Below are 57,671 nucleotides of genomic sequence, written 5' to 3'. Positions count from 1 at the left end.
CGGTGCACTGGGAGCCGGCCGATAACAGGTGCTGTCGGTACCTCAGCAGGAGCCAGGCACTAGAGAGTGTTAATGTTGTCAACTTGATTAATGGCAGTAGATTGTGTTTTTGTTTTTATCAAAATGTAACGAAATAACCGTCTAAGTGGTTAAATATGCTTGATTTTATTGTCTGAGAATTGATTCGCTTCATGGCCTTATTTATACTCGGCGCCGTTCATTGGAATGGAGTCCCGGAGTATGAATTCCCCGTCATTTAATCACCTGGTTACCAACATGCTGGCCGCTCATCCAGGTGAGCGCGTCTGCCAGTTTGAGTATGAAGGCAAGAAATATTGGTTGAAGCAAACCGAACGTCTCCAGGGCGCCATGCGTTTGCTGAAGGCCGATCCGCATCAATCCTTTCTTAAAGAAGTTCAGGTGCTGCAACGCTTGGCCGAGCTACAGGCTCCGGTACCTAAGCTTATCCAGGCCGACGAGCATTATCTGGTGCTGGAGGATGTCGGTCCAACCGTCAATCAATGGCTGTCGGCTCCCGGGTTGGAACCCACTTGTCTGCAGAGCATATTGAACGATAGCGCCAAGGCGCTGGCAGGGCTGCATGGGATGGCACTGGCTCACGGCAGACCGGCATTGAGGGACATCAGCTGGCAGCAAGGGCGGGTGACTTTCATTGATTTTGAAGCTAATCAACAAGATAGTAACCTGCTGATGCAACAGATCAGGGACCTGTTGGTTTATATTCATAGCCTGTATCGTTATCTGGGACCGGCGGAGCAGATGATTGGCGAGGCCATTAAGCATTACCGCAACACGGGCGGTGAAAGGGTGTGGCGTCATACCCAAGCTTTGTTGGCCGGCTGGCAATGGCTGGGTTTCCTGCTGCGGCCCTTTCGTCATCGTGGTGGACGGGATCTGAAACCCATTTACTGGGTACTCAGGTCGTTCAGGGCTGAGCAGAGTTAGCCCATCCCTCATATCATTTTTGCTCCAGGCTTCTTGGTGTTAAATATCGTCATTTCGTCTGTTTTTGGTTTTTTATGTCGAAAAACCTCTTGTTCAGGTGTTATTCAGGTCAATGCTCTGAAGTGGGGTGAGAGGGTTTTTGCTAAAATCAGGCTTTGGGTGAATAGTGCTGCAAAAGCAGCTTTTTTTACCAATAATGCTAATTGTTAGCAAATATTACATTTTAGCAACACCTCGAAAATTAGGTGCTTACATACGCCAGGTTCCAGTGTTTTAAACTGAAAATTGACTACATTTTGGTCAATAATGTCGTTTTGTTGATTATTTACGTTGAAAATCAGACTATTATGACGGTAGTGATTGTAAGCAAATTTATTTTACCGCTTTACCTTTGATTCTGATACAAATTCAAAAAAACAACCCAAAAACGATCAAAAAATAAGCGATTGTTGGTTGTAATATCGTCAACCCCTTTGCTAGTATGCCGGCTGTTTTTACTCACAAAGCCAGTAAAACCCTGGGTTCAACCGGGTTGGAGGCCGAGTGATGTTGTTTAGCGGTTTCAAGAATAATTGACTCGGCCTTAGGGACCGGGGCGCTAGATTATTTGTATTGTTTAGGGGTAATGAATTTGAACATGAAGAATGTCTTAGTGGCATCGCGCTTTGCCGCGACTCACTTTTCCCGGTTGAGTGCCTTGACACTCCTGGCACTGGCATCGGCCACCACGGTTTCTGGGCCTGCCTTGGCCAAAACACAGAGCCATGACTCTCACGCCCAAATCCACCTACCTCAAGGTAAAGCACACAAGGCCAGGGCTGCCAAAGCCAGGGCCGACAAGCAACAAACCGAGCAACAGACGTTGGCGTTGGCCGGACTGATGGCGGAGTATCGCCATGCAGCCAAGGCCGCCGACGTCAACGGCGCCAGGGCATCACGGGATGCTGAATTAGCGCAACAACTGCTGGAGCTGACCATCGCCCGTCAGGCCGCTCAGAGTGAGTTGCTCAAGACAGATCCCGGCGCTGCGGTGCGCAGCGTGCTACCCGAATCCAAACGCGCCGGCCTGCCGGCCGAGGTCGAGGCCAGGCTGGCACATCAGGGCGAGCTGCAAGGTGAGCTTGAAGTCGTCTATGAAGATTTCGAGGATCCCAGCCTGAATCGTTTACATCATACGCTGGTGACCGACAAGGGCCGGGTGGCATTGCATCTGCCCGCCAATGCCCGGACTGCACAGTTGAAAACCGGCGACAAGGTACGGGTCAAGGGCTGGCAGTTCAATGATGGCCGGCAAGATGCGGCCAACGGTGACTTGGTCGTCGATGAGGCTCAAGACGGTTTGGTGGTATTGGCGGCGGGCGCCGACACTCTTGCCAGCACGAGTTCTGTCTCTACCATGACGCCACTGTCGGGCACCAAGGGCGAGCAGAAGCTGCTGGTGCTCATGCTCAACTTTCAGGACAATCCGAGTGTGCAACCCTGGACTGCGGCACAGGTGCAGCAGATGGTGTTTGGCACAGTCAATGATTACTACCGGGAAGCCTCCTACGGCCAGACCTGGCTCACGGGAGATGTGAAGGGCTATTACACCTTACCCATCAACACCACCTGTGATTACTTCGGCATGGACAGCTATGCGCAGCAGGTCGCCAAAGATAACGGCATAGATTTGAGCCAGTACCAACGCCTGGTGTACATGTTACCCCAGAACAGCGCCTGTGGCTGGCGTGGTCAGGGCACAGTAGGTGGTGTTCCTTCAAGAGCTTGGCTCAATGGCGAACTCAATCTGCTCACCATAGGCCATGAATTGGGCCACAACCTGGGGCTCAAGCATGCCAAAGAACTCAGCTGTGGCAGCGGCTATATCAGCGATGCCTGTATCGCTATTACCTACGGCGATGTGCTGGATATCATGGGTAAATCCGAGGGCCATTTCAACGCCTTCAATAAAGAGCGGCTGGGCTGGCTGAGCGCCGAACAGGGTGAAATAGTCACTGCAGACAAGGATGGCAGTTTCCTGCTGGAACCCTATGAGACAAGTTCGAACGGTGTGGCCAAGGGGCTCAAGGTGCGCCGCGGCGTAGACGCCACTACTGGCGAGCCGTTGTGGTACTACCTGGAATATCGTCAACCCACAGGTTTTGACGGTTTCCTTTCGGGCAAGGCGGATACGGCCGGGGTGTTGGTGCATCTCAATGACAGCGCCGAAGACATAGAAAGCAGCCAACTGCTGGACATGACTCCCAAGAGTGCGCTCAATGATCTGGACGATGCCGCCCTGTCGGTGGGTCGCAGCTATACAGATAGCGTTGCCGGTGTGACCATCACCACAGAATGGGCCGATAGCTCGGGCGTTGGTGTCAACGTCAGTTATTCAGGTGGCACGGGCACCAGCTGTGTCAGGGCCAATCCCGCTTTGGCGCTGTCACCCAATACCAGTGCCTGGGTCGCTCCCGGCACTGGCGTGAGCTATAGCGCGACCGTAACCAACCGCGACAGCCAGGACTGCGCCGCCAGCAGCTTTGCCGTCTCGGCACAGGTGCCTGCCGGCTGGAGTGCCACGAGCAATAGCCTGAATTTGGCGCCGGGTGCCAGCGGCAGCGTGACCCTGACGGTGACCTCGTCAGCCAGTGCGGCCGACGGCTTCTATGACATCAACATCAGTGCCAAGAATGGCAGCGACAGCCAATATCAGAGCAGTGGCCTGGTGAGCTATGTAGTGGAGACCCCGGTTGCGGCCTGTGTGTTGGCTAACCCTGTGTGGTCACTGACGAGCAACAGCAGCGGTGCAGTCGCACCAGGTACAGCTGTGACTTATCAGGGCATGCTCAAGAGCAATGACAGCGACAGCTGCGCCGCCTCGACTTTCGATGTGGCAGCCAACCTGCCCACCTCCTGGAGCGCCGACACTGCCAGTGTCAGCCTGGCACCGGGCGAGGCGAAGGCCGTGAGCATCACTGTGACTTCGTCTTCGACTGCTGTTGACGGCGTGTATGATTTCAGCCTGTTGGCCCGCAATCGCAACAACCTGAGCTATCAGGCGTCTGCCAGCGCCAATTATACAGTGAGTGCGCCGCTGCCGGCATGCAGCTTGGCCGCGCCGCGCATCACAGTTGCCAACCCTGTTGGTTTGGAGCTGGCCGCCGGCAGTTTACAAAGCTACAGCGTCACAGTGACCAATCAGAACAGTCAGGGATGTGATGATGCCGGCTTCAATCTGTCTGCTTCTGTGCCTGCGGGTTGGAGTGCCAACAGCGCTAACCTGACCCTGGCGAGTGGTGCCAGCAAGACGGTGAGCCTGGGCGTGACCTCGGCAGCGACGGCCATATCCGGCAGCTACAGCCTGACGTTGACGGCGCGCGACAGTGTTAACAGCGGTTACCAGACCAGCACCTCAGTCAGTTACACTGTGGCCGCCAAGGTCAACAGCGCACCTGTGGCGGTTAATGACAGTGTCGCCATGTCGAGCAAGACGTCCATCAGCATCAATGTGCTGGGCAACGACAGTGATGCCGACGGTGACAAGCTCAGCATCAGTGGCGTGACTCAGGGCGCCAAGGGCAGTGTACAAATTATGGCCGGTGGCCAGCTGGTATATACCCCGTTTAAGAGCTTCAAGAGCGGTGACAGTTTCAGCTACACAGTCACAGACGGTCAAGCCACAGCGACCGCCACTGTGGTAGTCAGCCTGACAAGCTCGGGCGGCAGTAACGGTAAGGGTAAGAGATAACCGCTGAAGTCTGCAGCCGAACAAAAAAAGGAGCCTGGGCATTGCCCAGGCTCCTCTGTCATTTCTTATCGCAGTTACAACACAGTGGGATCACACCGGTATCAAGCTTGCCGGCGCTTACTCAATTGTGTGTACCTCAATCGATACATCATTGGTTGAATCATCCCCTTCATCGTCTTCCACTCTGACAATGACATCATTGAGGAAGTTAATCGGATCTGTGTTTTCCAGTCCAGGTTTGAACTCTATGGTGAAGGCGCAGCTGTAGGTATCTGTGCCAGAACCGTTATAGCCCAGTTCCTGACCATCGACGCAGCCTGCATAGCCAACACCGTCGAAGTCACCTCCGCCGTTGATCAGCCTGAAGCCGGGAACATCGGCACCGCCAAACACACTGACACCCGCGACAGTCATCAGCGTTAGGTTGACGTTTTCTATGCCGGCGTTATGCAGCTCCAGTACCACCAGCATGCTGGCGGCAAACTTCATATCTGTGGCTGGTGAACCAGGAATGAAGGTGACAGTGGCATCGTCCATGTCTTGCACCGGTTGGCCATCTTCGTCCACACCGTCTATGGTGGCAAGGTTGACATGTACATCACCCGCATTACCTTTCAGCTGCTCAGTGATGGTACAGCTGGCGTATTCACCCGGCAGCAGCATGAAGCCATTGAGTGGGGTAGGTGCAATAGGTGCACCGTTCAACATGTCGACCATACAGTCGCCGGTGATGTCACCGAAGATAGTATCTGTCAGGCTGCTGAAGGTGACCTTGTCGACACCGGCCGCATCTACACTGAACTCGAAGGTGTAGTCGACCGCGCGGGTGACGGCAGGATCGTCACCTGTTTCCAGTACCGAGGTTGGGTTGGCAGTCTTGATGAGATCAATCATCGAAGGCACATCGTTGATCACCACGGTTTCAGAGTCTGAATTAGTGGCTTCATCGGCTTCATTATCCACCGCCTTGGCTGTGGCAATGTTGGTGTGTGAGCCGGCGCCTGAGCCGCTGATAAATTCGTCGAAACTACATTCATAGAAATCATTGTAGGCAATATAACCGCCTGTGGCACAAGTACCTTTACCGTTAAGATCACCGAACTTGTCATCCATCAGACTGGTGAGCAGCAGAGGTGAATCCCATGTATCTGAGGTGTTGTCGACCCTTACTGTGTAAGTGACTGTGTCGCCAGACTCGGGTACCTGATCAGGACTGGCAGACTTGAGTACGCTGATGGTGGGTGGCAGGTTAGTGACCTGTACCTGGATCACGTTACTGCAGTGATCGCCATCAACGCCACCCACAGCGGCGCAGGTGTTACCGTCGGTAACAGGGGAGCCATTCTTGTCTTCGAGTGATAACTTGATCAGGTCATTGTATAACTCGGGACTCTGATCGTCCGGCAGATCTGTGTCGACGATATGCACAGTGAACTGACAGCTGTAGGAGCCGCTTGGGGCGATTTCACCGCCGTTGGCAGGTTTAGTACAGTTGCTGGCAGTCAGGTAGAGACCGTCGGTTGAACCGGCTGAGCCTGTGGCGCCCCAGAGATCGAAGGTAGTTTCATAACTGCCGTCGGCGCCTGTGTCTATCACATCGCTGAGCGAGGTGAGGTACAGGGCTGTCTTAGTGTTGGGGTTGGTGAAACTCACACTGTAGGTGTATTCGCCTCCAGGTTCAGTATGAGTATTGGTGCCTATCAGGGTTTTGACCACGGTTGGTGGGTTGGGTTTGATGAATACGTCTATGTCAAAGGAGTCACAACGACACTTGGATGGAGTGCCGGGAGCGGCTGGGTCATCTTGGCTACAGTCTGCTCCTGTCTTGTTATGCCAGGCCATACAATAGTTGAATTCTGCCTTGCCGGAATTGTCATCGTCACGGCAGAACAGAGTGATCTCTTCTGCTTCATATAAGTGGGTTGGGTTAAAGCCTGCCGCCTTACTTATGTCGGCACAGGCATCCAGGCCTTCTTCCAAGTCTACCCCTGGGCCATCGGTTTGACCCAGCAGAATGGAACAAGTGTTATCCGGGTTGGAATCCTGGGCACTCCAGCTGCCTTCGGGCAGATAGACACTGTAGTCGTAACGCTCGTTGGCCGTGGTGGTGATGGTGACGTCGGCCAGGAAGGTGACTTCCGAGCCCAACACGCATTCCACGGGATCCCCTGGGTTATCAATATTCTTGATGTTATCTACCTTACTCACCCGCACGTCGTTGGCGGTACAGTTAAGGTTGAAACCTGCCTGTTCGGCCATACAGGCCTGGTCCATCTTCTGTGGGAAGAAGGAGGCGTTGGCGGGCGTGAGACTGGTAGCACCATAGAGGAAGGCGCTGCTTATCAGGGTAACGCCCAGTGCCCTGGTAAGCCGGTTACAATTGAATCGTTTCATGATATTTCCCATCCATTTCATTGTTTCAAATCAGTTATGGAAAGTCATAAGAAGCCTGTCATAAGAGGTCGGTCATAGGGGGCACAGGACTCCCAGTCATCGGATCTACTCACTACATTCTTCAGGTAACAACTTGTATAAAATGGTAAAACGAACTTTTTATGCTAACTGTGTCGATTGGTAGCCCTGCTGCCTATCCGGACCTTGATTGCGGTCCTGTGGCTCTGCTGCAGTGATGAGCCCAGGTTGTTCTATCCATGTTCTCTGTCCATGTATTGTCTCCTGTACTGCCTACATCATTTGAGACAAGGGTAGAATGCTGATCTCCGGCTACTGACGTATAGAAAGCAAACACCAGACCATGTTTTTAAGTATTTGATTTTAATTTGAAAAATGCGATTTATTCTTGGGTCTGAGCCGCTTCTGTTACACTCTGAGCAACAAATGAGTAACATGTTGGGTTGGCATGTCATTGTATCTGACTGTAAGTAAAGCTATTTCATGTGTAACGACAGACTGTTAGCCTGCTTGTACACTGCATTTGCTGTTGCACATTTGGTTCGGTTTCGGACTTCAGTTTGTCGATCCAGCCGACGTAAGAGACGCCTATAAAAAAGGAGCCGGGACAGTGCCTCGGCTCCTTGGGTGTTGGGGTCAAGCCTGCTGGCATTACTCTGCAGTCATGACTTGTATCGATACATCGTTGGTTGAATCATCTCCTTCGTTGTCTTCCACTCTGGCGACAACATCGTCGAGGAAGTTAATAGGCAAGGTGTTTTCGAGTCCAGGTTTGAACTCTATGGTGAAGGCACAGCTGTAGGTATCGGTTCCTGAGCCGTTATAGCCCAGCTGATGACCTTCATCACAAGGCAGATAACCTATGCTGTCGAAGTTACCACCACCGTTGATCAGCCTGAAGCCTGCTTCATCGGCACCGGCAAACACGTTGATGCCACCCACAGTCAGCAGTGTCAGGTTGACATTTTCTATGCCGGCGTTATGAAGTTCCAGTACCACCAGCATGCTGGCCGCGAAGGCCATGTCGGTGGCCGGTGCACCGGGTATGAAGGTGACTGTGGCATCGTCCATGGCCTCTACCGCTTGGCCATCCTCGTCCACGCCGTCGATTGTCGCCACATTCACATGCACATCACCCGCATCACCTGTCAGGTTCTGGGCAATGGTACAACTGGCGCTATGGCCGGGCATCAGCATGAAGCCATTGAGTGCTGTGGGCGCAATAGGATTACCGTCCAGCATGTCGACCATACAATCGCCTGTGATGTCACCGAAGACGGTGTCTGTCAGGCTGCTGAAGGTAACAGTATCGACCCCGGCGGCATCGACGCTGAATTCGAAGGTGTAATTGACCATACGGCTGACCGCAGGATCATCACCTGTTTCCAAAACCTCGATAGGATCGGCGGTTTTGGTCATGGTGATCATCGAAGGTATGTCGTTGATCTGTACGGTTTCAGAGTCGGAACCACTGGCCTCATCGCCCTCATTATCTTTACCTTTGGCTGTGGCCGTGTTGGTATGCGAGCCTGCGCCAGACGCACTGATAAATTCGACGAAACTACATTCATAATAGCCACCGAATGGGATGAAACCGCCTATGGCACAAGTGCCTTTACCGTCGAGGTTACCGAACTTGTCATCCATCAGGGAGGTGATCTCCAGCGGTGAATCATAGTCGGCCGACGTATTGTTCACTCTGATGGTATAAGTGACATCGGCACCCGACTCGGGGACCTGGTCGGGATCGGCTGTCTTGGTCATCGTCAGTGATGGGGGCAGGTTAGTGATGTTGACCCTGACTACATTACTGCAGTGATCGCCTATGACACTATCGACTGCGGAACAGGTGTCGCCATCGGTGACGGGATCGCCATTCTTATCTATCAACGCCAGTTTGATCAGATCGTCATACAGCTCTGGGCTCTGATCGTCGGGTAGGTTAGAGTCGACAATGTGCACCTTGAACTGACAGCTGTAGGAGCCGCTGGGGGCAATTTCACCTATACCGTTCCCCATATCTACAGGTTGAGTACAGTTGCTGGCTGTCAGATAGATACCATCAGCGGAACCTGCTGCGCCGGTGGCGCCCCAGAGGTCGAGCGAGGTTTCATAACTGCCGTCGGCACCCGAGTCTATTTCGTCGCTGAGCCCGGTGATAAAGATCGAGGTCTGGGCGTTGGTGTTGGTGAAGTTGACGTTAAAGGTGTATTCGCCTCCCGGTTCCGGATAGGTACCTGTGCCCACCAGGGTCTTGGTGATAACAGGTGGGTTGGGTTTGATGAAGACATCTATGTTGAAGGTGTCACAGTTACACTTGGATCTTGTGTTAGGTACCTGGCCGGAGAAAGGATCTTCTTCGAGGGTACAGTTGTTACGCTCTTGGTTATCCCAGGCGGCGCAATAATGGAAGTCGGCACGATTATCACCGTCTTCGTCGGCACACAACATGGTAAGGGACTCACCCTGCAAGACGTAGGAGTCGGGACCATATTTCTTGGTGATATCACCACAGACATCGCCATCGAGATCGACATCGGCTTTCATACCGCTGTCGCCGGGTTTAGAGATTAGCAAAGAACAATCGCGTTTCCCCGGGCCATGCACAACCTTGGGACTCTGGGATGTCAAGGGCAGATAGAAGGTAGTGTCATAACGCTCGTTGGCATTGACTTTCACTGTCACATCGGCATCGAAGGTGAAGACTTGTCCCGGGGTACATACGGCATTGGGATCCAGTGGGACGACCTTGGTGATCTCTACGTCATTGGCTGTACAGTTCAGGGTGCCACCCGACAAGGTATTACCGTCGAGCAGGAAGGCATCCGCCATACAGAATTTATCCGGCGGAGTTAACTCCCAGAAACTGGCATTGGCGGGCGTAATACTTGCAGCGTACAAGGCCGCGGTGCTTATCAAGGCACCGCCCAATGCCCTGATAAGCCGGTTACAGTTGAATCGTTTCATAATATTTCCCATCTATTTCAGTGTTTCCAAATCAGTCATGGAAAGTGAGTCATATGCAGCCACAAGAAGTCATAGGACATTCTGCAATCAGGACCACTCAACAGATTTCTTTCATAACCATTTGTATTAAAGGTGGAAGTTATTTTCATTAACAGTTTTGATTCATAGCCAAGCTACCTATGCAGGCGTTAACTGCGGTCCTATGTTGCAGTAGCTGTGGCAAACTCAGGTTGCACCATCCCTATCAATCAAGACTGGGGTAGGTACACGAGTTCAGGCTACAGGTATGAGTAAAGCAAGTGTTGGGCCATTATTAACTCATTGATTTAAAATATTAAAATGTTTGGCGTGACTGATGCTGAACCTAAGTTGTTACACCTCTATATGGCAAACGAATAGCCTCTAAGGCGGTTATTTCACTGTATCCAATTGTAAAGTAATAAATTTATTTACAGCCCCATGCAATCAGCTTGCTTGGCACAGTTTGTGTGCGTTGTTACACCTTTCCTGTTTTCGTTCTTTGGGGCTAGCTGTGTCGGCTTGAGGTGGGATGCACTCATGGCGATGGTACCGAGTCACAACGCATGTGATATGGGGGATCATTCAATTTTCCGGTGAAAATCAGGCTTTCAGTGGGGAAAGCATCGATAGGTGTTATTTTCAGCAGCAATGCAATTTGTTAGCAAATGTAACATCTTGCTAACACTCATAAAATGAAAGATTTACCAATCAAATTATCCAGCGTTTTGTTCTGTAAAATGATTACATTTCAGTCAAATGTTCTGTTGTGTTGCAATTTATTTAATATAATTAAAAGCTTGCTGAATAGCTGTTCGGGGGCTTTCTCATTTTATGGCTTTATCCTTGATTCTGATACAAATTCAAAAAAACAACCCAAAAACGATCGAAAAATGATCAATTACTGGTTGTTATATCGCCAATCCTTTTGCTAGTATGCCGGCTGTTTTTACTCGCAAAGCCAGTAAACGCCTGGGTTAGAACGAGTGAAGTTGTTAAGCGGGTTTAAGAATAATTGACTCGGCCTTCGGGACCGAGATGCAAGATTATTTACATAGTTTAGGGGTAACGAATTTGAACATGATGAATGTTGTTGCGGCATCAGGTTTTTCCGCAGTAAAGGTATTAAGACCTTTAGCCATGTCACTGTTGGCATTTTCTGCATTCGGCTTTGCGGTGTCTTCTGCTGAGGCTGCGGTTACAGGGGAACAGAAAACCTTGGTGTTCCTGGTTAACTTTCAAGAAAACCCGAATGAAGCGCCGCTGAGCAGCGCAGAGGCGAATTCGTTGGTCTTCGGTACTGTCAATGATTTCTATCGCGCCAACTCCTATGGCCAGCTGTGGTTATCGGGAAAGGTTGCCGGTCTCTTCACCGTTCCCTTGTCCAATACTGTGTGTAATGATGCGGCTGTGGCAGAGGCGGTTAACACTCTGGCGGTGGATGCAGGTGTGCCAATCGCAAACTATGATCGTTATATTTACCTGACCACCAGCACAGCCTGTTCCTCCGAGGGTTCAGGCACTTCCTCCGGACTGCCTTCGCGCGCGTCTATCAATGGTAAGTTTGCTCCCAGAGTCGTGGCCCATGAACTGGGGCATAACTTAGGCTTGTCTCATTCCAGTGCACTCGATTGTGGTGATGTCATCCTCGGCGATCAATGTCGGGTGCTGGAGTATGGTGACAGCTATGACACCATGGGTAACCATGATATGGGCTACTTCAATACCTTCCAGAAGGAGCGTCTGGGCTGGATGTCTTCCTCTGCGGCGCCCAAGGTGACTTTGGTGCAGCAAGACGGTCTGTTCACCATCGGGGCTTACGAGCAAAATAATGGCTTGCCTGTCGCATTGAAAATTCCCCGTGGTGCGGACCCTGTTACCGGCAAGATGCGTTGGTTCTATATCGAATATCGTCAGGCCCTGAGTCATGATAGCTTCCTGGCGGATCGCTCTTACCAAGCCTATCGTGGCGATGTGACCGAAGGTGTGGTGGTGCGTCTGGCAACCGAAGGTGAGCCGAAGAGCAGCCGTTTACTGCACCTGAAGCCAAACTCCACATTCAAGCAACTTTTTGGTTTCAGTGACTGGGAAGATCCGGCGATGGCGATAGGTGACACTTTCACCGACCCTGAGTCAGGAGTGACTTTCAGCCTGCAGTCTGCCAATGGCAGTACCGCCGACATCAGCGTTCAGATGGGCTCAGGCTCAAGCCAGTGTGTGATTGCGACTCCCGTGGTCTCTTCGGTGGTGGGCTCCGGCTCGGCAATGGCGGGTGATACCCTGCAATACAGTGTTAAAATAGAAAATCGTGACTCAGCTGAGTGCGCCGCCAGTGACTTCTCGGTCAAGGCTAGTGTATTGAGTGGTTGGTTGGCCAACACTGTGACAGTGAATTTGGCCCCGGGACAAACTCAGCAAGTCAACCTGTCGGTGACTTCCGCAAGCACAAGCTCTGCTGGAAGCTACAGCATTCCCGTTACTGCCGCCTCCCTTGTTAATGCCAATGTTAAAGGGAGTGTCAACCTGACTTACCAAGTGGCATCACCCTCGACCGGTGGCTCTTCATGCTTGGCTGCGAATGATGATTTGGTGACGATTTCGAGCAAGCAGGCCGTTACCATAGCAGTACTGGGTAACGATACAGTCCCTGCTGGTACTCAGGTGACAGTGCAAGCGTCTGGCGCAGCCAAGGGTAGTGTTGAAATCCTGAGTGATGGCAGTGTACGTTACACGCCGGCCAAGAGCTTCAAGACCAGTGACAGCTTCAGTTATACCCTGTCTGATGGGATCAGCAGTGCCAGCGCGACCGTGCAGATAAGCCTGGTTTCATCCGGCGGTGGCGGTAAGGGTAAGCGCCGCTAAGGGTATTTATCCAAAAGAAAGGCCTGGCGTTAGCGCCAGGCCTTTTTGTTTTTCACCGTTAGTGCTGAAAGGTATCTCCTATTGCAGGCGATCAGTTACCGCTCGGACAGATAGGGCAATCTGCAGAAGCTGTGTTACTGGTCGATGAACCGTCAAGTTTAAGCTGACCACTGGCCAAAACTGTATCGCGGAAGTTTTGGTTGATAGGGTTAGCGAAATCTTTGGGTATGTAGCTGCCGCTGTAATTCATACAGGCGTCAGGACCTAGGGTGATGCCGGATAATACCGCGACATCGTCTCCAGGATCGCCAGGGGTGCCCGAATCGTCGACGACACTGACATTGATCAGAGTCAATCCAGGGGTGGTTGTGTTACATACCTGGCCGCTGAAGCTGACCTCGGCTATGATGCCGTTTTCTGTGGGTACGAAGCTGCTGCTGCACTCCTTATCGACATAGATCATGGGCGACAGGCTGAGAGGCTCACACTCATCTCCGGCTGTGTCTGTGATGGTGGAGGCACCCGTTGGGCTGCCTGAGGCAGTCACAGTGACACTGTTCGAGAGTCCATTGCTGCTACTTTCGAAGCTGCCGCTGTAGGGGGCTTCATCGCCTGACAATATGGTGCCGAGCGCATGCATGTTGCCGGCCTCACTATCTGTGACCACAACATTATACAGGGTACCACTGCCGTCATTGATGACCTTGCCTTCGTACTGATAGACATAACCCGTTTCGGTTGCATTGACCTGGGCTTGGCCGCAGACCTTGGTGATATCGACGCTGCAGAGATCGAAGTCATGCAGGACAAAGTCTTTGAGGGTGGCGGTGAACTCGCTCGATGAGCGTGTCTCTGCCATGAAGCTGCTGAAGCAGTTATCCCCACCGACGAGTTGGGTCAGGTTGATACCCCCTTCGAATATGGATTCATAGGGGAATTGATTGGCCGTATTGTCATTTTTTGACTGATAGGGCCAAGGTGAAGGCGTTGGATCATAGGGACCATCTTCATCATTGGTGATGGCGCAGACCAGATCGCCGGCCGCAGAACCGCAGATGGCGGCACTCTTATGTAACAATCTTATGTTGGCGGCGTCGCATTCCCCGACACCTGGGTTGTTGCTGGCTGCCTTACTGCAAGAGTCATCCCATATGTCGACGCGGATCTCGGGACTGGCACCGGAAGCTTGGGGGAAGTTGGTCAGCACCAGCACATCGCCGTTGGTGTGTTCACCTTCAAAACTGCCGTCGCCCTTGGCTTCGACGTGTTGTTTAAAGAACCAGAAGCCCATGAAGGCATCACCCTTATTGGAAATCCGGTCGGCGCCGAAATAAATGAGCAAATCGCCGGCAGCATTGTTGTATGCCGCGGCATAGGCATTGGTGATCTCATCCTTATCGGGCGAGCTACCAGCCTTGTGTGCCCACTGGGCTATGGGTTGGATGTCTTTGCGTCCCCCGGTGAAGATACTGGTATCTATGCCTTGGGCATTGGGTTCATCGTTGACTATGCCAGTAAATGCCGTGGTATTACCGCCGTTATTGAGTCCTCCGTTGTAGAGTGTTTCCCAGTCATAGGGCGGAGCGACACTGTCTTGAATCGCGTTGCCCTCGAGTTCGAAAATACCTTCATCATGAACGGCGAGCGCGGTCGGGGCGAATAGCCCTATGGCCAGGCCCAGAATGAACGCCGGACTTTTTGTCAGTAGTGAGTTTTTACCAGTTAGTTTCATAGCCTTCTCCATTGTAAATAATTGCTATTGCAATGAGAGGCGGTTATTGCGCCAGTGAGAAATGCAATAGCTGGGTGGAAATGACGATAACTGATAAGCAAGAGTCGGGCCTGAAGTATAATTATTTGATAAACTTACACTTTGGTGTTTTTTTGCGGTGTTTTTTGATTTAAAGGATAGGAAGTTGTATCGAAAGTGAAACAGGTGTTGCCCAGGGCAAGCTGCCTCTAACGCCTGCCATGCGGGACTCATCCGCATGGGCGCGAGTGGGGGCGGCATAGCCTGAACCCCACTCGGGCAGGCGTCCAGGTCACTATTGTGCGGCTTTCGTCTCCATTAAACTATCAAGTAAGGTGGCGAAGGTTTCATAGCTTTGCGCCCCGACCACAAGCTTGGGCTCCAACAGCCGATTGTCCTCGACTCTGCCTATGATAAAGCTTGGCGTGCCGCGGATGCCTATGCTGGAGCCGTAGGCCATGTCCATGGCAATCTTATCGGCAATCTGCTCATCCTTGAGACAGGCATTGAAACGTGTCATGTCCAGCGTCAGTTTGGTCGCAGTTTGCTGGTAGAGGGCATCATCCAACTTGGAGATGTTGGCGAATAGTGTCTCCCGCATGGGCCAGTAGGCTTGCTGTTGTTGGGCACAGCTGGCTGCCACTGCCGCCCCCTGGGCCTTGGGATGGAAGCTCAGCGGAAAGTTTCTGGCCAGGTATCTGACTTTACCCGTGTCTATGTATTGGGTCTTTATTTTGGAGAATGCCTTATCTATGTAGCGCTTACAGTAAGGGCATTGAAAATCTGAAAACTCCAGAATGGCTATCTTAGCCTCGGCTTTTCCGAGGAAAGGCAACTGGCCATCGTTATCCAGATTGGGCTGGGTGGGCAGGCTACGGAATTGCGGTTGTTGCGAGGCGGTCGCTATAGTGTGTATGTCCTTCACTTGTGCGCCTATGCTGGCCACTTCCTGCCTTAGCTGGGCTATGTCTTGTTTGAGGTCCTGCTTGAGAGACGCCAGCTCTTTTTGTGTCTCTTCCTGATGGCGGGCGCTGTCCTGGGGTTGGCAACTTATGACGCTCGTCATGACAGCCGCGAATAAGACAGGCTTCAGGTGATCGATTGACATGATGACACTCCTTGGCGTCGGCACCTGTCAGAGTGCCGTGACGCGGCTAAAGGTGGTATGCAAACTTTTCAGCTCCTTGGCGGCGGCCGGGATCTTGTCTGAAAGGCGCGCTAATGCTCTGAACAAGATTAGAAGTTGATATGACATTTTTACAGGTCGATATGGCATTTTCTTACCAAACGGTAAAAGGTGGTCCGTGAAATGTTCAGTTCTCTGGCGGCCGCCGAGATGTTGTGATTGTTGCGCTCTATGGCCCTGAGCAACACTTCCGTGTCTATCACTGTGCGCTGTTCGGCCAGATTGGCCCCCGAGTATTCTTTGCTGTGACCGGCGATCCCCAGGGCGCTCTCAGTGATGCGGGGCGTGTCCGACATCACCACGGCTCTTTGAATACGGTTCTTCATTTCGCGGATATTGCCAGGCCAGTCGTAAGCCTGCATGGCCTGGATGGCCGAGGGTGAGAACTGAAACTCGGCATCCGCCGGAGTGCATTCTTTGAGTATGATGTTGGCCAGCAGCATTATGTCTTCCTGATATTCTCTCAGGCTCGGCATGTGTAACCGCAAGATGTTGATCCTGTGGTAGAGATCTTCACGAAATCGGCCTTCTTCTATGGCGGTTTCCAGGTTCTGATGGGTAGCGAAAATGATGCGGCAATCGACCTCTATCGGTTGGCTGCCACCAATCCTCTCTATGGTACAGTCTTCGATGAACTGCAACAGATTGACCTGGAGTTCTATGGGCAAGTCGGCGATTTCATCCAGAAACAGGGTACCCTTGTGGGCCCTCTCTATGTGACCGAGATAGCGCTGATCGGCACCCGTGAAGGCCCCTTTCTCATGACCGAACAGCGCCGAATGGATCAGGCTGGGGGGCAGGGCGCCGCAGTTGACCGAGATCATGGGGCCCGAGTGGCGGGCAGACAAGGCATGGATCCATCTGGCGCACAGGCCCTTACCCGTCCCGGTTTCCCCGCTGAGCAAGATAGTGTTATCGACATAGGCTACGCGTTCGATCTTGGCATTCAAATCGCGGATCAGTTTGCCCTTACCCAAGAGCGGTGGCAGGGTTGCCGCCGTGATGCTGCCATTGCCTGGCGACGGCATGAGTTCTGCCATGCCGTTGGCGTGGCCCAGGGTGTGGTCCAGCCTATGCCAGTCGAGTGGCAGATGATGATAATCGATGAAATATTCGGGCAGCGAATGGCGAAATTTGGTGGTGTTGTTACAGGGGGTCGAGGTAATGGCGACCCATTGCATTGTGTGACCTGCATGTTTGAGGCGGGTGATGGTTGAAAATACCTGTGTCTGGCATGTCGGGGTGAGCTGGGCAATGGCAACATGGATCTGATACTGCTTGGCCAATGTCATGGCACAGTCGACACTGGTGGCTGTCAGACAGTGCCAGTTATGATGAGCTAGTTCGGAGGCTATGTCTGTTATTTGTTGCCCCAGTTCCAATATGAGCAAGTAACGGGGCCGACATGATTGCTTCGCACTCTTGGTCATGAGACACCTAATTGACTGAACAATCTTCCATGAGTGACGTTATTTGAATGTCCTAATTCTAGGAGACAGGGCGGGATCTCTCAAGCTGAACTGGCGTATGACGCCTGCTTTTACAGGTCAAAAAACCAGTCCACCCTGGCCAAGGGTTACAGACGCTGCAGAGGATGGATAGCGCTCGTCTTTTGCAGCACATTGACGTCATTCCCAGGGACTCAAGACCTATTGCAGGGGCTATTGCAGGGGCTATCGCAGGGGCTATCGCAGGGTCCAGCGCCGGCGCTTATTGCAAGCCCTCATTTCAAACCCTGGTACAGGGTCTCTATCCACCGCTCTTCAGAAACAAATTGCCAGCCCCAGTCCTTCCAGGGGGCGGGTATGCCTTGGGCCTTGATCTGGGTAAGACTCTGACCCGCTTGCAGTTGTTGTTGCATCCAGGCAATGCTTTCATCGAGCATGAGCTTGAAGCGCTGCAGATCGGCTTTGGTGGCAAGCCCGCCATGCCCGGGGATCACTTGGGTCGTGTCATTTAGCAGTGTTAACACCTGAGCGACATTATCCCGGTAACCGCCAACAGAGCCGCCGGCATCGAGATCTATGTAGGGAAATCTGTCCTTGAAAAACAGATCCCCCATGTGCACCAGGCTCTTGTCGTCCCACAACACTATGCTGTCACCATCCGTGTGGCCGGGTCCCAAATACATGACCTGCAGGGTATCGCCGTTGAAATGCACACTGATGTGTTGATCATAGGTGATGACGGGCAAAGCCGAGGCCGGCAGCTTGTTGTCGGCCGCCAGACGTTTGAGCACATTGTGGTGAGCCATGATGGTGGCCTGTTGCCCAAAATGGCCATTGCCCCCCGTATGATCCCCATGATAGTGGGTGTTTATCACATACCTGGGGGCGCCGGGTTGGATTTTGGCCAGGGCGCGACCTATCTTGTCGGCCAGAGGGGCAAACTGATCGTCTATGATGAGTATCCCGTCTTTGCCGGCGCTGACGCCTATGTTGCCGCCGGCACCTATGAACATATAACTTGTGTCTGTGAGTTGGGTCGCCTTGATCTCAACCTTGGCAAAATTGTCGTCGGCGGCGTGCAGGTTCAGGCTAGTGCAGAGGGGAACACAGAGAATGGACAAGCGCAGGAAGCGGCCTGGAGGGGAGACGAAGAGACGAATGACACTGTGCATTGGGAGACCTCAGAGAGATTGATGATAGTGGTATCAGCTTAATTTAGTTCGAAATGCGGCATAAAAAAAGGCTGCATGGGCAGCCTTTTTCACTCCTGAACATCATCCGGACATCATTGGGTCCATGGCAGCCAGCGGCGGGCTCTGTTATCGGCCTGACCCAGGGCGATAGCGGCGCCGTGGCGCATGCGGTATAGGCTCTGATAGCACAGGGGCACCAGGTACAAGCTGGTGACAGTCGAGAAGGTCAGGCCCCCTATGATGGCTATCGCCATAGGGGAGTAGGGAGGACCGCCGCCACCTATCTGCGTATCGCCCATGGCCAGGGGCACCAAGCCGAGTACCGTGGTGCCGACCGTCATCAGCACGGGACGCAAACGTGTGATACACACAGAGCTTATGGTCTTGGAGAGGGTCTCGAGTGGCGGCGACATCTGATTGATCTGATCCACCAGTACTATGCCGTTGTTGACCACTATGCCCATCAAGATCAATATGCCTATCATGGCCATCACGGACACAGGCGTACCTGTCAGCAGCAGCGCCCAGAAAACCCCGGTTATCGAGAAGAGTATCGAGGTGATGATGGCCGTCGGCAGCAACAAGGATTCGAACAAGGCGGCCATGACTATGTAGATCATGGCGATAGCCAAGATCATATTGGTCGCCATCACGGCTTGATCTTCATCCTGACGCTGGAAACCGCCCCGCAGCGAATAATCGTAACCCTGGGGAAAGTTGACCGCAGCCATCACCTGCTTGATGTGCTTTTGTGCCTCTTCCGTGGTGAGATTTTCCAGGTTAGCCCCTATGGAGAGCGAGGTCTGGCGATTGTAATGCCTTATGGTATCGAAGCGCGGGGTTATCGAGATATCGGCCAGGTTGTCCAGGGTATAGACCCTGTCGCCTATGCGTGCCAGCGGCAGCTGCTTGAGCCGTTCCAGCGATGCCTGCCAACGTTTGTCGTAGGCCAGTTCTATCCGCAACTCGCCATTGGGATCGTGGCGGAAGGAGCGCAGCGGCGAGCCGCGCAGTGCCATGGAGATGGCCGAGGCGACCTGATCCAGTCTGAGATCCAGCCTGGCGGCCATCTGTCGGTCGATACGCACTATCACTTCCTGTTGGGCACCGCTGATCTCGGAGCGGACATCCTCCAGGCCTTTAATGTTTGCCAGCAGGGGGATCACTTGCTCGCTCAGGCGGATGAGTTCCGTGGTCGAGCGTCCTGTGAGGGTGACTCTTATCCCCTGGTTTTCATTTCCCCAACCTATCTGTGGCTTGGCGATGGAAAACTTGGGAAAGCCCTCGCGGATGGTTTTTTTCAGCTCGGCCAGATCTATCTCTATATCCTTCTGCAACAACAGGGTCGATTGACCGCCGTCGGGCGAGTAGTAACTGTAGACAGAGTCTATGTGGAACTTCTCCTTGTTGCTGTAGAGATAGTCTTCCATCTTATTGATCATGGCCTGAGTGACTTCGAGGCTGTGACGTCCCTCGACATTGTAATTGATGTAGATCCGCTCCTTACTCTGGCTGTCCTGTTGATCTTTTTGCACAAACTTCAACGGGATGCCGGTCGAGGCCAGGATCAGGACGGCGATAACGCCGCTGCGCCAGGGCCGCGCCAGGATCCAGTTCAGGCTGACATGGTAGAAATGTTCCAGCCTGCTCGCCTTGGTCTGCGGGGCGATCTTGAAGTGGAACTTGGTCAGCATCAACGGCAGCAATGTCTTGGCAACCAGCAGGGAGGCGGCCAGCGAGATGCAGATGGCAATGGCCACGTGTTCGAGGAAGATGGTCAGCTCCACCTTGACGCCGACGATATTGGGCAGGAACACTATGGCCGTGGTCAGGGTACCCGCCAGCACCGCCAGGGCGACTTTATCCACCCCTGTGAGCACGGCATTCTCGCTGTTGCCTGTGTGGCCTTGTTTCTCCTGCAAGACACTCTCGGTCACCACCACGGCATTATCGATCAACATGCCGATGGCGAGCAGCAGCCCCATCATGGAGAGGATATTCAGGCTGTAACCGAGGAAATACATGCCCGCCAGCGTCATGCAGATGGAGATGGGGACGGATGACACTACTATCAGGGTCATCTTGAAGTTACGCAGGAACAGATAGAGCACGGCGAACGACAGCAGGGCACCTATGAGACCGGAAAACAGCAGATCTTTGAGTGAAGATTTGACCCCATGGGCCTGATCTTCCATGATAAACAGCTTGATCCCCTGGAATTGCTGATCTTGTTTTATCTGCTCTATCAGCTTATTCACCCTGTCGGATACTTCGACCAGATTGGCTCCTGACTCCTTGAAGACATCCAGACCCACGGCATATTTTTGATCCAGATGACGGCCTTCTATGCGTTCCGGCAGGGCATACTGGACCCTGGCTATGTCACCCAGGGTGATCCCCGGGATCAGCACCAGGGCGGTGATGTCTTCCAGACTGCGAAACTCCCCCTTGGGTGAGACCTGGTAGACAGTGGCATCGGCCCTCAGGGTGCCGGCGCTGACCACGAAGTTTTCCCCGGCCAAGCGTTGCTGTATATCCGCGGCCGACAAGCCGCTGGCCGCCAATTTGTCGGCATCCAGGCGTATTTCTATCTGCTTTTGTTCTACGCCATAGAGGGTTACCTTGGAGACCCCTTCGACCCTTTCCAGCGGCCGCTTGAGCTGCTTGTCGAGCAGATCGAAGGCGCCCGAGAGCTCCCGCTCGCTGGAGATACGTATGGTCAGAATCGGCATGTCGGCGGTGCTGAATTGCATGATCAGCACCCGCTCGACATCCTTGGGCAACAGGTGCCTAACGGCATCTATCTTCTCCCTGGCCTCCAGGCTCTTGGTGGCGACATTCTCGCCCCATTTCATGTTGAGCTGGATCTCGGCACCGTCCTGGCTCGACTTGGATTTCAGCTCGTCTATGCCGCCCATGGTTGCCAGGGATTCTTCCAGCACCTTGGTGATGTCACGCTCGACCTCGGCGGGGGTCGAACCCTTGTAGGGGACTTGTACCATTATCTGAGGTATGTCTATCCCTGGCAGCATCTCAAGTGGCAGCAGGCGGCTGGCCGCCAGGCCGAACAGGAGTATGGCGACAAAAAACATGCTGGTGGTCACAGGGCGTTTAATCGCTAAACGGGTCAGGTTCATAGCGCGCTCCCTGTGGCGTCAGCCAGGTCAGCGGATGATGCCTGGACGCTATCGTCTTTGCGATCGTACTGCTTACGATCAAATAAGGCGTATAACACGGGCAGCACCACCAGGGTCAGCAGGGTCGAGAAACTCAGACCGAAGATCACTGTGATGGCCATGGGGGCGCGAACTTCCGCACCGTCGCCCAGGCCCAATGCCATGGGTAATAGCCCCAGGGTCGTGGTCAGGGTCGTCATCATTATGGGGCGCAGTCGGGTGTGGGCCGCCTGACTGATGGCGTCGAGTTTCATGACCCCCTCGGCGCGCAGCTGGTTGATCCTGTCAACCAAAACTATGGCGTTGTTGACCACTATCCCCGCCAGCATGATGAGGCCTATGAACACCACCACGCTCAGGTGGGTTTGGGTGATAAATAGCCCGAGCACACTGCCGCCGACGGCCATGGGCACGGCTACCAGGATCAGCAGCGGGTGCAGCAGTGACTCGAACTGGCTCGCCATCACCAGGTAGACGAGGAACACAGCCAGTATCAGCGCGATTTTCAGCGACTGGAACGAGTGCTCCATCTCTTCATTCTGACCGCCGAAACGGGCCTGTACCGAGGTTGGCAGGCGCTGCTGGGCCAGTATCTGCCTGGCCTGGATGACGGCGTCGCTGAGATCGCCGTGGGCCAAATTGGCCGAGACTATGGCGACCCGCTGTTGGCTGATGCGGTTGATTGCCGAAGGACCCAGTTGCAGGCTGACATCGGCAACGGCGCTCAGGGGGATGGGCTGGGTGCTGTTGGGGTTGATGATCATGGCGTCTATGTCGCTGACCTGATCCCTTTCCTCCAGTTCGCTGCGCACCAGGATGTCGACCTTGCGATCTTTGACCGTGTACTGGCTGGCGACTGTGCCACCGATGCGCTGGGCGATACGCCCGGCCACAGTGGGCGCATCCATGCCGAGCGCCGCGAGACGGGCGTGATCGAAGCGTATGCTCAGTTCAGGCTGGCCGTCGCGCAGGCTGGTGTTCACATCGGCAAATCTATCCGACTCGGACAAGGCCGAGACCAGGGCATCGGCACTCTGTTTGAGCTGGGTCAGATCATAGCCAGAGAGCTCGATTTCCAGTGGCGTCTTGAAACTGAACAACTCAGGGTGTTCTATCTTGGCTTCGAGTTCGGGAATACGCTTGGCGGTAGTGCGCAGCACCTGGCTGACGGCGTCGAAGGCCTGATGGTCGGCCAGCACCACCTGCAACCTGCCCCAGTTCTCGCCGCCTCTGCTGGTGTCAGAGGTCATCAAGCCGCCGCTGCCCGCCTGACTATAGGCGTGCTTCACATCCGGCCTGTCCTTGATAGACAAGGCCAGCTGTTGCAATACCCTGTCCGTGACTGTGACTTCTGTGCCGGGTGGCAGCAGAATTTCCACATAGAACTCGCCTTGATTCATCGGCGGGATCAGTTCCATTCCGAGCCGAGGCAGCAGGGCTATGGCCCCCAGAGTGACGGCGATGGCCAGGCTCAGGGTGAGTTTCTGCCGGCGCAGCGCCACCACCAACAACTTGTGGTAGAGGCGCTCCAGGCCGTGATAAACGGCGTTGAAGGCACTGCTCAGGGGGCGCATCAGCAGGCCGCTGAACCAGGACAGCAGGCGACCGAGCAGCAGCGTCAGGGTCAAGAGCGCATTGGGCAAATAGCTGAACAGCAGCAGTATGGGGAAAGAAAATACCGTGGCGCTGTAATGTTTCAGCTTGGCCATTCGGGTCAGGGGCACTGCCTTGGGGGCCTTGGCCAAGAGGGGAGGCAGCACGTTGAAACCTTCTCTGGAGGCCAACATGGGAATAGAGGTCAATGCGACCAGCAAGGAGGCCAGCAGGGCGAAGGTCACTGTCAGCGCCTGATCCGAGAACAGGGCACCGGCGATGCCATCGACAAATACCAGCGGCACGAACACCGCCAGTGTGGTCAAGGTGGAGGCGAAAATGGCCCCGGCCACTTCCTTGGTACCAGTTACCGCGGCGTCTCTCTTGCTCATGCCCTCGCTGCGGCACCTGTCGATGTTTTCCAACACGACTATGGCGTTATCCACCAGGAGGCCAACCGCCAGCGCTATGCCGCCCAGGGACATGATATTCAGGCTGATGCCGGAAAAATACATCATGTTGAAGGTGGCGATGACAGAAAAGGGGATCGAAATGGAGATGATCAGGGTCGGAATGATGTCACGCAGGAAGAGATAGATCACCAGCATGGACAAGAGGCTGCCGATGAGCGCCGAGGAGGTGACTTCACTGACGGCGCTCTCGATAAACTCAGATTGATCATAGATGACCTTAAGTTCAGATACTGCCGGATCTTTGTTGATCTTGACCAGTTCATCCCGCAGCTTGTTGGCCACGGCCACTGTATTGGCGTCGCCTTCCTTGTAGATGGCCAGTTCTATGGACTCCTGGCTGCCGATACGGGTCACATCGCTGCGCTCCTTATAGGCATCTGTGATCTCGGCGACTTCGAACAGCCTGACCAGGGTCTGGCCATCGCGATAGACTATGACCTGTCCCAGTTCCTGCAATGAGCTGAACTGGTTCAGGGTACGCACCAAGTATTCCTTGTCGCCCTGAATGACCTTACCGGCGGACAAGTTGATATTTTCTGCGGCAATACGCGCCTTGATCAGATCGGCATTGAGGTTCAGCTGGGCCAGTTTATCCTGATTGAGCTGGATATGGACTTCCTGCTCCAGACCACCGGACAGCCTGACCGCCGCGACTCCGGAAAGGGCCTCGAGACGACGTTTGAGTTCTTCTTCCGCATAGGTACGCATCTGCTTCAGCTGGGGTTCGCTGGCATCGGGCACGGAAAGCGCCAGACGCATGATGGGATCCAGATTGGGGTTGAAGCGCAGCAGCAGGGGCTTCTTGATGTCCAGCGGCAGGGCTATGGTGTCCAATTTCTCACGGACTTCCAGGCTCGCCATGTCCATGTTGGTGCCCCATTCGAATTCCAGCACCACATCCGACATGCCGGAGCGGGAAATCGACGAGATCTTACGCAGTCCCTTGACCACGCCGACGGCTTCTTCGACGGGTTTGGAAATGAGTTGTTCCACTTCGACCGGCGCGGCGCCTTCATAGGAGGTGCGGATCGTCAGTGTGGGGTAGCTCAGGTCCGGCAGGAGTTTCACCGCAAGGCGGGAGAAACCGACCATGCCGAACAGGATGATGGCCAGCATGAACATCCACACTGTCACCGGCCGTTTCACGGATGTGCTGATTAAAGACATAAGGCTGGCTCCGTTACTTCTGGGCTGAGGCTAAGTCGAGCGGGGTGATCACTTCGACCAGAGATTGGTCTTTGAGGTTTTGATGACCGCGGATCACTATCTGCTCTCCCGGTTCTACCCCAGAGACTATCTCGACTGTGTCGCCTTCACGGTAACCCAGTTGTACCTCACGACGGCTGGCATTGGTGCCGTTGATGACATAGAGGGCTAGCTTATTATCTTGGTTTATCAGTGCATTATAAGGAACTGTGATCACATTCTTATGAGTGTCATACCTGAGTTCGACCCGGGTAAACATGCCGGCCTTGAGGCTGGAGTCCTGGTTGGGTACGGCCAATGTGACCTTGAAGGTACCACTCTGGGCATCGACAATCGGGCTGATGCGCAGGACCTTGGCGGCGATGGCCTGGCCATGCTGTTTACCCGTGTAGACTTGGGCATCCTGGCCTAAGCGCAGGCTCTGCAGTTGTTGCTCCGGCAGATGCACTATGCCATGGAGTTCATCCTGATTGACTACGTAGAACAGTTCTTCGAACTCCTGGGCCATGTTGCCCGTCTTCACGTAGCGCTTGGCGATGACACCGTCTATGGGGGAGGTGACATGACTCTCCTGCACCTGCAGGGCGGCGAGATCGCGCTTGGCTATCGCGGCCTGCAAATTGTATTCGAGTTTGGACATGGCATCGGCGCTGATGAATTCCTTGTTGCTCATCTTCTTCAGGCGGTTGAGCTCCTGTTCGATGATCTTGACTTCGGCTTCGGAGCGGTCCAGATCATATTTCTGGCGCTTGGCGTCTATGACGGCCAGTACCTGGCCTTTCCTGACTCTGTCGCCTTCCTCGACGGCTATGCTCTGGATCAGGCCGGCGATGCGACTGACCACCTTGGCTTCCTGGGGCGCTTCCAGTGTGGCCGTAGTGCTGTAAAAGGAAGAAACATTCCCCTGTGACACGACTGTGGTTTCAATGGGAACGGCGTACTTATCTTCCTCTTTGGCTTCAGGTTCTTGGCTGCAGGCTCCGAGCAATGAGACCAAGAGCAGTGGCAGGGCAATTTTGAGTTCTTGTAACTTGTCCATGTAAGTTTACCTGTGTTGGATGTGGCAATAAACTTCATAAGCACAGAGCGTGCCAATATTAAAATCCTTTAGGTTACAAAGGTATAGCTTTATTTTGTCCTAAGGTGTTAACCAAGGTTTCGCATATTGTAGCGAAAAAGTTTATCTAGTGATGAATTTAACTAACTTAAAAATGTAAGCTAGTTTTCCGGCATTCTTGCAGCGAGGGGGCAGCTAGGGGCAGCCAGAAAGCTTGGATAAGATTCGTGGCGCTTGAAGATAGTTGCTTGGGGTTTGGAGGAGGTGACTTGAAGTTTGGAGAAAATGACTTGGGTTTGGAGGAAAGCGACTTGAAGTTTGGAGAGAGTCACTTGGGTTTGAAGAGAGTGACTTGAAGAGGATTGTTTGGATAATAGGAAAAAAAAAGACGCCCAGAGGCGTCTTTTTCGGGTTCAGCAGGCTATCAGCGCTTATCCCGTGATACGAAGTCACGAGTCGTTTCGCCTGTGTACAACTGACGAGGACGGCTGATCTTATGACCAGGCTGATCCAGCATTTCTTTCCAGTGGGCAATCCAGCCGACGGTACGCGCCAGTGCAAACAGTACGGTAAACATACTGGTTGGGATGCCGATGGCCTTCATTATGATGCCTGAGTAGAAGTCGACGTTGGGATACAGCTTCTTGGAGATGAAGTATTCATCTTCGAGCGCGATACGCTCAAGCTCCATCGCCACATCCAATAATGGATCTACGACTTTCAATTCTGCCAGCACTTCATGACAGGTTTCACGCATCACCTTGGCACGCGGGTCGAAGTTCTTGTATACCCTGTGACCGAAGCCCATCAGACGGAATGGATCATTCTTGTCTTTGGCGCGTTCGATAAACTCGGGAATACGCTCGACACTGCCGATCTCTTCCAGCATTTGCAGGCAGGCTTCGTTGGCGCCGCCATGGGCAGGACCCCAGAGAGAAGCGATACCGGCAGCGATACAGGCAAACGGATTGGCACCCGATGAACCCGCCAATCGCACCGTGGAAGTGGACGCGTTTTGTTCATGATCTGCATGCAGAATGAAGATCCTGTCCATCGCGCGTTCGACGATAGGATTGACCTTATATTCTTCACACGGCACGGCAAACATCATGCTGAGGAAGTTTCCGGCATAGCTCAGGTCATTGCGTGGGTACACGAATGGCTGGCCGCTGGAGTACTTGTAGCACATGGCCGCTATGGTCGGCATCTTGGAGACTAAGCGATAGGCGGCGATCTCACGATGGCGAGCATCGTTCACGTCTAACGAGTCCTGATAGAAAGCCGACAGGGCGCCGGTCACACCACATAGCATGGCCATAGGGTGAGCGTCACGGCGGAAGCCTCTGAAGAAGAAGGCTAACTGCTCGTTCACCATGGTGTGAGTCTTCACAGTGTGCACGAACTCAGCATACTGAGCTTTCGTCGGCAGTTCGCCGTACAGCAACAGGTAGCATAAGTCTAAGTAGTCTGAATCGACGGCCAGCTGATCGATCGGATAGCCGCGATGCAACAACACACCTTGATCACCGTCTATGTAAGTGATCGCAGATTCACATGATGCAGTCGCGAGAAAACCTGGATCGAAGGTGAAATAACCTTTCTTTCCGAGTTTGCTTATGTCGATTACGTCAAATCCGGCAGTGCCCTGCATGATTGGCAACTCAATCGAGTCGTTTCCTGGTAGTTCTAATTTGGCTTTTAAGTCAGCCATACCCCGTTCTCCTTACTTCTTTCTTATGTGAGTGCGGCATGTCAAAGGGCATTACTTTACAGCGATTGTGCATAAGATTTCAATTCAAATAAGCGTTTAAATTTGTTAGACCAAGGTATACAAACCCCGCTATTGCCTGTTGGCGCTGACACTTAAGGCAAAAAAATCGCAAAAAAAGAGAATTTGCATAATGTGAGGTTTGTATTTGACATTTGCCGCGAGTATACTTGCTCCCGCCCATAGAGGGCCGCAAACATCCCCCTTTAGACAGGCAGTTTTCTCTGTGAAACTGTTGTGTTCTCAAAGGGTTAACTGTTTGTTTAAACTTTGCTTTTGCAATGACATTAGCTGTGAGCTGGCTCACAGTTCAAAGTTTGACCAAAAGCGGTTCACATAACAAAAAAAATGCTCAATGGAGCTGAGTGAGCAGAACGTGAAAAAGCAAAGACCTGTCCATTTAGATCTGCAAACCATTCGCATGCCTGCACCAGCGATTGCGTCAATTCTTCACCGTATCTCCGGTGTCATCATGCTGTTCGCTGTTGGCATTCTCATTTGGTTGCTAAATTCGTCTTTAGCATCAGCTGAGAGTTTCGCTGGCGTACAAGCCATGTTCGATAGCTTCGTCGTGAAGTTCATCGTCTGGGGCATTCTGACCGCTCTGGGTTATCATCTGCTGGGTGGTATACGCCATTTAGTGATGGATTCGGGTCGTTGGGAAGAGTTGGCTTCGGGTACCGCATCAGCCAAAGGCTTATTTGTGCTGACGGTAGCCTTTTCAATCGTAGCGGGGATCTGGGTATGGTAACCAATGCAGCGAGTTTTGGACGCAGCGGTGTCCATGACTATATTCTTATACGCGCAAGCGCGGTAATTCTGGCCTGTTATTCTATATTTCTGGTTGGCTTTATTGCCCTTAGTTCTCCTCTCACTTTTGACGTTTGGCATGGTCTGTTCAGCACTCTGCCGATGAAAGTGTTCACACTCTTGGCACTGATTGCCTTGCTGATCCATGCCTGGATCGGTGTTTGGCAAGTCCTGACGGATTACGTTAAATGTATTACGTTACGGGGTGTTTTACAGTTTATCTTTGTCATCACTGCCTTTAGTTACCTGGCGGCTGGCATAGTCATAGTGTGGGGTGTCTAAGTGAGTATTCCAGTACGTGAATTTGATGCTGTAGTCATAGGTGCCGGCGGCGCCGGTATGCGTGCAGCACTGCAAATCTCCAAAGAAGGTAAGAGCTGCGCGCTGTTATCTAAAGTATTCCCGACCCGTTCTCATACCGTATCTGCCCAGGGTGGTATTACCGTAGCCTTAGGTAACGCCCATGAAGATCATTGGGAACAACACATGTACGATACGGTGAAAGGTTCCGATTTTATCGGTGACCAGGAAGCGATCGAATTCATGTGTCAAACCGGTCCTGAAGCTGTTATCGAACTCGAGCATATGGGTCTGCCATTTTCGCGTTTCGAAAACGGCACCATCTATCAGCGTCCTTTCGGTGGCCAGTCGAAGAATTTCGGCGGCGAGCAAGCGGCACGTACCGCGGCTGCGGCCGACCGTACCGGCCATGCCTTGTTGCATTGCTTGTACCAGCAAAACGTTAAGCACAAGACCGAAGTGTATTCCGAGTGGTATGCGCTGGATCTGGTGAAGAACGAAGATGGCGCCATCGTAGGTTGTACCGCGATCGAAATCGAAACCGGCGAAATAGTCTATTTCAAGGCCAAGGCAACGATTCTGGCAACGGGCGGTGCAGGGCGTATCTATGCCTCGACCACCAACGCCCACATCAATACCGGTGACGGTGTTGGTATGGCAATGCGTGCCGGTGTGCAGATGCAAGACATGGAAATGTGGCAGTTCCACCCCACAGGCATCGCCGGTGCGGGTGTGTTGGTCACCGAAGGTTGTCGTGGTGAAGGCGGTTATCTGCTGAACAAAGACGGCGAACGTTTCATGGAGCGTTATGCCCCTAACGCGAAAGATTTGGCCTCACGCGACGTGGTAGCACGTTCCATGATGACCGAAATTCGTGAAGGACGTGGTTGTGACGGCCCATTAGGCCCGCACTTGCTGCTGAAATTGGATCACTTGGGTAAAGAGACCCTCGAAGAGCGTCTGCCTGGGGTGTGCGAACTGTCCCGTACTTTCGCTCACATAGATCCGGCCGATGGCCCAATCCCAGTACTGCCAACCTGTCACTACATGATGGGCGGTCTGCCGACCAAGGTCAGCGGTCAGGTTGTTCGCAAGAATGACGATGGCACAGAGCAAGAAGTGGTAGGTCTGTTTGCCGTTGGCGAAATCGCCTGTGTCTCAGTACACGGTGCCAACCGTCTGGGCGGTAACTCACTGCTCGACTTGGTGGTCTTCGGCCGCGCTGCGGGTCAACATCTGGGCAAAGCCCTGGATGCGACTGCCGATCCCAAGGCGGCTACCGAAGCCGATATCCAAGCCTCTCTGGCGCGTCTGAACCGTTGGGAAAGCAATAAAGACGGCGAAGATCCGGTGCAAATACGTAAAGACTTGCAGTTGTGCATGCAGCTGAACTTCTCTGTATTCCGTCGTGGCGATGCCATGGCCGAAGGTCTGGAACAGCTCAAAGCGATCCGCGAGCGTCTTGCCAATGCCAAACTGTCTGATAACTCCCGTGAATTCAATACCCAGCGTATCGAATGTCTGGAGCTGGACAACCTGATGGCGACGGCGATTGCCACAGCTTATGCGGCTAACTTCCGTACCGAGAGTCGTGGTGCGCACTCACGTGAAGATTTCCTCGAGCGTGATGACGATAACTGGTTATGTCACAGCCTGTTTGACCCTGTGACCGAGACCATGGATCGTCGTGAAGTGAACATGACGCCTAAGTTACGTGAAGCCTTCCCGCCGAAGAAACGTACCTACTAAGGAATGGCAGAGATGAAATTACAATTTGCAGTTTATCGCTACAATCCTGATGTAGATACCAAGCCTTACATGCAGGATTACACCCTGGAAGTGGCCGAAGGTTCCGATATGATGGTTCTGGATGCGCTGCTCAAACTGAAAGAACAGGACCCAACCTTGGCGTTCCGTCGCTCATGCCGTGAAGGCGTGTGTGGTTCTGACGGTATCAACATGAACGGTAAGAATGGCTTGGCCTGTATTACCCCTGTTTCTACCTTCAAGGGTAAGAAACTGGAAATACGCCCACTGCCAGGTATGCCTGTCGTGCGTGATCTCGTGGTCGATTTGACTCAGTTCTACATCCAGTACGAGAAAATCAAGCCGTTCCTCATCAATGATGAGAAGACACCGGCCCGTGAACATCTGCAGTCACCCGAGGAGCGTGCTCATCTGGATGGCCTGTACGAGTGCATCATGTGTGCCTGTTGCTCGACGGCTTGCCCATCTTTCTGGTGGAATCCTGATAAATTTATTGGTCCAAGCGGTTTGCTGCATGCCTATCGCTTCTTGATCGATAGCCGCGATACCGCGACGGAAGAACGTTTGTCTGGGCTGGACGATGCCTACAGCGTGTTCCGTTGCCATGGCATCATGAACTGTGTTGACGTTTGTCCTAAGGGTCTTAATCCGACCAAGGCAATAGGTCATATCAAGTCCATGCTGTTGAAAAGAGCGGTGTAAATGCGACAACCTGAGCTAAGACCAATAATAATATAGCTCGTGAAGAGTCACCTTCCATATCGGGGGGTGGCTCTTTTGTGTGTAAAGGAATACGCCACGCCGTGAAATCTGGAACTCTAGGGCGGCAGATATATGCGTCGCATCGTTTGACGATGAAACGCATAGTTAATACTTATGGCTAAGCACGTGTATAAAGTTTGAAAGGAATAGAAATGCACCAAGGCATCATGAAAGCCTGGCTCGAATCATCTCACTTAAGTGGTGCAAATTCGACCTACGTAGAAGAGATGTATGAAGCCTATCAAGAAGACCCTCAGTCAGTCTCCGACGATTGGCGTACGGTATTTGATAATCTCCCTCCGGTGAACGGTGCCTCTGTTGACGCGCCCGAAGCTGCTCACTCCAAAGTACGTGATTATTTTCGTAGTTTAGCCCTGGAAGGACGTCACAAGAGCTCGGCTCGCGTTTCCGATCCTGAACTCGATGCTAAGCAAGTCAAGGTCCTGCAGCTGATCAACGCTCACAGGTTCCGCGGTCATCAGGGCGCCAATCTGGATCCCCTGGAACTGTGGAAACGCGAAGCGGTTTCGGAACTCGATCCTGCATTCCACGGTTTGACCGCCGAAGACATGCAGCGCGAATTCAATACGGGTTCGTTCGCCCATGGCGGCGAAACCATGAAGCTGGCGGATCTGGTCAAGGCATTGAAGAGCACCTATTGCGGTTCTATCGGTGCCGAGTACATGCACATCACAGATACCGAAGAGAAGCGCTGGATCCAGCAACGTCTCGAACCGTCTCTGGGCAAGGCCAACTACGACAAGGCGGTCAAGACCCGCATTCTCGCAGGCCTGAATGCCGCCGAAGGCATGGAAAAGTATCTGGGTGCCAAATTCCCCGGTGCCAAACGCTTCTCTCTCGAAGGCGGTGACGCCTTGGTGCCTATGCTGCGCGAGATTATCTATCGTGCCGGTGAAGTCGGCACCAAGGAAATCGTGGTCGGCATGGCCCACCGCGGTCGTCTCAACGTCCTGGTCAACGTGCTGGGCAAGCGCCCTGGTGAATTGTTCGACGAATTCGCCGGCAAACATCAGGAATCCCACGGTTCCGGTGACGTTAAGTATCACCAAGGCTTCTCGTCCGATTTCGAAACCCCGGGCGGCAATGTCCACCTGGCGCTGGCCTTCAACCCCTCGCATCTGGAAATCGTCAACCCGGTCGTCATGGGCTCGGTACGCGCCCGTCTGGACCGCCGTGGTTGTGAATCGGGTCTGCAGGTCATGCCTATCACCATTCACGGTGACTCGGCGATCACAGGGCAGGGCATAGTCCAAGAGACATTCAACATGTCTCAGACCCGCGGCTTCAAAGTGGGTGGCAGCATACGTATCGTGGTCAACAACCAGGTTGGCTTCACTACGTCCAGCCAGCAGGATGTGCGCTCCACAGAATATTGTACCGACATCGCCAAGATGGTGCAGGCGCCGATATTCCACGTCAATGCCGACGATCCCGAGGCCGTCGCCTTAGTGTCGCAACTGGCTGTCGACTATCGCAACGAGTTCAAGCGCGATGTGGTGATAGATCTTGTCTGCTACCGTCGCCACGGTCATAACGAGGCCGATGAGCCGAGTGCGACCCAGCCGCTGATGTACGCCAAGATCAAGAAACACCCGACGCCACGTAAGATCTATGCCGACAAGCTGATCGCCGACAAGGTCATTGGCGCCGATGAAGTGACAGGCATGATCAACAACTACCGTGATGCCTTGGATCATGGTGATTGCGTGGTCGAAGAATGGCGTCCCATGACGCTGATGTCTGTCGACTGGACGCCTTATATCGGCCGCGAGTGGGATGAAACCTACCCGGCGCAGATGTCACTCGACAGAATCAAGAATCTGGCCAACAAGATAAGCTATGTGCCCGAGAGCCATAAGCTGCAGTCGCGGGTCGCTAAGATTTACAACGATCGCCTGGCGATGGCCAGCGGTGACAAGTTGCTGGACTGGGGCTTTGCCGAAACCTTGGCCTATGCCTCTATCCTGGAAGATAACAAAAGGGTGCGCATCACGGGTCAGGATTCTGGCCGCGGCACCTTCTTCCACCGCCACGCCGTGCTGCATAATCAAAACGATGCCACCACTTATCTGCCACTGCGCAACGTGGCCGAAGAGCAAGGGCCCATCGACATCACAGACTCTGTGTTGTCCGAAGCCTCTGTGCTGGCGTTCGAATACGGTTATGCCACAGCCGAACCCGGCGGCCTGACCATATGGGAAGCCCAGTTCGGTGACTTCGTCAACTGTGCCCAGGTGGTGATAGATCAGTTCCTGTCATCCGGCGAGCAGAAGTGGGGCCGTTTGTGTGGCTTGACCATGCTGCTGCCACATGGCTACGAAGGCCAGGGCCCCGAGCATTCCAGCGCCCGTCTGGAGCGTTTCCTGCAGCTATGTGCCAACCATAATATGCAGGTGTGCATTCCTTCGACACCGGCTCAGGTTTACCACATGCTGCGCCGTCAGGTGGTGCGTCCTATGCGTCGTCCTCTGGTGGTGATGTCGCCCAAGTCTCTGCTGCGCCACCCATTGGCGGTATCCAGTCTGGAAGAGTTGGCCGAAGGCAGCTTCCAGAATATTATCGGTGAAATCGATACCCTGGATGCCAAGCAAGTGGATCGCGTGGTCTTCTGTAGCGGTAAGGTGTATTTCGAGCTGCTGGAAAAACGTCGCAAAGAAAATATCACTAACGTAGCGCTCATACGTGTCGAACAGCTGTATCCGTTCCCGCACGATGAAATGACCGCTGCCTTGGCTGACTATCAGCATGTGAAAGATTTTGTCTGGTGTCAGGAAGAGCCTCAGAACCAAGGTGCCTGGTATTGCAGCCAGCATCACTTCTGGGCCACGATTCCTGCAGGCGCTCAGTTAGCCTATGCCGGCCGGGAAGCATCCGCTGCGCCTGCCTGTGGTTATCCGGATCTGCACGTACGCCAGCAAGAGTCTTTAGTGAATAGCGCCCTAAAACTCGAAATAACACTTTAGTAATAGACAATATAAAAAGGAAAGCTTTCCATGAGTATCGAAATCAAGGTACCCGTACTGCCAGAATCAGTTGCCGATGCAACTATTGCCACATGGCATGTTAAGCCTGGCGAGCCAATTTCTCGCGATCAAAATCTGGTAGATATAGAAACAGATAAAGTGGTACTTGAAGTGGTTGCCCCTGAAGATGGCCACATCAGCGAATTCCTGTTTCAGGAAGGCGACACAGTGCTGGGCGAGCAAGTCATCGCCAAGTTCGTTGCCGGTGCCGTGTCTGGTCAGGAAGTGACCAAGGCCCAGGCCGAAGCGGCGGCGCCTGCCGCAGCGGAAGCGAGCAGCGATGAGACGAACGATGCCCTGAGCCCATCGGTACGCCGCATGTTGGCCGAACTGAACCTGGATGCCGGCAAGATCAAAGGCACGGGTGTGGGTGGTCGCATCACCAAGGAAGACGTCGAAGCCTTCGCCAAGACGGCTGCCAAGCCAGCCGCTGCAGCTGCCCCGGCAGTCGCGCCACTGGCCGAAGGTCGCAGCGAGAAGCGCGTGCCTATGACACGCCTGCGCAAGACCATAGCGACCCGTCTGTTGGAAGCGAAGAACTCTACCGCCATGCTGACGACCTTCAACGAAGTCAACATGAAGCCCATCATGGATATCCGTAAGCAGTATCAGGAAATCTTCGAGAAGCGTCATGGCATACGTTTGGGTTTCATGTCTTTCTACATCAAGGCCGTGACCGAAGCGCTGAAGCGTTTCCCTGAAGTCAATGCCTCTATCGATGGCGACGATATCGTTTACCACAACTATTTCGACATCAGCATCGCGGTCTCTACCCCTCGCGGCTTGGTTACCCCAGTGCTGCGTGATACAGATACCATGAATCTGGCCGAGATCGAAAAAGCGGTACGTGAACTGGCGCTCAAGGGTCGCGATGGTAAACTTACCGTTGCCGACATGACAGGCGGTAACTTCACTGTGACCAACGGTGGCGTGTTCGGTTCCCTGCTGTCTACTCCAATTTTGAACCTGCCACAGAGCGCTATCTTGGGCATGCATGCCATCAAAGATCGCCCTATGGCAGTCAATGGTCAGGTTGAAATCCTGCCCATGATGTACCTGGCACTCTCATATGACCATCGTATCGTTGATGGCCGTGAGTCTGTTGGCTTCCTGGTCGCCATTAAAGACTTCCTGGAAGATCCAACTCGTCTGCTGCTCGACCTCTAAGGTACAGCCAGACTTTACCCTCGTGATTGGCCCCTAGGGGCCAATTGGATTTGATTTGAAGTATACGGATAGATCATCATGAATTTGCATGAGTATCAGGCAAAAGCCCTATTTGCCGAATATGGTTTACCAGTGTCAGAAGGTTTCGCCTGTGATACCCCTCAAGAAGCGGTAGAAGCGGCAGGCCATATTGGCGGAGATATGTGGGTTGTTAAGTGTCAAGTACACGCTGGCGGCCGTGGTAAAGCAGGTGGCGTTAAAGTCACTGGCGATAAAGAAGAAATCAGAGCCTTTGCCGAACACTGGTTAGGCAAAAATCTGGTGACTTATCAAACTGATGAGAAAGGTCAGCCTGTCGCTAAGATCTTGGTTGAGAGCTGCACCGACATCGCCAATGAACTCTACCTGGGCGCGGTTGTTGACCGTAGCACACGTCGTGTGGTGTTCATGGCATCGACCGAAGGTGGTGTTGAGATTGAGAAAGTGGCTGAAGAAACGCCGGAACTCATCCACAAAGCCATCATAGATCCACTGACAGGTCCTCAGGCTTATCAAGCCCGTGATCTTGGCTTCAAGCTGGGTCTGAACCCAACACAAATGAAGCAGTTCACCAAGATCTTCTTGGGTCTGGGTAACATGTTTGTCGATCACGATTTCGCCCTGTTGGAAATTAACCCTCTGGTTATCACCACAGATGGCAACCTGCATTGCCTGGACGGCAAGATAGGTATCGATGGCAACGCACTGTTCCGTCAACCAAAAATACGCGACATGCACGATCCTTCACAGGATGATGCCCGTGAAGCCCACGCTGCCAAGTTCGAACTGAACTATGTTGCTTTGGACGGTAACGTTGGCTGTATGGTGAACGGTGCCGGTCTGGCCATGGGTACCATGGACATAGTCAACCTGCACGGCGGTAAGCCAGCCAACTTCCTCGACGTAGGCGGTGGCGCGACCAAAGAACGTGTTGCCGAAGCCTTCAAGATCATTCTGTCTGACAGCAATGTGAAAGCGGTTCTGGTTAACATCTTCGGTGGTATCGTACGTTGTGACATGATCGCCGAAGGCATCATAGGTGCGGTTAAAGAAGTCGGTGTTAAAGTGCCTGTGGTTGTACGTTTGGAAGGTACTAACGCCGAACTGGGCCGTGAAGTGCTGGCCAAATCCGGTCTTGATATCATTGCAGCTACCAGTCTGACTGACGCGGCTGAGCAAGTAGTTAAAGCTGCGGAGGGCAAATAATGTCTGTCTTAATTAATAAAGATACCAAGGTTATCTGTCAGGGTTTCACTGGCGGTCAAGGTACATTCCACTCACAACAAGCTATCGATTACGGTACGCAAATGGTCGGTGGTGTGTCTCCAGGTAAGGGCGGTCAGGTTCACCTGGGTCTGCCTGTGTTCAACACGGTAAAAGATGCAGTTGCCGCTACCGGCGCCACTGCTTCTGTTATCTATGTACCAGCACCTTTCTGTAAAGATGCCATCCTGGAAGCTATCGACGGCGGCATAGAGCTGATCGTTTGTATCACAGAAGGCATTCCTACTCTGGACATGCTGCAAGTTAAGGTCAAGCTGGAAGAAACCGGCGTTCGCATGATAGGCCCTAACTGCCCAGGCGTTATCACTCCGGGTGAATGCAAGATCGGCATCATGCCAGGTCACATCCACTTGCGTGGTAAAGTCGGTATCGTTTCACGTTCAGGCACCCTGACCTATGAAGCGGTTAAGCAGACGACAGATGAAGGTTTCGGCCAGTCTACTTGCGTAGGCATAGGCGGTGACCCAATCCCAGGCACCAACTTCATCGACGTACTGGAAATGTTCCAGAACGATCCACAGACAGAAGCCATTGTCATGATCGGCGAAATCGGTGGTACTGCTGAAGAAGAAGCGGCCGAGTACATCAAGGCACACGTGACTAAGCCTGTGGTATCTTACATCGCAGGTGTGACTGCACCCGAAGGTAAGCGCATGGGTCATGCCGGCGCTATCATCGCAGGTGGTAAAGGTACTGCGGCTGATAAGTTTGCAGCACTGGAAGCGGCCGGTGTTACCACTGTTCGCTCACTTGCCGATATCGGCAAGGCACTGCGTACTAAAACCGGCTGGTAATCCCTGGCGGTTGAGGTAAAAAAGGCGCCCTAGGGCGCCTTTTTTGTGGTTTGACTGCGCTGGACAGCGCCGTCAGATTTCCCGTTTGAATAGGCTTATGCCTGGCGATGGGCCAGTCCATTTAGCCGGCTAATATGAAAGAGTCAGTATGAACATAGTTTCCATCATCTTCCCGCTGCTGTTTCTGGTGCTCCTGGGTTACCTGTTGACCAACAGGAAATTTTTCACCGAGACCCAGATCGCCGGCATCAGCAAGTTCACTTTTTATGTCAGCATTCCCGCCTTTCTGTTCCTGAATATGCTGGCCGCGCCCTTGAGCCAGAGTCTGAATATCCATGCCTTGTTGGCGTTTTATGTGCCCGTGTTGATACTCTATGGCCTGGGGTTTGGGCTCAATCGGCTGTTTGCCCCCGAGTCGCTGCGCACCACCAGAGCCAGCGGGGTGTTTGCCCTGGGCGCCAGCTATTCCAATACGGTTCTGGTCGGTTTGCCCATTATCATCGCCGCGTTGGGGCAGGATATGTTGGGCAAGGTGTTCATGATCATCACCTTCCATAGCGCGCTGTTGTTTGCGCTGACCTTTATTCTAGCCGCCAAGGGACAGGCCCAGGGATTCTCCTGGCGCCAATTTGGCCGTTCCATGTGCCTCAATCCCGTGGTGTTGAGCATTCTGCTGGGGCTCTTGGCCAATGCCGTCGGCCTGGTGTTGCCGCAGCAGTTGCAGGCCGGACTCAAGTTGTTGGCCCAGCCGGCGCTGGCCTGCGCCTTGTTTGTCCTCGGGGCCAATTTGAGTTTCTACCGTATAGGCAATGACTGGCGCATGGCCTTGTTGGCGAGCCTGCTGAAATTGTTGCTGTTGCCGGCCTTGGTATATCTGTGCGGCCATGGGGTGTTTGCCCTGCCGGCGGACAGCGTCGCCATGTTGGTGCTGCTCAGCGCCTCGCCCTTAGGGGTAAACGCCTACCTGATAGCCACTCAGTTGCAGTCGCATCAGGGCACGCTGGCCACCTGTGTGGTGTTGTCGACCCTGCTCAGTGTGCTGAGCTTCAGTTTCTGGCTCTGGCTGCTCCTGTAACAATAAAATCTGGGAAGATCTTGTTATTACTCAAGGCTCTGGGTATAAAAGAGGCTGTATTCTCACCCACTCATGGCAAGGAGCGACTATGATAATCACCGAAACCGAGCGCCTCATATTACGTCAGTTTACCGAGGACGATGTTGAAGCCATTTTCCAGCTCAACAGCATCCCCGAAGTGCTGACCTACATTCCCGGTGATGCCTTCAGCTCCAGGGAGCAGGCTGCCACCCTGTTGCGGGAGGTGATTTTCGCCAACTATCAGGAGTTTGGCTATGGTCGCTGGGCGGTGGAACATAAGGCAGATAATAAGGTGATAGGGTTCTGCGGCCCTAAATACATCACGGAATTCGAGGAAGTCGAGCTGGGTTACCGGTATCTGCCCGCCTATTGGGGCCAGGGGATAGGTCATGAAGCCGCAGAGGCGGCATTGGCCGAATTTCACCATCATGGCATAGAGGAGGCTATCGCCCTCATCCTGGAAGGCAACACGGGATCCGAAGGGGTGGCGAGGAAGGTGGGGATGCAGTGGCGGGAGAAGAATAGCTTCATGGGCCACAGGGTGAATATTTATCACAAGTTTTTGTAAGCAAAGAAAAACCAGCTCTAGGGCTGGTTTTTTAGGCTCATAGCGACGGCTTGCAGTTACTCGTCGTTATGATCGCAAGTATCGTTGGTGCAATGACCATAGAGGTAGAGGCTGTGGTTGGTCAGCTTGATGTTGTGGCGCGCGGCAATTTCCAGCTGGCGACGTTCGATAACCTCGTCGGAAAATTCGATCACTCTGCCGCAAGACAGGCACACCAGGTGGTCATGGTGATGCTGGGTCGACAGTTCGAAGACGGCCTTGCCGGTCTCGAAATGATGGCGTGTCACTATGCCGGCATCATCGAATTGGTTTAACACACGGTAAACTGTCGCCAAACCTATTTCTTCGCCAATTTCGAGCAACTTCTTATACAAGTCTTCGGCGCTGATATGCTGGTTTTCAGGCTCTTGCATCAGCTCGAGGATCTTGACTCGTGGCAGGGTAATCTTCAAACCCGCTTTTTTTAGCGCTTGGTTTCCATCTGTCATTGCTAATCTCTTGATTGCAGAACCAATAGGTTCATCCATGTATTTAATAATCCATTATATGTGCTCAACCTAAAAACTTAAACCTTTGTTCTGGCAATAAGGGACCATATGTGGATAAATTGTAAGAGGCTGTCTTCGATTGCTAAAAATGCAACCGATTAGAGCTTAGCGTTTGTGGGGGTATTGTCGCTTCAGGCCGATTTGGCCGATTTCACTGCCCCGGTAATAGAAAACTCACCAAAGGGAGCAGCATGTACCGGCATATTCTAGTGTTAACCGGCGCGGGAATTTCGGCGGAATCCGGATTGAAAACCTTCAGGGCGCAAGACGGCTTATGGGAAGAGCATGATATCGAGGATGTTGCCACGCCTGAAGGCTACCAAAGGGACAGGGCCTTGGTCGAGCGTTTCTACAACAGCCGTTGGCAACAGTTGCGCCAGGGCGATGTCCACCCCAATGAGGCGCACCTGGCGCTGGCCAAGCTGGAGCAGGCGTTCCCCGGCGAGCTGCTCTTGGTCACCCAGAATATCGATAATTTGCATGAGCAGGCGGGCTCGAAACGTTTGCTGCATATGCATGGTGAACTGGTCAAGGGCCGCTGTCCCAGCTCGGGGCAGACCTTCCTGCTGCGTGAGCCCTTCGGCCCAGACAACCTCTGCACTTGCTGTATTCCAGGGCAACGACTGCGGCCCCACGTGGTCTGGTTCGGCGAGATGCCGCTGGGGATGGACAAGATCCATGCCGCGCTGGAGCGCTGCGACTTGTTCATCGCCATAGGCACCTCGGGCACAGTCTATCCGGCGGCGGGCTTTGTCGATACCGCCAACCATCATGGTGCCAGGACGGTGGAAGTGAACCTCGCGGGGGTCGAACCTCACAGCCAGTTTCAGTGTCATTTCGAAGGCAAGGCCAGTGTGATAGTTCCTAAACTGGTTGAGGCGATACTGGCAGGGCATGAGATAGACAAGGAGTTGCTGCAAGCATGAGCCGGCCAGATGCCTCCACGGAGCTGCTCGCACCCACTAAACTGGCCATCATAATGCGCGGCCTGCCCGGCAGTGGCAAGTCCCACTGGGTCGAACAGTATATCGCCTCACAACCGCTGTCACTGGCCTTGCGCATACGTCGTCATGGACTGTTTTCCACCGATGATTTTTTCCTCGTCGGGGGCGAGTACCGTTTCAATGTCGCGCGCCTGGCCGAATACCATCAACGCAACCTGACGGGGTTCATTCAGGCGCTGGCTCGGGGGGAGCCTGTGGTGATCTGCGACAACACCAATCTCGCCCATTGGGAGTATATGGCCTACGAGGCGGCGGCACAGGCCCTGGGTTATGGGGTGCGCAAGGTGCTGATAGGAAACCCCAGGGATCCCCGCCACAGGGCGCTATGCGCCGAACGCAACCGCCACGGGGTGCCGCTGGCGCAGCTTTGCAGCATGGCGAAAAATTTTGAAGACGATGATGTGAGCGTTGGCCCAGGATAAAGAAAAGATACAGATAGAGAGAAGGATATAGAGAAAGAGCCGGCTGCAGTGATCGGGCACTTGGGCCAAAAAATCAGGCCCATGACGATCCTGAAGCGATGCAAGCAGGCCGAGCAGCACTCGGCCTGTTTTTTTGGGGGGAGGGGCCGGTTATTGCGTCAGATCTATCCGATAGACGGCGTAGCCCAGGGCGTCGGTGGCGACCTTCACCATGCTGCGCTGCTGATTGGCAGCGATGAAGGCGGCGGCCTTGGCGCTGTCCTGGGTTTCGAAACGCACGTCCAATGGTACATTCGTTGTTATGCTCTTGAAATCCCAGTTGTAGTCGGCACTGGGATTGACCATGCCCTCGTATTGGCCCGTGACGGCATTGAACTGGGACTCGGCGCTGATGTAGGATGCCAGTGCCTCACGGTTGGTATCCGGCAGTTCGAGCACCACATGATCCGCACCCGTACCGGCAAACTTGCCACCGAAGGCGCGGTAGTTGTTGGAGGCGACGATGAATTCTTTCGCCGCCAACGCCTCGCCGCTGAACACAGCCCCCGTCTCGTCCGTGTAGCTCAAGGCCTGAATGCGGTTCGCCCCAGGATTGATTGGCATGCAGTCGCGGTCAAACTTGCTCGGCTGAGTCACATCTATCTGATAGCTGAGGCCATCGAGCACATCGAAGTTATAGGTCGGATGGCCTTCCCAGTTGATCAGGTATTGAGGGGCGCTCGAGTCGGGATCTATGAGGTTGAACTGATTGGCCGAGCATTCGAGCCAGTCCTTGAGTTCGGCCCCCGTGGCTTTGACCACCACCAGGGTGTTGGGGTAGAGGTATAAGTCGGCGGCATTCTTGAAGGTCAGCGGGCCCTGAGCGACCTGCACATATTGATCCGCGTCGCTGCTGGTGCCATGACGGCCACCGGCCTTGAAGGGCGCCGATGCCGACAGCACGGGCAGCTGGCTCAGGTTGGCGGGGAGTTGCGCCTTGACCCTGGCAATCTGGGCGTCCGAGACTATCTGCACCGTAGGATCGTCCTGCACCAGGGTCAGGAAGCTGTACATGTCGGCCGCGGCTACCCCTATGGGCTCGGCGACGAACGCGAGCGTGCCTTGGTGTTCCTGCGCCACAGCATCATGGATAGCGCCGTCGGCTGTCACCAGAGGCAACTTGTTGGCACCGTCGTAGATGGGGATGGCCTGGCTCTTGGCATCGACAACAGACCATTTACCCGCCTTGTATGCCAGGCTCAGGTCGACGACTCCCAGGTTGTCGCCCCAGCGTCCCGGCATCACGGCGGGCACGCCATTCAGCAGTCCCTTGTCCACGTCGGTATTGGGCAAGTCGGCGTACCTGGCATCGGGGAAGATGGAGTGGCTGTGGCCGAACATGACAGCATCTATGCCATCGACATAGGTGAGGGCGTAGCTGGCATTTTCGACTGAGGGATCGCCCGGGTTGTCGCTCGAGCCCAGGCCGGAATGGGGAATGGCGATGATGATATCTGCGCCCTCGGCCTTCATCTGCGGCACGTATTGGGTTGCCGTCGCCACTATGCCCTCGACTCGTACCTTGCCCGTGAGATTTTGCTTATCCCACAACATGATCTGCGGTGGCACAAAGCCTATGTAGCCTATCTTGAGGCTATGGCTGTTGCCCTTGGCATCGACGACGGTTTTTTCCTTGATGACATAGGGGGTGAACAAGTGTTCGCCCTGCTTTATGTCTTGCCAGCAGCCCTGGGCGTCGGCGCAGTAAACGTTGGCGTTGATGTAGGCAAAGTTGGCGCCGCTCAAGGATTTTTCCAGAAAGTCCAGGCCATAGTTGAACTCATGATTGCCTATGTTGCCCACGTCATAGTCGAGCAGGTTCATGGCCTTGTAGGCGGGATGCACCTCGCCGGCCTGCAGACCGATTTTGGCCATGTAGTCACCCATGGGGCTGCCTTGCAGCAGATCGCCATTATCGACCAGCACTGAGTTGTCGACGTCGGCCCTGGCGGCGTGGATCAGGCTGGCGGTGCGTGCCAGGCCTATGGTGGGATCTTCCTTGCCGCTGTAGTAGTTGAAGTCCATGATGTTGGTGTGCAGGTCCGTGGTTTCGAGGATCCGCAACCCGACCCGTGCCTCTTCATCCTGTTGCTCATCCGAACTGCAGCCCGCCAGTCCGCATGTGGCAGCCAGCATCATGGCCAGCAGGGCCTTTCCGGGCTGCGGCTTGCCCTGCAATACCTTTGCCACCGATGGGTTTACTTGTTTCTTGTTCTGCATATCCAGTCTCATATGGTGTTATCTGACCCCTGGCACGCCGCACATCCGGGTGCCTGCGATGCCGTGCTATGGGTTATTTTCCCTGCGACGGCGGGGGGATTATGCCCTGTGCAGATGAAAGCTATATGACCCAAAGGGGTTATTCTTGTATCAATCTGTTACAAATCAGCTGCTTGTTTATTGGGGATAAATTGCGCTGTCGCCGCATAATGGTCGCGCCCGGATGCGACGGCACAGCTGCAGTTCTGCAGGCATAGAGGTGGCAAGCATAATAAAGCGTCGTTCGCACCGGGATGAGGGCCAAAGGTGAAGATTAAAGATTGTCCCCGGGGGGGCAGGCTTGATATGGTATGAGGTCAAACATCGATTTGTTGCACCTTTCACCGACAGAATTGACTGAATACATACAATAAAATTGAAAGGGCGAAGACCTAAGGAAGCTCAAATGCGTAAAACTCTTATCACCACCGCCGTGAGTGCGGCGTTAATGCTCGGCGCTTGTTCCGAGAATTCAGCAGAAAGCATCACGGAGACCCAGAGCGTGAAGACTGAGGCTCAAACCTCGGCCCAAAAGGGTGCCGAAAACGTCTTGTTGCATAAGAGCACACTGCAAGATCAGGCGCCACAGTTCGATAAGCTGAACATCGCCGATTACGTGCCCGCCTTTGAACTCGGCATGCAGCAGCATAAGGCCGAAATCCTGGCCATCACGGACAATGCCGCGCCGGCGACCTTCGACAACACCCTGGTGGCACTGGAAACCTCGGGTGCCTTGCTCAACCGTGTCAGCCGTGCCTTCTTCAACCTGGCCGGGTTGATTTCAGATGACAACTTCACCAAGATCGAAGGCGACATGGTGCCTAAGTTGACCGAGCATGAAGATAATATCTATCTGGATGCCAAGTTGTTTGCCCGGATAAAGGCGGTGTACGACGCCAAGGACCGGCTCAATGCCGAAGATCAGCGTCTGGTCGACTTCTACTACAACAAGTTCGAACGTGCCGGCGCCAAGCTGTCCGATGCCGACAAGGCCAAGATGCGTGAACTCAACGGTGAACTGGCCAAGCTGGGCACCGAATTCTCCCAGAACATACTCAAGTCATTCAAAGAAGACGTGATCTTGGTGCAGGACAAGCAGCAGCTGGAAGGCTTGTCTGAAGACGAAATCGCCTCTCTGGCGGCCGCGGCGAAAGAAGCGGGCAAAGAGGGTTATATGATCACCCTGGTGAACACCACCAGACAACCCATACTGTCGCGTCTGGCGAACCGCGAGCTGAGAAAGACCATCTGGGAAACCTCGGCCTATCGCGCCATGGACAGCAATGGTCCATTGGATATCAAGTTGGCGCAACTGAGAGCCGAAAAGGCACAGCTGCTGGGTTACCCAAGCTGGGCCGCCTATACGGTTGCAGATCAGATGGCCAAGACCCCGGAAGCCGTCTACGGCATACTCGATGATCTGGCTCCCAAGGCATTGGCCAAGGCCAAAGTCGAGGCGGCCGATATTCAGGCCGAGATAGCGAAATCGGGTGCCGATTTCGAACTCCAGGCCTGGGACTGGGCCTACTACGCCGAGAAAGTGCGTCAGGAAAGATACTCCCTGGATGAGGGGCTGGTTAAGCCTTACTTCGAGTTCAACCGTGTGCTGCACGACGGCCTCTTCTTCGCCATGAACAAGCTGTACGGCATAGAGATCAAATCCCGTGACGATCTGCCGGTATGGCATAAAGATGTGAAAGCCTTCGAAGTATTCGACAAGGATGGCAGCTCCATAGGTCTGTTCTATCTGGACCCTTATGCCCGCCCAGGCAAGAATGGCGGCGCCTGGATGGACGAGTTGGTGACTCAGTCCGGTCTCCTGAAGGCCAAGCCGGTAGTCTATAACGCGCTCAACATTCCCAAGCCGGCCGAAGGTCAGCCGACGCTGATGACCTTCGACGAAGTGAGCACCATGTTCCACGAGTTCGGTCATGCGATCCACGGCCTCTTCTCCCAGGTGAAATACCCGAGTCTGGCCGGCACTTCCACCGCCCGTGATTTCGTCGAGTTCCCGTCACAGGCGAACGAAGATTGGAGCGTAGATCCCCAGGTGATTGCCAACTATGCCAAGCATTACAAGACGGGCGAGGCTATTCCTGCCGACTTGCTTGCCAAGGTATTAAAATCACAGCAGTTTAACCAAGGCTTCGGCACCGTTGAGTATCTGGCGGCGGCGCTGCTGGACATGGAGTGGCACTCTATCCCGGCCGGTACCGAGATAAAAGATGTCGCCGCGTTCGAGAAACAGGCACTGGCCAAGCATGGTCTGGATTACGCGCCTATTCCGTCACGTTACAAGAGCACCTACTTCAGCCATAGCTTCGGCGGCGGCTACTCGGCCGGTTACTACGCCTACCTGTGGACCGAAGTGTTTGCGGCCGATTCCTTCGCCGTTATCGGCAAGCGCGGTGGTCTGAAGCTGGAAAACGGCACCAAGTACCGCGAGACGGTGCTGTCCAAGGGTAACAGCCAGGATCTGATGCAGGACTACATCAACTTCAGCGGCAGCAAGCCGACCACAGATGCGCTGCTCAAGCGCCGTGGCCTGGTGAACTAAGGCAAGCCAGCCTCTATGGCATCACTGCCGCAGCGGCATGAAGCAGCGGAATGAAGCAGAGGAATGAAAAAGGGGGAGCCATCGGCTCCCCCTTTTTTTTATGGCCCAAGCAAGTGCTGCTGCCAGCCCGGGCCTGGGTCCTATTAGAACTTAACCGCCTTGCCTGCGTCGCCCAGCAGGCCGCGACTGCGCAGCAGCGGCTCTATGCCCGCATCCTGACCGCGGAACCTGCGGTAGAGCAACATGGGGTCTTCGCTGCCACCCTGGGACAAGACGTTATTCCTGAAGGCATCGGCTGTGGCCTTGTCGAAAATCCCCTTCTGCTTGAAGGCCTCGAAGGCATCGGCGCCGAGAATATCCGACCACAAATAGCTGTAGTAACCGGCAGAATAGCCGCCGGCGAAGATGTGACTGAAATAGGTGCTGCGATAGCGCGGCGCTATCTCTTCGATCAGCCCCATCTTCGCCAGGGAGTCGGCTTCAAACTTGGCCGCATCCTTGGGCTGGGTATCTGTCAGGGTATGCCAGTCCAGATCCAGCTTGGTGGCCGCCAGATACTCGACCGTGTTGAAGCCCTGGTTGAATTGACTGGCGGCCTGGATCTTGGCGACCAATGCCTGGGGTATCACTTCACCCGTCTGGTAATGTTTGGCGAACCGGGCCAGCACTTCCGGTTGGGTCATCCAGTTTTCCATCACCTGTGACGGAAATTCCACATAGTCGCGCGGCACAGCCGTGCCGGATTGGGAACGGTATTCGACGTTCGACAACATGCCATGCAGGGCATGACCGAACTCATGGAACAGGGTGCTGGCCTCATCGAAGGTCAGCAGTGCAGGTTCGTTGCCCGCGGGGCGCGGGAAGTTGAGCACATTGGCTATGATGGGCTTAACATCTTCGCCATGCATGCGGTACTGCTTGCGGTAGGCGTTGGCCCAGGCGCCGCCGCGTTTGCTGTCGCGCACATAATAGTCACCCATGAAGATGGCCATCAGGCTGCCGTCTTTGTCATAGACCTCGAAGGTGCGCACATCCGGATGATATTTGGGCAGATCCTTGCGCTCCTTGACCGTGATGCCGTAGAGGCGGTTGGCCGTGTAGAATACCCCCTTCAGGGTGTTCTCCAGCGAGAAGTAGGGCCGGGTCTGCTGTTCGTTGAAGCTGTATCTGGCGACGCGGATCTTGTCGGCATAATAGGCCCAGTCCCAGGACTTCAGCTTGAAACCGCCATCTTGGGCGTCGATAAGCCGTTGCATGTCGGCCACTTCGGCCTTGGCCTGTTGCAGTGCCGCCGGCCAGACCTTGTCGAGCAAGGCGTAGACATTTTCCGGGGTCTTGGCGGTGCGCTCTTCCAATACCAGCTCAGCATGGTTCTTGTAGCCCAGGAGTTGGGCCTGCTCGGCGCGCAGGGCGGCGATCTTCGCCAGCACCTTCTTGTTATCATGGCCGTTGCCATTGTTGCCGCGACTGATGTAACCCTTGAAGAGGGTTTCCCTCAGGGCGCGGTTATCTGCATAGGTCAGGAAGGGGGTGATGGATGGCCTCTGGGTGGTAAATACCCAGCTGCCGCCATGGCCGCGTTTGGTGGCGGTCTGGGCCGCCGTGTCTATCACGTCCTGGGGCAGTCCGGCGAGATCGGCCGGATTGTCTATCACCAGCTCGAAGGCATTGGTTTCCGCCAGCAGGTTATCGCCGAATTCCAGGTTGAGTTTGGCTATCTTGCCGTTCAGCTCACGGAGCTTGGCCTTGTCCTGCTCACTCAAGTTGGCGCCGCCACGAACGAAGGACAGGTAAGTGTCCTCCAGCAGCTTGGCCTGGGCGCGGTTGAGGTTCAGGCCGTCGCGGTTCAAATACACAGCCTTTACCCTGGCAAACAGCTTGTCGTTCAGCAAGATGTCGTCTGCGGCGGCAGACAGGAGCGGCGAGACTTGTTTGGAAATGGCCTGTAGCGCCTCGCTGGTATCGGCGCTGGTGAGGTTGTAGAAGACATTTTCTACCTTGGTCACCAAGTCGCCGGAAAATTCCATGGCTTCGACCGTGTTGGCGAAGCTGGGGGCGGCGGGATTGTCGATGATCGCCTGGATTTCGGCTCGCTGCCGGGCTATGCCGGCGGTGAAGGCGGGCAGATAATGCTCCGGCTTGATGTGTTCGAAATCCGGTATGCCCATGAAGGTGTTGTAGGGGCGGAAAAACGGATTCGTGTCCCTTGGGGCCGGCACGGTGAACTGTTTGGCATCGACCCCCAGTCCCTTGTTGCCCGCCAGCGTGTCGCCGGCCGGGCTCGTGTTGCTGCAGGCGCCGAGTGCCAGGGCCAAGGTCATGGCCGAGACTATGGGCTTGAGACTGTATCCCTTCTTCATGTAACTCCCCTCTATTTTATTGATTTTGAGTCTGTTTTAATTAGCTCTGTCGCTGCTTGAGTTGGGGTGTATGCCCCGGAGAGGCGCACCCTCCTTTTTCAGCCGGCTTTTTTATCACGTAAGGGATTTATTACGCTAACCTTTTAGGCTTTTGTTTGTAACAAAGGGTTTAGCCTGCACATTCTTGCCCCTATCTATGGCAAAATTCGTCCCTGAAATGTCACCGACGGCTCACAAGTACCCACAAGTACCAATAGCAGCACGCAGTATAAGCAGAATAACAATACATCTCTGAGGCCCTATGAAATCATCTCTGTCCCGACCCATGCAACTGGCGGCGCTCCTGGCCGGTTTAGCCCTGCCTTCGCTTGCCAACGCCCTGACGCCCATCGCCGATACCTATGCCGACTATGCGGTCAAGACCTATGACAAGGCCATGGTCGACAGCCTGGCACGGCTGGTCAGTTTCAACACCCAGGCCAAGGATGGACTGACACCCAGTACCAACCCCGAGTTCCTGGGGTTCAAGGACGCCTTGCAGGCCTTGAGCGAACAACTTGGGCTCGATTATCAGGATCATGGTTATGTGATCCTGATTGGCTTGGGGCAGAGCAGTGACAAGCTGGGGGTGATCACCCATGGCGATGTGCAGCCGGCCGATCCCAAGCTTTGGGCCCAGAGCCCCTATCTGCTCGATACCCATTCGGAGCCGGGCAAGTTGATCGGCCGCGGCACCGAGGATGACAAGGGCGCCATAGTCACCGCCATGTATGCGATGAAAGCCATCAAGGATAAGGGCCTGGTGCTGAACAAGCGTATCGAACTGATGGTGTATCTGGCGGAAGAGTCCGACTGGGATCCCCTCAAACACTTCCTGACGAGCTTTACCCCGGCCAACATCAATATCACCATAGATGCCGAATACCCTGTGGTGACCGCCGAGAAGGGTTGGAGCAAGATTAACTTCCGGGTGCCGCCCCAGCAGCCGGACGCGCAGCGCCAGGGTGCCAGCCTGACCGAATTCGGCGGCGGCTACTTCGGCAGCCAGATCCCCCAGCAGGCGAGGGCGACCATAGAACATGCGGATGCGGCCCTAGTGGCAAGACTCAAGGCCTTGGCGGCAAAACAGGCCGGCATGCATTACGGCTTTGAACTCACGGGCGATAGCCTGAGCATAGCCGCCGACGGTAAGGCGGCCCATTCTTCCACCCCTGAAGACGGCGTCAATGCCGTGACCCATCTGGCGGAGTTGCTGGCGCTGCAGGCCTGGCCCAAGACCCAGGCGTCGCTGACCCAAAACTTCATTCACCAATTGGTGGGGCTGGGGCTATATGCCGAGAAATTCGGTGAGCTGGCCTACAGCGACAGCTTCATGGGACCGCTGACACTGGCACCGACTGTGGTCAAGCAGACGCCTGCCGGCACCGAGGTGACCCTCAACCTGCGTCGCCCCAGAGGCAAGGCGCCCGAGTTGTTGGACAGCCAGGCCCAGCAGGCGTTGGCACACTGGCAAGCGCAGCAAGGGGTAAGGCTCGAAGCCATAGAAACCTATTGGGGCGAGCCCATGGTGATGGAAGACGCGCCGCAGCAGCAGGCATTGCTGGAGGTGTTCGCCCATTTCACCGGCATCAAAGATCCCCAGCCTGTGGCTATCGGCGGCTCGACCAACAGCAAGCTATTCCCCAATGCCCTGAGCTTCGGTCCTGCGATGCCGGGCGTCGAATATACGGGCCATACAGAGCATGAATTTATCACCCATGCGCAGTTCATGCTCAACCTCAAGATGTACACCGCCGCCTTCATAGAGCTGGCGGGCAAAGGGGCCTGATGGGAGGAGAAAGACTGCGCCGTGAGCCTGTCTCCCGGCGCAGTCCATAGGCACATGGCCCATAGCACGTAGCACATAGCACATAGCGTATAGCAAAGTGCATAGAACAAAAAACATCACCCAGGGCTCGACACTCGAGCCATGAAGAAGGAGCTTGATCTTGATGGAATTGGAAGCTGTTATCACCTTGGCCACCGCAACTGCCTTGCTGCTCGGTTCACCCGGACCTGCGCCACTGGCGCTGGCGGCCACCAGTGCCGCCTTCGGCGTGAAACCCAGCCTGGGTTTCCTCGGCGGCATCCTCTGCGGGCTGGCGGTCGCGATAGTGGGGGCCACCGCCGGCATGGCGACCGTGCTGGCCAACTGGCCGGAACTCAAGCTGGCCTTGCAGCTCACAGGTGCGCTCTACATAGCTTATGTGGCCTACAAGATAGCCATGGCGCCGGCCCTGTCCCATGGGAAGGCCACATCTGACACTGCTCCTCGGCCAACGTTTGTCGATGGTTTCATCCTCAACATACTCAACCCCAAGGCCTATGCCGCCTTCCTGGCGTTGTTTTCCCAGTTTTTGCTGCCGGGCGACGGCGCGCTTGGCAGTTACCTCTCGACCGGCATGGTCTGTTTCCTGGTCGCTGTGCTGGTGGACAGCCTCTGGCTGTTGCTCGGCGGGCTCTTGCGCCGCTTGTTCGAGCGGCCGCTGTGGGCCAGGTGCATACGCTTTGGCTTCGCCGCTTCCATGTTGCTCGCCGTGGGCCTGAGCCTGACCTGGATCTAATGTCACAGCGCCGATAGCGGATACGAAAAAGCCCTGAATACAGGGCTTTTTTATTGCGGCTTCAGGCTCTGAGTCCGACTCAGTAACCCACGGCCTCGCTGCCGGAGCGGCGCGGATCCGAGGCACCGAAGATGCCTTCCTCTGTCACCATGATGGATTGGGTGCTGCCCATGGCTTCCTGTACCGAGACCTTGTGGCCCTTGGCTTCGAGCAGGGAGATGGTGTCGCGGTTGAGGCTCTTCTCCACCCTGAGTTCATCGGGCAACCACTGATGATGCACCCTGGGGGCGTAGCTGGCCTCGGCTATGTTGAGCTTGTGATCTATCACATTCATGATGATCTGCAGCGTGGTGTTGATGATGCGTGAACCGCCGGGACTGCCTGTGACTATGAAGGGCTTGCCATCGCGCATCACCATGGTCGGGCTCATGGAGCTGAGCGGGCGCTTGTTGCCTTCGACCGCATTGGCCTCGCCGCCAACCAGGCCGTAGCCGTTAGGCACACCGGGTTTGGCCGAGAAATCATCCATCTCGTTGTTGAGCAGTATGCCCGTGCCTTCGGCGACCAGACCCGAGCCATAGCTGAAGTTGAGGGTATAGGTGTTGGCGACGGCGTTGCCCCACTTGTCGACCACAGAGTAGTGGGTGGTCTGATCGCTCTCGTAGGGGGCCAACTTGCCCGGCCTGATCTCGCTGCTGGGGGTGGTCTTGTTCATGGCGATCTGACTGGCGATCTGCTTGGCGTAGGCCTTGCTGGTCAGGGCTTTAACAGGGACATGGAAGAAGTCGGGATCGCCCAGGTACTCGCTGCGGTCGGCATAGGCATGCTTCATGGTTTCGGCCATCAGGTGCAGGGTCTGGGCGCTGTTATGGCCCAGCTTGTCGATGGGGAATTGTTCCAGCACGTTGAGCATCTCGACAATATGCACTCCGCCGGACGATGGCGGCGGCATGGATACCACTTGGTAGCCGCGGTACTCGCCGCGCACCGGCTGGCGCTCGACCACCTTATAGTTGGCCAGATCGCTCAGCGTCATTATGCCGCCGGCCCGTTGGATGGCGTCTACCAGCTTGGTGGCCGTCTCACCCTGATAGAAGCCTTGGCTGCCCTTGGCGGCGATCAGGCGCAGCGAATGGGCCAGTTCCGGCTGCTTGAGTATGTCGCCGAGCAGGTAATCGCTGCCATCGGCCTTGTAGAAGACGGCGGCCGAACTGGGCCATTGGGCGATACGCCGTTTGAGGCCCGAGAGCGAAGTGGCGAGATCTGCTGTGACTGAGATACCGTCGGTCGCCATCTTGATCGCCGGTGCCATCACTTGTTTGAGTGGCAGGCTGCCGTATTTCTCCAGTGCCTGGGTCAGGCCCATCACGGTACCGGGCACGCCCACCGCCAAGCCATGTTCGCGGCTGAGCCTGTCGACCGGATTGCCTTGCTCGTCGAGGAAGATATCCTTATGGGCTTTGCCCGGCGCCATCTCGCGATAGTCTATGGCTATGTCCTTGTTGCCTTGGTTAAGGTGCACCAACATGAAACCACCGCCGCCTATGTTACCGGCGCGGGGCAGGGTGACTGCCAGGGCGAAACCCACGGCCACAGCGGCATCGACGGCATTGCCGCCCTGCTTGAGGATCTCCACTCCGGCGCGGCTGGCGAGTGCTTCCTGGCTCGCGACCATGCCGTGTTTGGCATAGATGGGCTGGGCGGTGGCCATCTGGCTGAAAATCGAGGATTCGGCGGCCAGCGCCTGGGTGCTGCCCAGCAGTGGCAGCGACAGATAGAGGGCTAAGCCTATGCCACTGGCCAGACGTTTAAGGGCCCGGGGGGCGGTTGCTGAGTGCATGCTCAATCCTTGGTATTGTTTTGGCTGTTGCTATGCAATGTGCCGAGAATTATCCTTAATTGCAATCCTTGCAATGAATTAGGAACCAGTTTTTGACTATAGCCCCCTTGCATGCTCGCTTTATGAGCCGGATAGATGAGATAGCCCAGGCCGACTGGGATGGGCTGATGGCCTCAGGCAATCCCTTCAGCCGTTACGCCTTCTTGTCGGCCCTGGAAGCTTGCGGCTGTGTGAGTGTGAACACAGGCTGGCAGCCAAGGCACCTCACCGTCTGGCAAGGGGCCGATTTGCTTGCCGTGATGCCCTTGTATGCCAAGGGGCATTCCTATGGCGAATATGTGTTCGACTGGGCCTGGGCCGAGGCCTATGAACGTCATGGTCTGGACTATTATCCCAAGCTGGTCAGTGCCATTCCCTTCACCCCTGTCACAGGTCCGAGGCTGGGGATCAAACCCGGCTTGTCACAGGCCGAGGTGCAGCGCCTCATCGACTTCATCGCCGCCGAATTGGATCTCTGTATCGAGCAGCAGGGCTATTCTTCCTGGCATTGCCTGTTCTTGCCCGCCGCCTCACAGCAGGCGCTGGCATCCCAGGGCAAGCTCAGTCGTCTCGGCACCCAGTTTCACTGGCATAACCGCGGCTATGGCGACTTCGGCGATTTCCTGGCCGGCCTGAGCTCTCGCAAACGCAAAAACCTGCAGAAGGAACGTGCCAGAGTCGCCGCCAAGGCGCTGACCTTTCGCTTCGTTCCCGGCGCAGAGGTGACCCAGGCCCAGTGGCATACCTTCGCCCTCTGTTATCGGCTGACTTACCTCAAGCGTTCGGGTCATGGCGGCTATCTGAATCAGGCCTTCTTCGAGTCGCTCGCGCTCGCCATGCCGGAGCAGTTGCTGCTGTTGGTGGTGGAGGACAGCTCGGGTGACATGCTGGCGGGCGCCCTGTATTTTCTCGGTGAAGATACCCTCTATGGCCGCTACTGGGGCAGCACGGTCGATATAGACGACCTGCATTTCGAGGCCTGTTATTACCAGGGCATAGACTATTGCATCGCCCATGGGTTGGCCCATTTCGACGCAGGGGCCCAGGGGGAACATAAGCTTGCCCGTGGCTTCGAGCCAGTGGCGACCCATTCCAATCATCAGATAGCCCACGGCGGGTTCAGGAAAGCCATCGCCGAGTTCGTCGATGAAGAGCGGCGGCAGATGCAGGTCTACATGCTCCAGATGCGTCAATATCTGCCCTACAAAGACCCAGATTGACCGACGATTAAGGACCCGTAACGGCAGGCAACATTGGCCCGGTGGGGCTTAACCTATCGCCAGCCACACACCTACGCCGAACATCAGACTGCCGGCGATCCGGTTCAGCCAACGTATGTTATCGCCGCGACTGAGGAAACGTCTCAGGCTCTTGCCGCCGCTGGCGTAGGCCAGCAGGGAAGTGAATTCCGTCACCATGATGACGCCAAGCAGCGCCGCCAGCTGCGGCCCGAGCGGGCGCTCGGCACTGATGAAGGGCGGCAACAGCGACAACATGAAGGCCCAGCCCTTGGGATTGGCGATGGCGGTGATAAAGCCCTGGGAGATCAGGGCCAACCTGGCCGTCGGCTCAGTGGCGTTATCCATTAGCGCCAGCTTGCCCTTGGCGCGCCACATCTGCACCCCGAGATAGCCCAGATAAATGCCGCCGAGCCATTTCAGCAGCTGAAAGATCTCCGGGGAATTGAGCATCAGCGCCGCCACGCCCATGACGGCAGCCACAGCCACCAGGGCGACCCCGGCCAGTTCTCCGAGCATCATCCACAGGGTGCGGCGCACTCCTATGCTCATCCCCAGAGTCATGGCGAGGGTCATGCACATCCCAGGGGTGATGGACACGAAGAAGAAGGTCGGCACGAAGACGGCGAGTAAAGCAAAATCTGGCATTGAGTGTCCTGGCTGGCATGCAGCTTTAAACGGTTGACGGCAGGGGCGTTGGCCGCCATTTTAGTGAAAAAGCAACGTCAAGCCAAGGCGAGATGTGCCCGGCGAGCGGCTGCGATGTTCGGTGGCGTTCATCGTCTGCGGTGGGTCTTTGCACTCTTCTTTTCTTTCTTATATTGAGAGTTATACACGTTCAGTCATAGAACTTAGCGCCGTCAATGCTGCTTTATTCTTTACATAACAGTAATTTGTGTTAATGTTTGCCGGGTTTGATAAATGTAAATATGCGCATGCACACTATTAAAATGTTATATGAATGATGGAGATTACAGATGTATCGTTTAACTTTTTTATTTTTTTTCTTATGTAGCTTTCAAACCTTAGCCGATTACTCTCAAGATATCGGTGAGGTATCGCAAGTATTCGTGAATCCGCAAGGTGCTATAGCAATAAAACTCAAAAATGGCTTTCCAAATGCAGTACAAACTAAACAATGCGAAGGTAATAATGGTTGGGCAGGTTTATCTGAATCGGATGCTGTTTTAAAATCTGTAATAATTGTCGCGAAATCATCTGGTCAAATATTGACCGTAACGATTGATGGTTGTAACGGCGGTTGGTTTAAAATAAGAGACTTGTACTTGAATTAATATACCAAGTGCAGCCTGCCGGATCTGTAACATTGTCGGGCCTTCTTCTATTGACTTCGTCAGAAAAAACACGCCAATATTACTATCACAGTTGCAAGCACCGGAGAATCCCTTCATCATCCCAGTCTGCAGTATGAATCAACAGGATGTATGTCGTCCATGCCCAGCGAATAAACGATTCCTTTGATCTGCACGACAAGAGCATCTCGACCAGCATGGCGATGAGCAAAAGCACATCATAGCGTCTTGGATCTTTACTTCGGCTTTGCCGCAGACCCATGCCATATTGAGGGCTCTTTAAATCCCGGAAGGTTTCTTCTATCTGCATCCGTTTGGCATATAGCGCCACTATCTTAACTGCCGGGAAAGACTCGGGTGGTAAGTTGGTCGCCAGCAGCCAAGGCTCTTTACTTCCCAGACGATAGCTTTTTTGCGCAGTGTGGTTGCGACCAGCCTTGGACGAACGGGTATCTTTACGCGACTTGGGCTTGGCTTTGTACAAGTGCAAGTGACACAGCAAGGGGGCTTTGCGGGCCAATCTCACCTGACCTATATGTTTGGCTATGTTTGTTGCCTTTGGATATAAAGACTTATTTGAGTACCACGACGACTGCTTACAAGGCTGGTAGCTGACATCACCACGAACACGCCCAAGCCAGAACCAGCCATGGCGCTCGACTTCTCGAAACGAGGTATTTCGGTAACCGGCATCGGTGACAATCAGCGGACAACAGCGTGGCGGCAAGACCTTAGCCAGCTCGGCCAGGAAAGCATCATGACTGCGGGGCGCATTGCTCTCTCTGAGGGGTTAGGGCAAATAAGAAAGTGCGCTCATACAGGGTTACAGAACGGCCTTGCACACTGACCGATGCACGCAGCGTCATCATCCTGAGCTGTTCACGGACATCAGACCAATCAACCAGAATGATGGGCATAACTCTTGTCTTGAAAAGAATGCACCGCACAGATGCAGCGCATGCCAGCGGTAAATCAAAAACTTATCAGCAACCAGATGAGGATTTCCCAACAAACGGTCGATACGCTTGATGTTGTGTTTAGGGGCCACGGAGCCGGAAATATTACGCCCTAACTGAGTCAATGAAAGCTGATTGCCATCGAGTAAGGCTTCTGTAGCAACCACCAGAGAATTAAGGCGTTTTTGGTGCTTCATAATATGTAATAATGAGGCATTGCTTTTTGAGTAAATAGTGTAAGATATGGACTCATTTGGATAGTGTGGCGCATGGAGCTGGATCTGTTGGCAAAGGTCAATGAATTCAACAAAGAGTGCGAAATTGATTAGATCAAACAACACCATGCGTGTCTACTAATTTGAATCCAAAAGGAATTATCTGGGGATTCGCTAGATTTGGGCGTTATGAATCATCCTGTATTGAGTACAGATTTTATCCATTTCTCGATAATGAAATGTTATGAATCCTTGAGGAACGTTAATGAAAATAGTAATTGCAACGTTATCACTTTTGATGTCCGCGAATGCTTTATCTGCTGGATGGATAAGCTTGGAACCAAAGGATAATGCGGGAGTTGAAGTTTTCCCTTCAAATTTTAGTAGCGGAATCGCTGCAGGCGTCTACTTTGTTCACAAATCGACATTCGTTTCTTCTGAGACTTGCTCAAGTAAACAGTTCGTCGCAATTACAGATCCCAAGTTAGCGGATCAAACGCTATCGATTGGGATGTTTGCGCTAGCATCAAATAAGACAATTAAACTTTGGGTTGACGGTTGCTCAAATAACTATTTGCATGGTAAAGCGATTAAAGTTTTACCGTAATTCATAACAAACGGCTCCAAGCGACAACCAACCGTCGCGTCATTTGTGCCAATGGCGCGAGCGCCAATTTTGGCTCAAATCCCGCTCTGGCTGGTTGCGCCTGAGCCGGGCGTTGATATGATTCCTTTTGTCAAATAGGCAAATAGTGTCCTTACCGGAAACCCAAAAAATTTCCGGTAAGGACACTCTGACAGTAGGCTTTGGCCAGTAAGTGTCGGCGGTTGACCTTGCTGAT

36 protein-coding genes and 1 pseudogene are annotated in these 57,671 nt (G+C 54.2%); 21 read left to right on the top strand and 16 right to left on the bottom strand.

The features are described from left to right. Positions 1-240: 240 nt before the first annotated feature. Together LZP73_RS16555 and LZP73_RS16550 are read left to right on the top strand one after the other, a co-directional pair. Positions 241-966: a lipopolysaccharide kinase InaA family protein gene (locus tag LZP73_RS16555; RefSeq protein WP_234236068.1), complete on the top strand. Its 726-nt coding sequence runs from the start codon at positions 241-243 to the stop codon at positions 964-966. A gap of 637 nt (positions 967-1,603) precedes the next feature. Continuing rightward, complete coding sequence (locus tag LZP73_RS16550) at positions 1,604-4,696, top strand: Ig-like domain-containing protein (RefSeq protein ID WP_234236067.1); 3,093 nt, start codon at positions 1,604-1,606, stop codon at positions 4,694-4,696. Positions 4,697-4,813: 117 nt separating this feature from the next. Here the strand turns inward: LZP73_RS16550 and LZP73_RS16545 are convergent, their stop codons facing one another. Next, entirely contained in the window at positions 4,814-7,090 is a 2,277-nt protein-coding gene (locus tag LZP73_RS16545; RefSeq protein ID WP_234236066.1) for a hypothetical protein, read from the bottom strand. A gap of 669 nt (positions 7,091-7,759) precedes the next feature. Further along, the gene (locus tag LZP73_RS16540) at positions 7,760-10,075 is read right to left on the bottom strand and encodes a hypothetical protein (RefSeq protein ID WP_234236065.1); all 2,316 of its coding nucleotides are present in this window, start codon (positions 10,073-10,075) and stop codon (positions 7,760-7,762) included. A gap of 1,158 nt (positions 10,076-11,233) precedes the next feature. On the opposite strand from LZP73_RS16540, the gene LZP73_RS16535 reads away from it, so the two are divergent. Continuing rightward, positions 11,234-12,955, top strand: a complete 1,722-nt coding sequence (locus LZP73_RS16535; protein ID WP_234236064.1) for an Ig-like domain-containing protein — start codon at positions 11,234-11,236, stop codon at positions 12,953-12,955. Between the two features lie 91 nt (positions 12,956-13,046). On the opposite strand, the gene LZP73_RS16530 is transcribed toward LZP73_RS16535, so the two are convergent. The 8 genes from LZP73_RS16530 to LZP73_RS16495 all read right to left on the bottom strand — a co-directional run bounded on the left by LZP73_RS16530 (position 13,047) and on the right by LZP73_RS16495 (position 27,748). Continuing rightward, the gene (locus LZP73_RS16530; RefSeq protein WP_234236063.1) at positions 13,047-14,687 is read right to left on the bottom strand and encodes a DUF11 domain-containing protein; all 1,641 of its coding nucleotides are present in this window, start codon (positions 14,685-14,687) and stop codon (positions 13,047-13,049) included. A gap of 313 nt (positions 14,688-15,000) precedes the next feature. Beyond that, a complete protein-coding gene (locus LZP73_RS16525; protein WP_234236062.1) occupies positions 15,001-15,813 on the bottom strand; it encodes a DsbA family protein in 813 nt (270 codons plus the stop codon). Between the two features lie 149 nt (positions 15,814-15,962). Next, positions 15,963-17,321 (bottom strand): sigma-54 dependent transcriptional regulator, encoded by a 1,359-nt coding sequence (locus tag LZP73_RS16520; RefSeq protein WP_234236061.1) that lies wholly within the window; start codon positions 17,319-17,321, stop codon positions 15,963-15,965. A 293-nt stretch (positions 17,322-17,614) separates the two neighbouring features. Next, on the bottom strand, positions 17,615-18,511 hold the full coding sequence (locus LZP73_RS16515) for an MBL fold metallo-hydrolase (protein WP_234236060.1): 897 nt from the start codon (positions 18,509-18,511) through the stop codon (positions 17,615-17,617). A gap of 113 nt (positions 18,512-18,624) precedes the next feature. Then, positions 18,625-21,669, bottom strand: coding sequence for an efflux RND transporter permease subunit (locus LZP73_RS16510; RefSeq protein WP_234236059.1), 3,045 nt, complete (start codon positions 21,667-21,669; stop codon positions 18,625-18,627). Further along, positions 21,666-24,941: an efflux RND transporter permease subunit gene (locus LZP73_RS16505; RefSeq protein ID WP_234236058.1), complete on the bottom strand. Its 3,276-nt coding sequence runs from the start codon at positions 24,939-24,941 to the stop codon at positions 21,666-21,668. Before LZP73_RS16505 ends, LZP73_RS16510 begins: the two co-directional genes overlap by 4 nt. Before the next feature lie 13 nt (positions 24,942-24,954). Further along, positions 24,955-26,019, bottom strand: coding sequence for an efflux RND transporter periplasmic adaptor subunit (locus LZP73_RS16500; protein WP_234236057.1), 1,065 nt, complete (start codon positions 26,017-26,019; stop codon positions 24,955-24,957). A gap of 442 nt (positions 26,020-26,461) precedes the next feature. Beyond that, complete coding sequence (locus LZP73_RS16495) at positions 26,462-27,748, bottom strand: citrate synthase (protein ID WP_234236056.1); 1,287 nt, start codon at positions 27,746-27,748, stop codon at positions 26,462-26,464. 412 nt (positions 27,749-28,160) lie between these two features. On the opposite strand from LZP73_RS16495, the gene sdhC reads away from it, so the two are divergent. The 10 genes from sdhC to LZP73_RS16445 all read left to right on the top strand — a co-directional run bounded on the left by sdhC (position 28,161) and on the right by LZP73_RS16445 (position 39,436). Beyond that, positions 28,161-28,556 carry a succinate dehydrogenase, cytochrome b556 subunit gene (gene sdhC, locus LZP73_RS16490; RefSeq protein WP_234236055.1) on the top strand — a complete coding sequence of 132 codons (396 nt, stop codon included), beginning with the start codon at positions 28,161-28,163 and terminating at the stop codon, positions 28,554-28,556. Beyond that, complete coding sequence (sdhD, locus tag LZP73_RS16485; RefSeq protein ID WP_234236054.1) at positions 28,550-28,897, top strand: succinate dehydrogenase, hydrophobic membrane anchor protein; 348 nt, start codon at positions 28,550-28,552, stop codon at positions 28,895-28,897. The genes sdhC and sdhD overlap by 7 nt, the downstream gene beginning before the upstream one ends. After that, complete coding sequence (gene sdhA, locus LZP73_RS16480; protein ID WP_234236053.1) at positions 28,898-30,664, top strand: succinate dehydrogenase flavoprotein subunit; 1,767 nt, start codon at positions 28,898-28,900, stop codon at positions 30,662-30,664. A gap of 12 nt (positions 30,665-30,676) precedes the next feature. Continuing rightward, complete coding sequence (locus tag LZP73_RS16475) at positions 30,677-31,384, top strand: succinate dehydrogenase iron-sulfur subunit (protein ID WP_169562263.1); 708 nt, start codon at positions 30,677-30,679, stop codon at positions 31,382-31,384. Between the two features lie 212 nt (positions 31,385-31,596). Further along, on the top strand, positions 31,597-34,428 hold the full coding sequence (gene sucA / locus LZP73_RS16470) for a 2-oxoglutarate dehydrogenase E1 component (RefSeq protein ID WP_234236052.1): 2,832 nt from the start codon (positions 31,597-31,599) through the stop codon (positions 34,426-34,428). Positions 34,429-34,458: 30 nt separating this feature from the next. Beyond that, a complete protein-coding gene (gene odhB / locus LZP73_RS16465) occupies positions 34,459-35,655 on the top strand; it encodes a 2-oxoglutarate dehydrogenase complex dihydrolipoyllysine-residue succinyltransferase (protein WP_234236051.1) in 1,197 nt (398 codons plus the stop codon). A 78-nt stretch (positions 35,656-35,733) separates the two neighbouring features. Next, positions 35,734-36,900 carry an ADP-forming succinate--CoA ligase subunit beta gene (gene sucC, locus LZP73_RS16460; protein WP_169562266.1) on the top strand — a complete coding sequence of 389 codons (1,167 nt, stop codon included), beginning with the start codon at positions 35,734-35,736 and terminating at the stop codon, positions 36,898-36,900. Further along, a complete protein-coding gene (gene sucD / locus LZP73_RS16455; protein WP_169562267.1) occupies positions 36,900-37,772 on the top strand; it encodes a succinate--CoA ligase subunit alpha in 873 nt (290 codons plus the stop codon). Before sucC ends, sucD begins: the two co-directional genes overlap by 1 nt. Before the next feature lie 148 nt (positions 37,773-37,920). After that, positions 37,921-38,847: an AEC family transporter gene (locus LZP73_RS16450; RefSeq protein WP_234236050.1), complete on the top strand. Its 927-nt coding sequence runs from the start codon at positions 37,921-37,923 to the stop codon at positions 38,845-38,847. Positions 38,848-38,938: 91 nt separating this feature from the next. Continuing rightward, positions 38,939-39,436 (top strand): GNAT family N-acetyltransferase, encoded by a 498-nt coding sequence (locus tag LZP73_RS16445; protein ID WP_234236097.1) that lies wholly within the window; start codon positions 38,939-38,941, stop codon positions 39,434-39,436. Positions 39,437-39,492: 56 nt separating this feature from the next. Here LZP73_RS16445 and fur read toward each other — a convergent pair whose 3' ends face one another. Beyond that, on the bottom strand, positions 39,493-39,924 hold the full coding sequence (gene fur, locus LZP73_RS16440) for a ferric iron uptake transcriptional regulator (protein WP_169562269.1): 432 nt from the start codon (positions 39,922-39,924) through the stop codon (positions 39,493-39,495). Between the two features lie 251 nt (positions 39,925-40,175). Here fur and cobB point away from each other — a divergent pair, with 251 nt between their 5' ends. Further along, positions 40,176-40,910 carry a Sir2 family NAD+-dependent deacetylase gene (gene cobB, locus LZP73_RS16435; RefSeq protein ID WP_234236049.1) on the top strand — a complete coding sequence of 245 codons (735 nt, stop codon included), beginning with the start codon at positions 40,176-40,178 and terminating at the stop codon, positions 40,908-40,910. Further along, complete coding sequence (locus tag LZP73_RS16430; protein WP_234236048.1) at positions 40,907-41,410, top strand: AAA family ATPase; 504 nt, start codon at positions 40,907-40,909, stop codon at positions 41,408-41,410. Before cobB ends, LZP73_RS16430 begins: the two co-directional genes overlap by 4 nt. Positions 41,411-41,560: 150 nt before the next feature. Here the strand turns inward: LZP73_RS16430 and LZP73_RS16425 are convergent, their stop codons facing one another. After that, positions 41,561-43,588, bottom strand: a complete 2,028-nt coding sequence (locus tag LZP73_RS16425; protein ID WP_234236096.1) for a bifunctional 2',3'-cyclic-nucleotide 2'-phosphodiesterase/3'-nucleotidase — start codon at positions 43,586-43,588, stop codon at positions 41,561-41,563. A gap of 526 nt (positions 43,589-44,114) precedes the next feature. On the opposite strand from LZP73_RS16425, the gene LZP73_RS16420 reads away from it, so the two are divergent. After that, entirely contained in the window at positions 44,115-46,265 is a 2,151-nt protein-coding gene (locus tag LZP73_RS16420) for a M3 family metallopeptidase (protein WP_234236047.1), read from the top strand. A 143-nt stretch (positions 46,266-46,408) separates the two neighbouring features. Here the strand turns inward: LZP73_RS16420 and LZP73_RS16415 are convergent, their stop codons facing one another. Beyond that, positions 46,409-48,625 (bottom strand): M3 family metallopeptidase, encoded by a 2,217-nt coding sequence (locus LZP73_RS16415; protein WP_234236046.1) that lies wholly within the window; start codon positions 48,623-48,625, stop codon positions 46,409-46,411. Between the two features lie 301 nt (positions 48,626-48,926). On the opposite strand from LZP73_RS16415, the gene LZP73_RS16410 reads away from it, so the two are divergent. Both LZP73_RS16410 and LZP73_RS16405 read left to right on the top strand, forming a co-directional pair. Next, the gene (locus LZP73_RS16410) at positions 48,927-50,453 is read left to right on the top strand and encodes a dipeptidase (RefSeq protein ID WP_234236045.1); all 1,527 of its coding nucleotides are present in this window, start codon (positions 48,927-48,929) and stop codon (positions 50,451-50,453) included. Between the two features lie 163 nt (positions 50,454-50,616). Next, on the top strand, positions 50,617-51,228 hold the full coding sequence (locus LZP73_RS16405; protein ID WP_234236044.1) for a LysE family translocator: 612 nt from the start codon (positions 50,617-50,619) through the stop codon (positions 51,226-51,228). A 79-nt stretch (positions 51,229-51,307) separates the two neighbouring features. Here the strand turns inward: LZP73_RS16405 and ggt are convergent, their stop codons facing one another. Continuing rightward, complete coding sequence (gene ggt / locus LZP73_RS16400; RefSeq protein WP_234236043.1) at positions 51,308-53,068, bottom strand: gamma-glutamyltransferase; 1,761 nt, start codon at positions 53,066-53,068, stop codon at positions 51,308-51,310. A gap of 122 nt (positions 53,069-53,190) precedes the next feature. On the opposite strand from ggt, the gene LZP73_RS16395 reads away from it, so the two are divergent. After that, complete coding sequence (locus tag LZP73_RS16395; RefSeq protein WP_234236095.1) at positions 53,191-54,327, top strand: GNAT family N-acetyltransferase; 1,137 nt, start codon at positions 53,191-53,193, stop codon at positions 54,325-54,327. Between the two features lie 48 nt (positions 54,328-54,375). Here LZP73_RS16395 and LZP73_RS16390 read toward each other — a convergent pair whose 3' ends face one another. After that, positions 54,376-54,993, bottom strand: a complete 618-nt coding sequence (locus LZP73_RS16390) for a LysE family translocator (RefSeq protein ID WP_234236042.1) — start codon at positions 54,991-54,993, stop codon at positions 54,376-54,378. A gap of 329 nt (positions 54,994-55,322) precedes the next feature. Between LZP73_RS16390 and LZP73_RS16385 the strand changes: the two genes are divergently transcribed. Next, the gene (locus LZP73_RS16385) at positions 55,323-55,640 is read left to right on the top strand and encodes a hypothetical protein (RefSeq protein ID WP_234236041.1); all 318 of its coding nucleotides are present in this window, start codon (positions 55,323-55,325) and stop codon (positions 55,638-55,640) included. A gap of 190 nt (positions 55,641-55,830) precedes the next feature. Here the strand turns inward: LZP73_RS16385 and LZP73_RS16380 are convergent. Further along, a pseudogene (locus tag LZP73_RS16380) lies at positions 55,831-56,857 on the bottom strand (IS4 family transposase); the annotation flags it as partial. A gap of 237 nt (positions 56,858-57,094) precedes the next feature. On the opposite strand from LZP73_RS16380, the gene LZP73_RS16375 reads away from it, so the two are divergent. Next, entirely contained in the window at positions 57,095-57,436 is a 342-nt protein-coding gene (locus LZP73_RS16375; protein WP_234236040.1) for a hypothetical protein, read from the top strand. Positions 57,437-57,671 lie beyond the last annotated feature (235 nt).

The sequence above is a fragment of the Shewanella sp. AS16 genome (genome assembly GCF_021412365.1).
GTDB classification, from domain to species: Bacteria; Pseudomonadota; Gammaproteobacteria; order Enterobacterales; family Shewanellaceae; genus Shewanella; species Shewanella salipaludis.
This window is presented reverse-complemented; position numbering and strand designations above follow the sequence as displayed.

Coding starts and splice junctions, on each gene's coding strand:
- LZP73_RS16555 (WP_234236068.1), top strand. CDS start 241: ATGAATTCCCCGTCATTTAATCACCTGGTTACCAACATGCTGGCCGCT.
- LZP73_RS16550 (WP_234236067.1), top strand. CDS start 1,604: ATGAAGAATGTCTTAGTGGCATCGCGCTTTGCCGCGACTCACTTTTCC.
- LZP73_RS16545 (WP_234236066.1), bottom strand. CDS start 7,090: ATGAAACGATTCAATTGTAACCGGCTTACCAGGGCACTGGGCGTTACC.
- LZP73_RS16540 (WP_234236065.1), bottom strand. CDS start 10,075: ATGAAACGATTCAACTGTAACCGGCTTATCAGGGCATTGGGCGGTGCC.
- LZP73_RS16535 (WP_234236064.1), top strand. CDS start 11,234: ATGTCACTGTTGGCATTTTCTGCATTCGGCTTTGCGGTGTCTTCTGCT.
- LZP73_RS16530 (WP_234236063.1), bottom strand. CDS start 14,687: ATGAAACTAACTGGTAAAAACTCACTACTGACAAAAAGTCCGGCGTTC.
- LZP73_RS16525 (WP_234236062.1), bottom strand. CDS start 15,813: ATGTCAATCGATCACCTGAAGCCTGTCTTATTCGCGGCTGTCATGACG.
- LZP73_RS16520 (WP_234236061.1), bottom strand. CDS start 17,321: ATGACCAAGAGTGCGAAGCAATCATGTCGGCCCCGTTACTTGCTCATA.
- LZP73_RS16515 (WP_234236060.1), bottom strand. CDS start 18,511: ATGCACAGTGTCATTCGTCTCTTCGTCTCCCCTCCAGGCCGCTTCCTG.
- LZP73_RS16510 (WP_234236059.1), bottom strand. CDS start 21,669: ATGAACCTGACCCGTTTAGCGATTAAACGCCCTGTGACCACCAGCATG.
- LZP73_RS16505 (WP_234236058.1), bottom strand. CDS start 24,941: ATGTCTTTAATCAGCACATCCGTGAAACGGCCGGTGACAGTGTGGATG.
- LZP73_RS16500 (WP_234236057.1), bottom strand. CDS start 26,019: ATGGACAAGTTACAAGAACTCAAAATTGCCCTGCCACTGCTCTTGGTC.
- LZP73_RS16495 (WP_234236056.1), bottom strand. CDS start 27,748: ATGGCTGACTTAAAAGCCAAATTAGAACTACCAGGAAACGACTCGATT.
- sdhC (WP_234236055.1), top strand. CDS start 28,161: ATGGAGCTGAGTGAGCAGAACGTGAAAAAGCAAAGACCTGTCCATTTA.
- sdhD (WP_234236054.1), top strand. CDS start 28,550: ATGGTAACCAATGCAGCGAGTTTTGGACGCAGCGGTGTCCATGACTAT.
- LZP73_RS16475 (WP_169562263.1), top strand. CDS start 30,677: ATGAAATTACAATTTGCAGTTTATCGCTACAATCCTGATGTAGATACC.
- sucA (WP_234236052.1), top strand. CDS start 31,597: ATGCACCAAGGCATCATGAAAGCCTGGCTCGAATCATCTCACTTAAGT.
- odhB (WP_234236051.1), top strand. CDS start 34,459: ATGAGTATCGAAATCAAGGTACCCGTACTGCCAGAATCAGTTGCCGAT.
- sucC (WP_169562266.1), top strand. CDS start 35,734: ATGAATTTGCATGAGTATCAGGCAAAAGCCCTATTTGCCGAATATGGT.
- sucD (WP_169562267.1), top strand. CDS start 36,900: ATGTCTGTCTTAATTAATAAAGATACCAAGGTTATCTGTCAGGGTTTC.
- LZP73_RS16450 (WP_234236050.1), top strand. CDS start 37,921: ATGAACATAGTTTCCATCATCTTCCCGCTGCTGTTTCTGGTGCTCCTG.
- fur (WP_169562269.1), bottom strand. CDS start 39,924: ATGACAGATGGAAACCAAGCGCTAAAAAAAGCGGGTTTGAAGATTACC.
- cobB (WP_234236049.1), top strand. CDS start 40,176: ATGTACCGGCATATTCTAGTGTTAACCGGCGCGGGAATTTCGGCGGAA.
- LZP73_RS16430 (WP_234236048.1), top strand. CDS start 40,907: ATGAGCCGGCCAGATGCCTCCACGGAGCTGCTCGCACCCACTAAACTG.
- LZP73_RS16425 (WP_234236096.1), bottom strand. CDS start 43,588: ATGATGCTGGCTGCCACATGCGGACTGGCGGGCTGCAGTTCGGATGAG.
- LZP73_RS16420 (WP_234236047.1), top strand. CDS start 44,115: ATGCGTAAAACTCTTATCACCACCGCCGTGAGTGCGGCGTTAATGCTC.
- LZP73_RS16415 (WP_234236046.1), bottom strand. CDS start 48,625: ATGAAGAAGGGATACAGTCTCAAGCCCATAGTCTCGGCCATGACCTTG.
- LZP73_RS16410 (WP_234236045.1), top strand. CDS start 48,927: ATGAAATCATCTCTGTCCCGACCCATGCAACTGGCGGCGCTCCTGGCC.
- LZP73_RS16405 (WP_234236044.1), top strand. CDS start 50,617: ATGGAATTGGAAGCTGTTATCACCTTGGCCACCGCAACTGCCTTGCTG.
- ggt (WP_234236043.1), bottom strand. CDS start 53,068: ATGCACTCAGCAACCGCCCCCCGGGCCCTTAAACGTCTGGCCAGTGGC.
- LZP73_RS16395 (WP_234236095.1), top strand. CDS start 53,191: ATGAGCCGGATAGATGAGATAGCCCAGGCCGACTGGGATGGGCTGATG.
- LZP73_RS16390 (WP_234236042.1), bottom strand. CDS start 54,993: ATGCCAGATTTTGCTTTACTCGCCGTCTTCGTGCCGACCTTCTTCTTC.
- LZP73_RS16385 (WP_234236041.1), top strand. CDS start 55,323: ATGTATCGTTTAACTTTTTTATTTTTTTTCTTATGTAGCTTTCAAACC.
- LZP73_RS16375 (WP_234236040.1), top strand. CDS start 57,095: ATGAAAATAGTAATTGCAACGTTATCACTTTTGATGTCCGCGAATGCT.